Origin of the sequence: Psychrobacter sp. KCTC 72983 (genome assembly GCF_014280455.1) — a bacterium.
Lineage (GTDB): Bacteria > Pseudomonadota > Gammaproteobacteria > Pseudomonadales > Moraxellaceae > Psychrobacter > Psychrobacter pacificensis.
Genome location: NZ_CP060390.1, coordinates 1,614,802 through 1,672,472, shown reverse-complemented (window position 1 = coordinate 1,672,472; position 57,671 = coordinate 1,614,802). Strand labels below are relative to the sequence as shown.

The following is a 57,671-nucleotide window of genomic DNA, read 5'->3' as shown; positions in this document are numbered from 1 at the left end:
CATAAACGTGTTTAATGAGCGCTTGATCATTGAAAAGAACGGGTCACGTACTGGGAATTTCTTAGAGCCACACAATGCGACGTGCTCCAAAATATGCGCCTCGCCTTTTGAGTCCATCGGCTGAGTACGAAAACCCACTAAAAACGCATTTTCATCGCTTGGGTGCGCTAAATGATAGTGCATCGCGCCTGTCTTCACATGCTGACTGATCAGCACATCCATCGATAGCGCCTCAATATGGCGATGCTCAATCAGCTCAAATGCTGGATGCAACGTGAGATCAGCAGTAAATGGGGTATCAGTCATAGTTATCCTTATCGCTTACAATGCGTATCGTGTGCCCTGACTATCAGGGTAAATAGAGTGGTAAAAATTATTGAACTATCAGTCGTAAAAATGGCTATTAAAACATTTTGACTTACAATTTCTGAAAAAACTGAATGCTAAAACCCAATACTGGCTTCTGAACTCAATTATGCAGGTATTTATAGTGACTATATTGGCTTAGCGCTATTAGTGGGGTTTGATCGTTGATAAGTCAAGTCAGCACATGGGCAATAATATATCGTGAAGTGCTCGCCACTCTTTCAAACAGCCCAAAATAATTCCAACAAAAGCCACATTCAAATGATGGTCATATCGCTTAACAGAGACCGTTTGCACTGCTATAGTCAATCAATATTAAAAGTGGTACAAGGCAGACGAGTGCAAGTACTACAGTAGTAGGCTAAACGAATCTAACGCTGTAACACTTTAATAGTGGTTCGACTATACCATGAAGTTCGCTACCAATAGGAGCACCTCATGAGCTACTAACACGTTTTACTGGTTACTGACTTATTATCCGATGCAGACAAGGTTGCTCTAAAAACCAAACGTATACTCGCAGGCTCTCCTAAGGCCAGACTGTCAGTCCTGCATATTGTGGAAGACGATATGGTGCGCTTTGGGTATGAATTAGTACCTTCCTCTAGCCTATCAGGCGATGTCCATAATGAAAAATGGCAAAAAGCGCGTGCTAAGCTGGCGAAGTTTTTGGCACGTAACGAGCTAGAAGCAGTCAACTCTGAGGTGACAGCTGCCATTTCTAACAGTAAAGGTATTGTTGACTACTGTCATGAAAAAAAGGTCGACTTACTCATTATTGGGCGTCATGAACGACATGGTATTGCGGCTTGGTTAGTCGGTGCAACAGCCGATAGTATCTTGCCAAACATCCCTTGCAACAGCCTAGTCGTCAAGCTTGATGAGCCAGTATCAGAATAAGGGGGCCGGCTCATCATTCGAGTTAACCTGTTATTTGTTAGCATTGCACTCGGGTGTTGTTCCATATCAAAATCTATGTCACAAAGATAGACAAGCATTACTTAACAGCGCTCTATAGTAGTGCTATAGTAAATACTATCTGACATGAGGAAGACGTTATGAGTTACGAACATATTTTACTGGTCACCGACTTACTCTCTGATGCGGATATCGTCGCGCAAAAGGCCAAGCGCATCGTTGAAAACCGTCCCGGTTCTAAGTTGTCTGTGCTGCATATTGTCAAAGATACCATGGTGGGCTTCGGCTATGAGCTGGTACCTGCGTCAAGTCTTTATGATGAGATTGATGACGAACGCTGCCAAGAAGCACGGGCAAAACTGGCACAATTCCTTGAACGCAACCAGCTCAATGCGGCAACGTCAGAAGTCACTACCGCTATCTCTAGCAGTGAAGGTATTGTCAGCTACTGTCATAAACACGACGTCGATCTGTTGGTAATTGGTCGGCACAAACGCACAGGCATCGCCGCGTGGGTCAGCGGTGCTACGGCGGACAATATCCTGCCCAACGTCCCATGCGACAGCTTGGTCGTAAGACTCGACAAACCGGTTTCGACGTAGCAATTTGCTTTGGCTATATGGAATTATCAGTTAACAAAAAGCGCCCTATCATGATTAATACGGCGCTTTTTTACTCCTCACATTTTGACATTATCTCAGTTAATCTTGTTGGATAATATCTATAAACGTCTGCCAAATGGGGCTTTGATGACGGGCTTTGTGCCAGACCAGCCACCATGTCCGCGATAGATCGATTCCTGCAACGCTTACTTGCACCAGCTCACCTGTTGCCAATTCTGTCTCAATCACATGCTGCGATAGGCAGCCAAGACCAATATCTGCACTCACCATATGTTTGATGGCTTCTGATTGGTGTATGGCCTTTACCACTTCTGCATTGGGTAGATACTTTAGCAACTGCTCATCGATAATCTGCCGTGTGCCCGACCCTGCCTCACGTACGAGTAGCGGCAACTGTGCTAGCTGATTAATAGTCAGCTGATAGCAGCCCTTATCTTGGCTATAGATAGCGACGTTCTTTAACCATTTACTATCACGTTTGGCAAATATCATCAGCGTATCCGTTCGCCATTCGCGCTGCTCAATGGCTTTCATGTCTATCGGACGCGGCATCCCTTCTACTAAAGCAATATCGATATTGAGCTGCTCAACCTCACTCACCACCTCCTGAGTATTGGCAATATACATATCGACATTGGCATCTGGTAGCGCCTCATATAACTTACCAAGCAATGATGGCAGCACGTAATTGCCAATCGTGGTACTCGCCCCGATATGTATCTGCCCCGCTTGATATTGGTGATAATGTTCAAGCGTGAGCGATTGACCCAAGATAGCCTGTGCCTGTATATAAATAGGATGGGCATTGGGATGCTGATTAAGCCTGCGACCGACGCGCTCAAACAATGGCATCTGTAATCTAGACTCAAGCTCTGTCAGCGCACTGCTGACCGCCGACTGTGATAAATGCATCTCTTCACTGGCACGGCTGGTGCTACCTGTCTGGTAAATACTGACAAAAACAGCGAGCTGCTTAAGTGTAATCTTTGGCAATGTCTGTACAGATTTTTTCATGTTATTGATGATGCCTTATGTCATTTTTTAGCCTGTCTTATTCGCTATACATGTCTTTTTTTGCTACTCATGCGCGGTATATCTATTTCTACCGTAAACACTAACCTAAAATATCGATAGTTTATATCTTATTAATCTGTTTTTATTATAAATATAGTCAGCTTATACTGTCTACTCATAAGCTTATGCTTATTTTAATATCAGTAATAGGATATGCCTCTTATGCATACACTAGCCAAATCAGTCAGTCGTTCAGTGAGTAACTACATTCCAAGCCAACGCCACTTGGCTGGTTTGGCTGTGGTACTGATCGGTAGTGCATTCTGTCTATGGTTAGATACGCGTTTGGATGCGTGGTCGAACGGACGTATCGTTGGCTTATCCTCTTTAACGCTCGCGATTTTGCTGGGTATGGTCTTGGGCAACACCGTCTATCCAAATTTTGCTGAACGCTTAGGTAGTGGAGTCGCTTTTGCAAAAGGTCAAATTTTACGACTTGCGATCATGTTTTATGGGTTCAAGCTGACCATGACGCAAGTGGCGAGCGTTGGTATGCCAGCGATTATGACCGATGCTCTCGTCCTGACGTCAACCTTTATACTGACCTATTGGATCGGCACCAGATGGCTAAAAGTCGATAAAGAAACCGTTATACTCATCGGCTCAGGCGCGAGTATCTGCGGGGCGGCGGCTGTCATTGCTGCAGAGCCAGTGGTCAAAGCTCAAGCACATAAAGTGACTATTGCTGTGGCGACGGTCGTGGTCTTTGGCACCATGTCCATGCTGCTCTATCCTTTTCTCTATCAGCTTGGTTGGTTGCAGCCTTGGCTTAGTGCCCAGCAGTACGGCATGTACACGGGCTCAACCGTACATGAAGTGGCGCAAGTCGTGGTCGCAGGCAATGCCATCAATACTGAGATTGGCGACACTGCTGTCGTGACCAAAATGATACGGGTGATGATGCTCGCACCTTTCTTACTTGTGCTCTCATTTGCGCTAACCAAAGATCGCTCCGTAGATAATGCCGCTATAGAACATGAAGGTAGTAAAAGCGAGACAGCATCATTTATGAGCCGCGTCAAGCAAGTCAAAGTGCCATGGTTTGCGTTTATTTTTATCGGTATCGTCTTATTACATACTTGGGTGCCAATGTCTGCAAGCATTGAGCGTAGTATGGTGAGACTAGATGACGTACTGCTTACGATGGCGATGTTTGCGCTAGGTCTAACCACGCATCTAAGCGCGATCAAGCAAGCTGGCGTCAAACCTCTGGTATTGGGTGCGGTGATGTTTGGCTGGTTGATATTGGGCGGTGGTCTGATCAATATCGGTATTAGCTTTATATAATAAGTCAATTGCTCATGCTTATTGACTTACCTCAGTACCCAGTACAAAAATGCCTCTAACTATCCATATAGTCGGAGGCATTTTTATATCTGTCGTTTCATTTAATACCAAATCACAGACGAAAAAAAAAACGAACCCTAAGGTTCGCTTTTTTACATCTTTTTATCTATCTGTCTATAAAGACAAATTAGATAGCAACGATGTTATGTGCTTGTGGGCCTTTTTGGCCTTGAGTTACAGTGAACTCAACTTCTTGGCCTTCAGCCAAAGTTTTGAAACCTGAGCCTGAGATTTCGCTGTAATGAGCGAAAACGTCTGCGCCGTTTTCTGGAGCGATGAAACCAAAACCTTTAGCTTCGTTGAACCACTTAACTGTACCTTTTTGAACGTCTGACATAGTCATAACCCTGATATTTAATTTATTTGTGGTCTAATAGACCGATAACGCTTGCAAATAGCTACTGAACGATAAATATTAAAACGAAGGATTATAACTAATACTACGAGGTAATGATTTGGTGCAGAACTGCTCTTAAGCTTGGATGTATTATAGGGGGAACATCCTAGTATCGCAAGCCTTATCTCAGGTTTTATGTAACTGGACTTAACTATTGCCCTATATTGGCGACTTTATTTGGCATTTGGCAGACGAAACAAATAGACGGCAACCCCGCTACAGACCAGTGCTACCAGCCATGCCGCCCATGTCATATCAGCGGGCAGACGATAAAACAACATGGCAGTCGATATCGCCATCATGATGGTCGCAAGCCACTTAGCATAGAGCGGTACTGCATGATTTTCTTCCCAATCACGGACGTATTTGCCGAAGTATTTGTGATTGATCAGCCAAAAATGAAAGCGCTTAGAGCTACGCGCCCAGCAGCCTGCTGCAAGTAGTATAAAAGGCGCAGTCGGCATCACAGGCAATAAAATACCGATAATCCCTAAGACAAAAAACACCCAGCCAAGCGTCACAAAGGTCCAGCGTATCATTGGACTTCTAGATTGGTTGGTCTTAGGCCTATGATAAAACGCTTTTTTATTATGGGTCATATAAGTGATGTCGATGGACGGTGCGGTGAATGATTTTGGTAGCCATCAAAAGTATTTACATAGCTACTTGTATGAATAACCAAGCATGCAATATCACCAAAAATTGTACAAGCCCATTTATACAAGCTTTTTGCTATCGATCAGTATCGTTGGTTAGTGATTGGGTAAGTACCAATGACAAATACTGCGCTCTTCTATTAACACGTCGATTGCAAGCGCTTATAAGATTGAAAGCGCTTATAAAAAGCCAACACAAATGTGAACTGTTATAAAGGGCGGTTAACGAGCGTCAGTCATCACCTTTCATTGTCATTCCTTGTACGCTTGCATCGCCGCTTACAAGTCGTCTATAGTAGAACCTCAATAAAATTGATGCAGCATAGGAAACGCGCTCGATTAAATGCTACTTTTCTTGCTTGCTGTGACTGCGTCTCCAGAGGCTGCGAAAAATAGCGTTTAATCTTGCTATACCATTTTTATAATGGTTTCACTATATGATGATGCAGTAGCTATCGATAATAGCCATTAGCAGTACTGATCAAAAATAATGCAGCACCACTTAACCTTGTCGGGGTGCTTTGCTTTTAACCTTGTAACGATTGTTAAAACCATCGCTGAGACACACCCGTGAACCTGAAGCAGTTAGCACTGACGTAGGAAACAAGCATGACAGACCCTAAGCAGTCTATAAATAAGAGAAATCTCTACCTGACGCGCTGATCTGATAGCGCCTTACATGTTGAGATTTTGCCTTTCTTGTTTTGCCTTTTTTGTTTTATGTAAACAGCATCAGTCTGATTGTTTTCTATCATTAATAAGGAAACAACCATGCAGCCGACCACCAAATTGACCCTTACCCTCGAATGGTTCTTAAACCCTGATCACCTACCTTTTATCGCGGGTATGACCACAGGCGCATATGAGCAGGCAGGGCTAGATATCACTATTATCGAGCCTGATGACCACTATGATGGCTTTGCTGAATTGCAAAACCAAAGTATCGATCTGCATGTGAATGAGCCGATTCATCTGTTTGAGCATTACGCGCCGAATCTGCGTGCGCTTGGCTGTTTTTTTGAGACCGATGGCGGCATATTGATGCAGCAGTCCAGTATGGATAAGCTCAAAAACAATCAACCGATTCGCATTTGCACCCCTGCTGCTGAAGAAAAAACCAATCGTATTGGCTTTGAGATATTAGCGCGCTATGCCAAAAAAAATGGCTTCACTATCAGCCGTGACAATGTGACCTTTGTACAAAAAGACTTCTACCATATAAAAAACTTGCAAGAAGACCCAAGTCTCGATGGTGCATGGCTATGCTTTTATAACTTTGAAGGGGTTGAGGCGACGCATGAAGGGCTAGACTTTACGTTTATCGATCAGCATCTGTCACCTTATCCGAATTTTTCGGCGTTAGAGATTCTGACGACTGATGAGATCTATAGCGCGAAAAAAGACGCGATAGATACCTTTATCCAAGTGACCAACCAGATGACGGAGCTGTGTAAAAATGATCCAGAGACTGCCCACCATATGTATTACAACTATAGTAAGACCGAAGCCGATACGCTGATGGACAGCATCATTGATAATACGTTGGGCAGATTGATCACGCCAATCAAGCCTGATGCCAATAAGTGGCAAGAACTGCGTGAGATGCTGGCCGAGATCGATATCGTGACGTTGACGGATGAGCAGTATCAATCGCTGTGGGCACTATAAGCGTTAAAATAGTTTGAGTAATAAAAAACCGCCATCGTGTTTACTATGGCGGTTTTTTATTCTATTAATGATTAGAAATATTAATCCCAATCAGGACTCGAAATACTGACCGATCTTAGTAATCCAATCAGGTACTTCATAACTATCATCTATAATATTTATATACCTTTTTGAAAACTCATACTTCACTCCTTCTTGTTTGAAGAAGTTGAGTAGTTTAATATTCTCGCTAGCTTTAAGGTCTAACGCAGACCGTGAACATACTTCTTTCACATCATCCATACTATGGTTATCTAGAAATCCTAAATGTTCTGGATAATCATCTCTAAAAGTTACTAGTGTTTCAACAAACGCCTTTCCATTTAATACATCTTCTATAGTAGTTGATGGCGAAACATGACTAGAATTAATATTGACTAAGTCGGTAACATAGTTACTCCTACTAAGCATCCTATTACATAAGAGATTACTCTTATTCGTAACTTCGTACTGTACTAGCTGACTGTCAGTATCAGATAGTAGATATATTTTTCCTACCATTTCTCTCTTATAGTCGTCATATGAAGCAGATAAATACTTATAAAGCCTTTTAATCTCACCTGCGCCACCCACTGGTACGATACGTAGCTTATGATTAACAACCAAATCTTTAAAATACTCAGATAAATATACTTTCTCAGAACTACCCTCACATATTAACCAATTATATGGTTCATCGGATGTTGTACTAGAAATTACTGACTGGACAAAGTCATTTAAACTTTTGAGTCTTACATCAAATGGCATAACTGTTTTAGAACTACTGCTCATATGCTTAACTTGTTCTCGATAGTTTGCTAAATTAACTTGGTCAAAATGATGTGCATCTTCACTTCTATTTATGAAAGTTGCACTACCGCTTTCGACTGTAGGCAAAAAACCATACCAATGTGTTGAGAAAATTATTTGCATACATTCTCTACTCATTTCATACAATGTGCTAAACTGATCGTAGCAAGCAGATATGTGCAGTGAAGATTCTGGCTCATCAATACCTATAATTAAGTTATCTCCACTAGCTCTATGATTTATCAATAGCTTATAAGCTATGTTAATTATAGCTTTTTGCTTTTCTCCTGAGCTCAAAGAATTGATATCTAACCAGTTAGCATTTTTTTCTTTGTGTAATTTTCTTATGCTAAAAAATGCTTGAATAATTAAATTATTCACATCTGATCTTCTTAGGTTTTGCTGTCTATCAGTAATTGTTCGATAAGAGTAACCATCTAACTCTTGTGATATCTCATCTAAAAAATCATTTAGGCTTTTATTTATATCTGTTATCTGCTTTTTAGTAACTCTTTGAGATAATATATTTTCTAATGACTCTCCCATTAAAACCTGAATTTCTTTAGTCTCAATTTTTGTAAATGACTCTGGATCAATTTCACGAGGAATATAAATATAATCAAACTTATCTTTAATAAAACTCCATAAATTTGTAAAATTCTCTAGTTCTTCTTCAAGTTTCTTCTTAGGCGGTATATTAGGAGGGAGTACAACATCCTCTTTGTGAAGCTTTTCATTATAAAAATATTCAACTAACTTCCTATTATTAAAGAAACTTAAGCTCACACCTCCTTTGTAGTGAAGTCCAATAGGTAGAAAGTAATAGCTATCCAAATCATTATTAGTATTGTTAAATATAGATTGTAAGTGATTATAGAAGTCTATTTGAGGTTTTGGAGTTAGATTATCAGTTGATAGGTTACGGACAGTATTATCAAGTGATCTAGCTAAATCTTGATACTCATCAGGTATATCAACTTTCTTCAAAAGAAATATAGGCACGACTTCTGGGTTGGTAGACCTTAATCCACTTTTCTTAGTCACCGTATTGAAGTTCCATGGCTTATCATTAAAACAAGCATCAAGTGCTTCAAGTATAGAGCTTTTACCAATACCATTATTACCTACCAAACCGCAGAACTGATCATTATCAGTCAATGGTATATAGTTTCTTCCTTGATATGTCTTATAGTAACGTAAGATAACCCCGATGATCATAAACTGCCCTTATACATAGATATCTAAAGCCAAGACGTCTTTCTAAAAAACTTATTCCTATAATTTCAAAAATATATTTAGTACCAAATAAATATTGTATAATAGCACACAAATATTCAGTATTTATTAAAACTAAGAGTTGTTTAGCGAACTAATCAGTAAACAATAAAAAACGCCATCACAATCGTGACGGCGTTTTCTACTTATGCAGATATTTCTATGCTAATTACAACGCCTTTAACTGCTCAATCTGTGCATTCATCGTATCGAGCTGCCCTTCTAGCTCAGCCAGTTTGGCGCGTTCTGCTTCGACCACCTCCGCTGGCGCTTTACTGACAAAGCCTTCATTACCCAGCTTGCGCGCGATACCGTCGGCTTGCTTTTGTAGCTTCTCATGCGCTTTGTCCAGACGTGATAGCTCAGCCGTTGGATCAATCAGCCCTTTCATCGGTACGAGTACACGTAGCTGACCGACCATGCTTGATGACGATAGTGGCACTTCATTGCCTTCTTTGACGATATCCAAACTCTCGACTTTGGCAAGCGCTTTGAACTGGTTTTTGATACGTGATAGACGCGCTTCTTCATCGGCAGAGACGTTTTGTAAGAGTACTGGCAGACGTACGGCGTTACCCAGTTTCATCTCACCACGGATGTTACGGACGCTCGCGATGAGTTCTTGTAACCATGCCATATCCGCTTCGGTCTGCTCACTGATTTGACTGGCATCAGTTTGTGGATAGTCAGCGACCACGATGCTGTCGGTGTTTTTGCGACCCAGTAGCGGCGCGATGGTCTGCCAGATTTGCTCAGTCAGATACGGCATGATTGGATGAGTGAAGCGTAGCGCCGTCTCTAATACGTGCAGTAGTACATAGCGGATTTGCGCTTTACGCGCATCCGTCACCGAGTCATCATTTAGACTGGCTTTGGCAAGCTCAACGTACCAATCACAGTACTCGTTCCAGATAAATTCATAGATATCTTGGCTGACCATATCGAGACGATACTGGGCGAAATGCTGATGAATATCTTTGATGCTAGAATTCAGACGACTCATGATCCATTTTTCTGGTAGTTCCCATACGTCAGGGTTCGCCGTTTGGTCGATAGGCTTGGCATTGCTGTCACCATCGACACAGTTCATGAGGACAAAACGGCTGGCGTTCCAGATTTTATTACAGAAGTTACGATAGCCCTCAACGCGTTTCAGATCAAAGTTGATATCGCGACCCGTACTGGCTAATGAGGTAAAGGTAAAGCGCAGTGCGTCCGTACCGTAAGCTGGGATGCCTTCTGGGAACTCTTTGCGCGTTTGCTTCTCAATCTTCGCCGCGTCTTTTGGGTTCATCATATTGCTGGTGCGTTTTTCGACCAGCGCTTCTAGCTCAATACCGTCGATTAGATCGATCGGATCTAAGACGTTACCTTTTGATTTTGACATTTTTTGACCATTACCATCACGTACCAGACCATGCACATAGACGGTCTTAAACGGTACTTGCGGCGTGCCATCTTCGTTTTTCACGAAGTGCATGGTCATCATAATCATGCGCGCTACCCAAAAGAAGATAATGTCAAAACCGGTCACGAGCACGCTGGTTGGGTGAAAGGTGTCCATCACGCGTGGATCGGCGTTGACGTCTGCCCAATCAAGCGTACTGAACGTCCATAGACCCGAGCTGAACCATGTATCGAGCACATCATCATCTTGGCGCAGTTTGACATCGTCGCTTAGGTTATATTTAGTGCGTACTTCCGCCTCATCACGTGCGACATAAATCTCACCTGTCGCATCGTCATACCATGCAGGGATACGATGACCCCACCACAGCTGACGGCTGATGCACCAGTCTTGCAGATCGGTCATCCATGCCATATACATGTTTTTGTACTGTGCAGGGACGAACTCGATGCTGCCGTCTTCTACCGCGTCAATCGCAGGCTTGGCAAGCTCCTTGACCGCGACATACCACTGATCGGTCAACCATGGCTCAACGATCGTACCGCCACGCTCAGCACGTGGGGCTTTAAGTGCGTAGTCCTCGATGTCTTCTAGCCAGCCCTGATCGCCTGCTTGCTCAACAAGGAACTTACGCGCGGCAAAACGCTCAAGTCCGGCATACTCGCTAGGCGTGGTTTCTAACTCTGGCTCACGTGTCTGCAAGTCAGGATAGACTTCCATCGCAGGCAAGATATTGGCGCGCTCATCAAGGATGTTAATCAATGGCAAGCTATGACGACGACCTAGTTCATAGTCGTTAAAATCATGCGCTGGGGTAATTTTGACACACCCCGTCCCAAAGTCGCTCTCGACATAGTCATCAGCGACGATAGGCACGACGCGACCCGTAATCGGTAAAGTAATGGTTTTGCCGACCAAATGTGCATAACGCTCATCGCTAGGATTGACGGCGACCGCCGTATCGCCAAGGAGTGTCTCAGGACGGGTGGTGGCGACGACCAGATAGTTTTTGCCATCTTGAGTGGTTAGGTCTTTATCGGTGAAATGGTAGCGGAAATGCCACAAGCTGCCTTTTTCATCGTGGTTTTCGACTTCAAGATCTGACAGCGCAGTTTGGAATTTTGGATCCCAGTTGACCAAACGCTTACCACGATAGATAAGACCATCGTCAAACAGGCGTACGAATACTTCTTTTACCGCGTTAGACAGACCATCATCCATGGTAAAGCGCTCACGCGACCAATCAACCGAGCTACCCAAACGACGAATTTGGCTAGTGATACTGCCGCCTGACTCCTCTTTCCATTCCCACACTTTATCGATGAAATCTTCACGTGTCATATCACGGCGGCGGATGCCTTGCGCCTCCAAGCGACGCTCAACGACCATTTGGGTTGCAATACCGGCATGATCCGTACCTGGTTGCCACAGCGTGTTGTCGCCATCCATGCGGTGGAAACGCGTGAGCGCATCCATGATCGCGTTGTTAAATCCATGTCCCATATGCAGCGAGCCCGTGACATTTGGCGGTGGCAGCGCGATAGAAAACGACTCATCTTTGTCAAATGTTGGGGCAAAATAACCGCTTTCTTCCCAGCCTTGATACATGCCTGCCTCGACTTGTGCAGGGTTATAGGCGTTTTCTAATTGATTGAGTGCCGCTTGAATAGAGGCAGTTAGGTTGTGGTTACTCATAATGGCATTATCTTTTATTGATTGAATGTGATCAAAGTTAATTGAATTAAAGAGAATATAAAAATTAGGAAAATAATGAATAGAGTGATTTTAACGCAGATAGGCAGATTTTGTTAGATGGTAAGGCAATTTATAAAGCCTGAAGGTCATTTTTCATGCCGTTATCGAACAATTAATAACCCCAATTGGTTAAACACTCAACAGAACCTACCACAGTCATACGCTAAAATAGCATCGATAGCGTTGTATCAGCTCTATCCATATACCAGCCGACCAACAGTGAGTCACCCTTGTCCCAAAATAACACACCTAACCAAAGCCGTCGTCAGGATGCTCAGGATATCCTACCAGATAGCGCGCGCGTGAGTACCACCAGTCATTCATCTCAGGATGATGATGCAAGCGATCATCATAAAAAAGACAATATGACGCACAGTCATACGCTACAGCACAGCCACACTCCTGAAAACAACGATACAGATATTCATACGCATAGCCACGCAGATGATCATATAAAAGCCACCGAAGATTTAGACAATGATGATTTGCCAGAAGAGATCAGCGAAGAAGATAAGGAAACCATCAAAAAGGTCGCCGGTGATGATAATCTAAGTCAAGCAAAAAGCTACGCCAGTATCTTGGTCGAGCAAGTCATCCATGCCAAAGAAACTTTTGAACGCTCGCTTGGCTCACTGTTTACCAGCGCCTTTACGGCTGGGCTTGAGATTGGTATCAGCTTTTTTGTGATTTTATCGGCGTTTGCCTTACTTAATGATGTGCTGCCGAGTCGCTATGCGATGGTACTGTCCTCCCTGCTCTATCCGATCGGCTTTATTATCGTGGTGATTGGTCAGTCGTTATTATTCACTGAGCAGACCTCCCTCCTCAGTCTACCTGTGCTAAACAAGATTGAACCACTGCATAAGCTGCTGCGTCTATGGGGCATCGTTATCGCTGGTAATATCGTCGGTGGCTGTTTGTTTGCTGCCTTGATGATTGGTTTGGGGCTGCATATGCATCTGTTTACCGACCATGCTATCGATGCTTACGCTGAGCATATCTTGGGGTTTGAATGGTGGGTCATATTTGGTAGTGCGGTACTGGCAGGTTGGATGATGGGCGTGGCGGCATGGCTAGTCACATCTGCACGCGATACCCTTAGCCGTATTGTTTTGGTTTCCATTATCACTGGTAGTATCGGGTTTTTGGGTCTGCATCACAGTATCGTTGGCAATATCGAAGTGTTTTCAGCATTGTTGTATGGCAATACGGTCAGCCTATGGCACTATCTTATCTTTTTAATCATCGTACTGGTGGGTAATACGGTCGGCGGCGTAGTATTTGTCGCGGTACTCAAAAACCGCACGTTCTTGTTTGAAATTGAAAGAGTCAAAGAGCAGGCCGCTGAGGCAAGAGCAGAAGTAGACAGGCGCAGATTTTAGCGTTGAGCGCTGCTATCCGTATTGAATCAACCCACACACTTTAAGAAACCATGATAAATATAAAAGCCCACAATAACTCTCATCATAGAAAGTATATTGTGGGCTTATTTTATTGGGTCGTGCACTGCGTACTTAGCAATGCACTGCGGCTTACATTCTGATTAAACTACATTCTTCTTGCAGCCAATACGCTATTTTCTCTTTCGACTCTATTCGCTTTATTGTGTTGCGCGGTAAATACTCTGACCATGATACCTGCGGTTAAGAACATGATTAGCGTATAAATAGCTGGAGTCAACGACATCTTATAGTTAGCGAGCAGCGTCAATGCCATAAACATCGACAGCGTACTGTTTTGTAGCCCCACCTCCATCGTGATGGATCTTCTCTGCGCAGGATTTAGACCGAACCATTTGCTGGTGTAATAACCAAGCGCCATCGTCGATACGTTCAATATGAGCGACACAGGGCCAGTGGCAACTAAGGCCTCGACCAAAATATCTCGTTGCACATATCCTAAGAAAATTACCAAGAAGCTCAAAAATATCACCCCAAAACGAGACACCATCACCTGTGCCTTATCGGCGAAGCTTGCCGCATAGCGTTTGATGAGCATACCAATACTAACTGGCAGTATCGTCAGAGTAATCAAGCTGATCATGGTCTTGGCAACTGGCAACTGAAACTCACTACCAGCACCCATGAAGTACACGAGCGAAAAACTCAGCACGATAGGAATGGTAAAGACGGTGATAACACTGGCGATCGCCGTCATCGTGACCGAAAGCGCGACATCCCCTTTTGCCAAATAAGTAAATAAGTTAGATGTCGTGCCACCAGGACACAGTACTAGCAGCATAACGCCAACGGCATACTCAGGCTCGAGTGACATGAAAGTTGCCAAGGCAAAACCGACCAATGGCAAAAATAGTAGCTGATTGGTCAGTCCGATTGCGACTGCTTTGGGATATTTGACGACTCTTTTAAAGTCATTGGTAACTAAGGACAACCCCATTCCCATCATAATCAAAAAAATACTAATGGGAATGACTTTTGAATTGACAAACGTGACTAACTCCACACCTTCCATAACTACATCCTTGTAGATAGAACCCTTACACGGGCAGGTTTATGACAACGTTATGATGCTCAATCAGCCAATCCTGCTGATATCTTGGGTAAAAGCCACCGACATTGTCAGCGTTTTTATACGACACTTTGTACACAACACTTTTTGGAATCATCACTACTGACATACACCCGAAAAATGTCGAAACATTGAAAGTCAGTATATCGTTGTAAAAGTGTATGTATTTGATTTTTCTGACTACTGGTCAGTCAGCGTTGGGTTTTGTGCTGCGACAACCACAGAGGAGAATCTAAATAGCAGTGCTACAAGGTATTAAGAGATGCTAGGACGTGCAGAAGGTACACGTGCAGGCGATGTGTGTGTAGCAGAAACGATAGGTGTGTGATCAGTACTGATGACCGCCGTGCCATAAGCAATGGCTTCTACCATACTGCCCAATTGGTTGATGTTAGTGACTTCTAGACGTACACCATAAATATGAGTGTAGCCTTTGGCTTTTGCTTGTGCACGCATACGGACGATTGCCTCACGGCGCGCGCGATCAAGTAGGGTCTCATAGGTGGTTAGGTTTTTGCCAAAGAGACTAAGCACGCGAGCAATAATCATCTTAAAGTAATCTTGAGCAATAACGACGCTGCCAAGAACTAGCGCGCCCTCACTACCGACAGCCAGCTCAGGACGGTAGAAACGCTCGCTTGAAACCGTAATATCCCCTAGCGCCTGCTCTGCTACTGTTAGCTGTGCCAAATGCTGACGCTCGTGACGCGACCCAAAAAACCAACCAGCGGCGAATAAAAAGATAAACGGCCCATAATTGATAAGCACTTGCGTGAGTGAGTCATTCATGGGACGTTTCTCATTATAAAAATCATTACGGTTTTTAACATTGTTTTTTTAGTGCTACAGCTTTTAAAGCGCTAAGATCAACCAAAAGGATTAAAACGCGGTAAATCCTCTGGCGCAGTCTGGACTTGAGGGTTGGGTGTTTGACCGGACGGATAGTGATTATCGCTTGGTGGGTTCTGGAACTGCTGCGATACTGGTACCGCTTTGACCGCTGTCCCATAAACAAACAGCTCAGAAGCCCCTTGGGCGATACTAGAGGTAGAGAAACGCAAGCCGACGACAGCATCAGCACCAAGCGCTTCTGCCTTGACAATCATGCGATCGATCGCTTCTTGGCGTGACTCTTCTAACAGCTCGGTATAAGCGGTCAGCTCGCCGCCAACGATGTTTTTTAGCCCAGCAAACAAGTCTTTGCCCACATGCTTTGAGCGCACCGTACTGCCATACACAACATCTAAGCGCTCGGTAATTTGATAATTAGGTAAGTGTTCAAGATTGGAGAGTTGCACAGCCATAGTAAGACCTTATCGGTGACTTATAATGTATCTAAAAGAATGACCAGAGCTGCATGATGCAGTATAAATAAAAGACAGTACTATCAGCAGTACTGTCTTTTAGAATGACTAGTCATTGGTATGAAACAACAAAAACAGCTCGGTCAAATTGCCTTCGATGCTGTTGGCCATTTGAACCATCTTATCTTCATCGCGACGCATTGCTTCTAGCTCTGGATCTTCATCATCAATGCCGCTTAATACAATCATTGGTAAGGTCAACACAGCCACGTCTTCTGCTGTCTCTTCGTCTTCAAACCAATCACTTGCTTCATCGCCATACATGGCATCAACAAAACCAATCGACCAAGCCACGATATCTGACTCATCTGAAAAATCAACCGCCACTTCTTCGTCACCAGCATCTTCACCAAATGGCAGCTCAATCGGAGTCTCGTTTTTTAGCTCAGCCATGATCGAGTCACGCCAGCGCTTGATACCATCGATGACGTTTTCTGGAATCTCACTCACATGACCCTCAAAAAGCGCGTCCATCCAGTTAGGGAGTGGGCGACCAATGACCGTCGCTGTCAAAAACCCATGCGCGGCGACACTATCGAGCACGAACTGGCTCTCTTGGTTGTCCAAATAATCGAGCAGTTCATCAAAACTTAATTGGTTATTCATGGCTTAACAGTCCTTGAGAGATAGCCAACGTCAATCACAGTGATCGATCGGTTAAAGGCAAAAGGGTTTTAAAACAAAGGCTGCTTGAATAGTGAAAAACAAGCAGCCTTTACAACGTAAATATCATTCAATAGAGCGGGTTACACACGTTTATAAAAAGTAATAAGCATCTGGCAACCTATATGACTGATTAGATGATGGTCAATCATTAGAGGACTTTAGTCAGCTTAGACAATGATGCCAATGAATTAAAAATCGTCGTCATCCCAATCATCACCATCTTCATCAAAATTGTCTATATCATCTAGATCATCTTTTAATTCTTTAGCCAAACGCTTCTCTTCTAACAAATTATCGATCAGTCGACGCTTCTCAAGACTACTTAAACGCGTACGTACACTTGTCTCAGCTTCTTCAACCATCTTTGCGTCATCATCGTCGACAAAATCATCATCAAAATCGTCGTCAATATCAGCGTCACTCATGACAAACTCCTATCATTTTTAGGCAAGGGTATTAAAAACACATCAATATATATGCCTTATAAAGTCTCTATTGAATGTTGTCAATCCTTTTTCTTAATATGTCACATTTCAGCCTGAGTACCAAGACTATGATACCAGTTATATAATGGACAATTGTAGTATAAATGGCCCATGTTAATACTGCTATGTCGCTGACTCATCTTCGTCTTCAATCATGAGCACGGCATTACGGACATCTGCCAAACGCTGAATCATCGAGTCGTTCCCGCCATCGAATATCGCACACTCGCGCTCGTAGACAGTGGTTGGACGCATGATGCTATGGACCTGTACATGGTTACTGATTTGTTTGAGACCAGCAGCTGGCAGCAATATCAACAGTTGCTCTTTTTTGCCGATGCTTTCTAGTAGATGCGTCATGGGCTCTGACTGTGCGTCATCGCTCACGCCTGCTTTTGCTGGTAGTGCAAAACGCGACAGCTCGATATGCTTGTCATGAATGATTTTGTTGAGCATCAAGTACAGCTTGGCAAGCATGACCCCAGCCAGTGCTACTTTGGCATGGCTGTTGTCCGCTTTTAGCACCACGCTTGCACCATCGTCCTCAAAGTGTGCCTCATTGGTCGCACTGACACCCAGTAGTAATGGCTGTTTGAGTAGTTCGGTCACCGCTTGATTGAGCAGCTGCGTGCATAGCGCTAGATAAGGCAGGCGCTGCGCCGGTGCAAGGCGCTCAAGCATATTGAATTCATCATGAAAGACGATTTGCACTCTCACGCTATCGACTGCACGCGTGGCAGACAATTTAGACGTCTGACCACCAGATTGCGAACTATGACGCTTTGCGGTGCTAACAACCTTGTCTTCAATATCGCCTTCAGACGTAGCCATTAGACTGCCAGTTTCGTCACCAGTTTCTTGGTTCTGCTGATTTCTAAGATATTCGTTGACTTCGTTGTGTACGTTGAATGTGCGCGCGTTCGTTACTTTATTCTCTGTAACGCTTTCAGAAGCACCACCAGATAGTTGGCCATCAGCTGGGTTACTCACTGTGCCGCCTGTGCCGCGCTCAAGGTCACGGCTGTAGCCGCGCTGATCGCCCTGACTGTACTGCTCGCGATACAAGTCCTGAATATTACGGCTCAGCGCACTGATTTGCTCTTTGGTCGGACGAGCAAGATAACCGTAGATTAACCACAGTAATAAATGCAGCAACATAGTGCCAATCACAAACGGCCACTGCATCGCGATGATTTCACCTTTACTAACGTCTTTTAACGTCAGTGCAACGCTACCAATCACCGCATCGCCGTTAGTTGCGATTTGGCGAATCGTATCGCCTTGCTGCATCGGTGCGTTGCCCACAGGCACCAAAATATCGTCTTTATTGTCTTTAATCAGTATTCTTGTTACGTCCTGCTCGCTGGTATAGCGGTTAGCAATCACACTGAGACTGACACGGTCTTTGTTTTCTAAAGACAACCTTGCTTCATCAATCAGCTGGGCGACCATTTGCTCGCCTTTTAACGCACGACTTTTACTCAGCTGCTGGTCGGTACTGATGACCAACAACAGCGTCTGCAAACAAAAACTAACCAGAAGAATAATGGCAAACAACCCTTGCCGCGGCGCTAAATACGTCATGATATGTTAAACTTTTTTGGAGAAAAGAAATTAAAAAACGAGTCTATTGCTCATTTTTTGGCTAATTTTTGAACAATTGTAATGCGCGAATATTGATCGATATTCACGGAAAATCGATAGTATTTCATAGAAATCAGTCATCATATAAAATGCTACTATGTAAAATGGCACTTATTTATTGAGCTAAGTTTGAACGATGATACTATCGCGCGCTGCCTCATGATTATCGCTGCTATTTTTGCCACAGCATCGTTACCAAGGGGCCAGTTTAAGTCATCTACTATATCACCATAATAAGTCTTATAGCGTTAGTCGATTTATAAATTTATCATAATAACTTTGTTGCATTTCAGCAGATTTTAGGCGCTGATAAGCATTTTTGAACACCCATGATACTTTGCATGTCATCTATAGGCGCTGCTCAGTAAAACTGTTATTATTCCCAATCTTATATGAGCATACAAGGGACAATTGAGCCATGCCAAAAAATACATCTTATTCGTTACCAAAAGACAGCAAAGCATGGCAACAAGCCGTCGACTCTATTGCAGAATTATTACCTGATGATACCAATCTGCGAGATTTTGATGCGCTACAGTCGCTGCCTGTTTTTGCGCTCATTGTCGTGCTGCCTACTCAAGTATCAGCGATGGACATTCATCAATATGTTCAGTCTTGGGTCGATGAGCAGCCAAGTTGGCATTTGGTGACGGTCGCTGAGGATACTGAGGCGAGCTTTGTTAATATTACGGTCTCTGATACAGAGCCAACGGCAGCCGATGCACAGCGTCTGCCCTTTACCAATGCTCAAGTATACCGCTATTTGTTGGTACCTGTGACCGATACGCTGATGCACCCTGGCAAAAAGACCGCCGCCGCTCACATCATTGACGATCAGCTGACCACTCGTCTGCGCCATGACTTGTCTGAAGAATACAACCGCACACGCAGTGCGGATAGTACAGGCAATCTAGACATCGTCGATTGTCACATCCTATCGGTCGGTCATATGCTACGTACTCACAAGCTTGCCTGTTTTGACATGGATTCGACGTTGATTGAACAAGAGGTCATTGTAGAGCTGGCAAAAACGGCTGGTATTGGTGAGCAAGTTGAAGCCATTACTGAGGCGGCGATGCGTGGTGAAATTGACTTTGATGAATCATTTGCTCAGCGCGTGGCCTTATTAAAAGGTATCTCTACCGATGTGCTTGATGATATTTGCAACCGCTTGACGTTATCGGTCGGTGCCCGTACCACCATTAGTGCGTTAAAAGCCTTGGGCTACCATACGGTACTGGTGTCAGGTGGCTTTACTTACTTTGCCCGCTATATCGCTGAGCAGTTAGGGATTGACGAAGTCCATGCCAATGCCTTAGACATCGAAGAAGGAAAAGTGACCGGTCACATACAGCTTCCTATTATCAATGGTGCCAAAAAAGCCGCGATTGTCGAGCATACGGCTGAGCGCTTGGGGATCGAGATGTCGCAAGTGGTCTGTGTCGGCGATGGGGCTAATGACTTGCCGATGATGGCGCTTGCCGATTTAGGAGTGGCTTATCATGCCAAGCCCATCGTGCAAGCACGTGCTGATGCCGCGATCAATGTGACAGGACTTGAAGGGACGCTTTATGCACTTGGCTATCCAGCGCTCGCTCCTACTCAGTAATCGCTAAGTATTCTATATCATCCGTTAAGCTGGGTTAATGTCTGTCTCATTAAGCCAGCTTTTATGCGTTAACACATGTTTCATAAAATGATGTTGCTTTAATTTTTAAGTACGTTTCGTTGTAATAACGCCAGATATTTATTTTTAGATAACATTTATTCTCAGATAATAAAGGACTGTTCATGACGGCACCACAATCCCCACGGCCAAACCAGCCGTCAGTAGCAGAGCCATTAGACGCAAGCACGGTCCCCGTCTCTGTCCCTGTGTATACGAATAACCCAAAAGAGCTGCTAGGGGTTTATATCAAAGGCATGGCGATGGGTGCTGCTGATATCGTTCCTGGTGTCTCTGGTGGCACTATTGCATTGATTGCAGGGATTTATGAGCGCCTGATTAATGCGCTCAGTAGTATCGGCCCCAACCTTTGGCAGATATTTCGACAAGACGGCGGAATCAAAGGACTCGCTGCGGTATGGCGACAAGTTGATGCGACATTTTTATTGTGTTTGATACTTGGTATTGCGACGAGTTTTGCTACCTTGGCTGGTATTATCAAATATTTGCTAGACAATCAACCACTGCTTATTTGGTCGTTCTTTTTTGGATTGGTGGTCGCAACGGTATTTATCTTATTAAGTGAGATTAAGCGCTGGAATATAGGACGTGTGGCGCTGTTTGCTGCCGGACTCATTGCTGCTGTGGTCATTAGTAGTCTGCCATTACTCGCGGCGACACCTAGCTTACCGTACTTATTTTTTGCAGGCGCGATTGCGATTTGCGCCATGATATTGCCTGGGGTCTCAGGGTCTTTTATATTGTTGTTGCTAGGTGCCTACGATACCGTATTGGAAGCCGTGCATACTCTTAACTTTACGGTACTATTAACTGTGATGGCGGGCATGGCAACTGGATTGTTATTATTTACCCGTGCTCTAAAATGGTTATTAGCCCGCTACTATCAAGCCACCTTGGCATTGCTGACCGGTTTTATTGCCGGCTCTTTGGTCAAGGTATGGCCATGGAAAGTAGATGTATTAGGCGCTCTTAACAGCGAGGCGATCAATAACGTTATGCCATGGCAGTATCCTACTGGTCCCCACTGGCTGACCACAGTTGGTCTTATGCTACTTGGTGCTATTTTGGTGTCGTTACTATCTTGGTGGGGCAGACGAACCAATAAGGCTTAACTGTTGATCCTCTGTGTGTAAATATTTGATTAAAAAGCCTCTGTTTGAACCATTACAACGGCTCCTACCCTCCCCAATATAAGCGCCCTTTTTTGCGGCGCTTAGCCTACCAGCTAACGATTAAAAATCGTACAAGCTATCCAAAAAAAAGCAACCTTAATCTAAAAAATCAAACGTCAACGGTTGTCGCAAAGTCGCCTAGCGCCTCTTTAGCTTTGCTCAGCAACCTTCCATAATAGTCTCATTGGAGTTCACCTTATGAATAGCGAGATGAATGATGGCAATGACTATTTTTTCTTTTATTGGCGTAGAGATGTGGAGCAGCTCAGCATGGCTAGGCTATAGCTTACTGGCAGGTATGATCGTGGCGCTCGCTCTATCATCGCAGCGTTGGCTGTTGCTATATCTATTTGGTGGTATGGTCTACTGGTTGGCTGTTGAGATGATACAGAATATCTTGGTAGGTCGTCCGATGCTGTCTGCGCTTTCGGAATGGCACCGTTACGTCATCGCGATGGGAATCAGCTGGTTACCTTTGGCCGGCTGGGTACTATACCGAGCACTACGCTACGAGGATGTGAGTCATGCAGTCAGTCGGCAGCGCAAGTTAGAAGCGGCTCGCTATGTCGAACATACGCCTGTTTACGATGATGATTATAAGCCACGCTTTCATTGATACTGCCATACTGATATGAATACCCTACCCATAACAGTGATATTTAATGTTACAAGATACTTAACGCTTTCTACTTAACTCCTAAAGAGTTGAAATCACTCAGTAGGTTATAATCTAATGATGTATTTATCATAGAAACTGGTATAAAGTACGATTTATTTTTATGCCCCATTCTTTAGGAGTTCCACTATGTTTACTATTCCTGTATTAGATATCAAATCTGACCCATTAGATGCGCTGCTAGCCGTGGTTGGCTATCGTCTGTCCATGCTCGCTGATAGCGACAACGAAGACGTCAAAGCACTCTTTGCCGATCGCAATGTCACGATTGAGTTTGCCAGCACCGAATCTGATATCGCGCGTTCTTTTCGCTTTGATAATGGACAATTTAGTCAACAAAGTGGTCATGCAAAAGCAGCAGATTTGACCATTACTTTCAAAGATTCTATGACGGGCGTCAAGCTATTGACCAAAGGTAGCTTGCCTGCATTTATGACTGCCGTGCAAGAAGGCAATCTAAGCATCGAGGGTGACTATAGCCTAATGATGTGGTTCAACAAACTTGCTAAGCATATCGTGCCAGCTGTTCCAGAAGAGTGTAAACCCTACCTCCAAAAAGCCAAGCCTTATGCGTATAAAGCACAGAAGTTTGCTGAGCACTGGGTGGGTTTTGCTAAGCATAAATTGGGCAAGTAAATAGCTGATCCTTTCCTATAAATGAGTAATGCATTGCATGATATTCACTGGTAAAATGGCTGAAATAGGATCAACTAGATAGTTGCTATTTATGTGCGCTATTGTGACAATTATACATGCTCTCTAGCAGTGTTCTGATTTTCTAAAAAGGTTGCGGTATACTATACGGCAACCTTTTTTATTACCTTATAAATGACAATAGACACATACATTGATACTACCTGAAGACACATACATTGATACTACCTGAAGACACATACATTGATACTACCTGATACCATTTAATTTTATAAAAGGATTTACCTTATGGCAGGACTGCTTAGCATCTCTGAACCAAACGCCGATAGCACAACTGACCTACTCAGCCAACCTGATACTCACAAAGCCGCTCGCACATACAGTCGTGACGACATCGCTCAGTTGTTTGATTTGCCTTTGATGGACTTGTTGTTAAAAGCCCAGACCATTCATAGAGAGCACTTTGTCGCTAACGAAATACAAATCAGTACGCTACTGTCTATTAAGACGGGTAACTGTCCTGAGGATTGTGGCTATTGCTCACAATCAGGTCATCATCGCGATACGACGAAACTGCAGGCAGAAAAACGCATAGAAGTGGATAAAGTCATCGCCGCGGCCAAACGCGCCAAGGCAACCGGTTCATCTCGCTTCTGTATGGGTGCTGCATGGAAACACCCAAGCGCCAAAGACATGCCTTATGTGGTCGAGCTCATCAAAGAAGTGAAAGCGTTAGGACTTGAGACTTGCATGACGTTAGGTATGCTCGATACCAATCAAGCGGCGCAACTCGCGGATGCAGGACTGGATTATTACAATCATAACCTAGATACCTCGCGCAGCTATTACGAGCAAGTCGTCAGCACGCGTAGCTATGATGAGCGCTTAGATACCATCGAAAACGTACGCAACTCTGGTATCAATGTTTGTAGTGGTAACATCGTTGGTATGGGTGAGAGCCGGGATGACCGTATTGATTGGGTGCATGAGCTCCTAAAAATGCCGAAAGCCCCTGAGTCGATTCCTGTTAACCTGCTAGTCCCGATTAAAGGCACACCGATTGGCGATAAAGTATTGGCAGAAGGCCAGTTATCAGTGCTAGAGTGGATTCGTACCATTGCCGTGGCACGTATTTGCTGCCCGACTAGTTATGTGCGTTTGTCTGCTGGCCGTGAAAGCTTATCAGATTCAGAGCAAGCCTTGGCATTTATGGCGGGTGCTAACTCCTTCTTTTATGGCGACAAGTTATTGACGACGGGTAATGCCAGTCAATCAGGCGACGACAGACTCATGCGTGAGCTTGGTCTCACCAAGCAGTTTGCCGCACCAAGAGCGCCCAAAGTATTGCCTGTGATGGATGCGATGAGCGGTCATCAATCGCAGATGGTATTGGCCGATTAGTTTGGCTGTGTGCGGCTAACAACAATGTATGAAAACAAGCCTGATATTACACGGCTGATAATAAGAGATTAAGTAATGGCAGATTATTTTAACTGGATTAAAGCTGCACACATCATCTCGGTGGTCTGCTGGTTTGCGGCGATATTTTATTTGCCGCGTCTGTTTGTCTATCATGCGATGAGTGACGATAGCATCAGCCAAGAGCGCTTTGCCATTATGGAGCGCAAGCTGTATCGCGGTATTATGACGCCATCGATGATAGCGACATGGATCTTCGGTCTATGGATGCTAGGACTGGGCTGGGATGTTTATAAAACCCAAGGCTGGCTACACGTCAAGCTATTATTGGTCGTACTGCTATCAGGCTATCATGGCGCTTGCGGCTTTTATCGCAAAAAACTGATTGATAACCCTCATTATAAATCCCATAAGTTTTGGCGCTGGTTTAATGAGGTACCTGTTTTTGCCTTGGTGATTATTGTCATTTTAGTGGTCGTTAAACCATTCTAAAATCCAGTCGAAATGCTTATAACTGATGACCTACCAATAAAAAGCGTCCGCCACTTCCATAAGTGACGGACGCTTTTTTATTCGTTTTTTGGACTGTCTACCAAATATTATAGATCAAATACTAGGGCGCATGATTTGATAGACATTGCTCAAATCATAAACACGATAACGCGCCGGCTCACGGCGGTTTTCACCAGCATAGCTTAATATCAATGCTTGCTTAGCACGCTCATCGACCCAACCGACGAACAGTCCACTGTGCTCAATGCCATTGTAGCCATGATTAATATAGTAAAGCCAGTCACCTGCCTCAATCTCACTGCTACTAGCATAAGGCCCTTGCGCATACGTGCCTTTATGTATGGTATTACGCGAAACTCCCGCTCGATTAAACACCGCATTCAAATAATCCCAGCAGCCGCCTTTGATAATCGTCCGCTCATTCAGTGCCATTTTACGTGCCGTGCTGACCACTTCGCGGGCAGCCATACTGCTTTGCGTCTCCGCACTACTCAATAGCGGTAAATACTCGCTATCGACATTGTCATAACTCCCTGATAAAAATGCTGGCAACACGGTGGGTGACTGACGCTGCATTTCAGGATAACGGTAAGTGGTACTTAATGCTGGCTGATTGCCATAACTGCTCATGCTATCATTGCTATATGATGGTGAGCGCGCGCGTTGAATAGTAGATTGTGTACTGACTTTGACGGAGGGAACTGCTGGATAAGAAGACATATAGCGCGCACTAGAGTCAGACTGGACGGACTTTTGAGCGATAAGGGCACTCATACTATCTGCATGGGCTTGTATGCTACAAGTGAATAATAATAAACTGCACGACGCTGCGACTGATGACATAGGCAAACGCGACATGACTAACTCCTGATCAAAAAAGTATCAATGACAGTATGCATAATAGTGAAGATTGAATTTTGTAATCTTACTTATAAACCATTTAGACAGGCATCTGCAAGAACTATTCACCTTAGATTGGCGATAGACGGTATAAAAATCATGACGAATGGTCATAATAAAGAAGAGCGTTCAGAAGGGTCAAAGAAGACAAAGCGCGGTGGTGTTAGATAGGATAGAGACTGGAGTGACTTTTGATGAATCAAGCGACTGAGGCGTAAAAATACTAATCACTACTCATTTTAATATTTACGTGGCGTTTTGTCAGTGCTTGCCCTTCTAATATGGCTTTAGTCACTTTCGCCTCTTGGGCACTCTCAAAACCAGTAATATGATACTTGCGTGCCTCACTGCTATCGACAATCTGCAGCCCATCACCGATAAGCACAACTTTATCGTCGTCAGTCAAATGAATGTGTTCACGTTTGCCTAGATTGTCATGTACCAACTCATCCGCTCGCACCCATAATGTACCGCTACTAATCATGCCACTCATGGCTTTTTTATGCTGCTGACGTTTTTTGTTAAAAATAAAACTACCAACGATAAGCAGTGCCAGCGCACCGATAGCCAATCGCTCAGACAATAAGCTCATTGCCATAGCAACTGCCACCGCCCCTATCAGTAATGCAGATCCAAACCAAAACATACCGTTGTCAGCATTATTCGGCTGACGCTGTAAGGTGATTTTAGCGCCATCATCAGTCAGCTTGAGCATGCATTGTTACCTATTGCGAAATGTAAAAAGTGTTTTTTATGAAAAAAATGCCTATCAGAAACCAACAGGCAGTTATCAAAACTAAAAATAAAGACAGCAAATTTTATCTAAATACCAGACTACCAGCCAAGTGCAGTCTGCTGCATTTTAATCAATTCAGCAATGCCTGTTTCAGCCAATGATAGCATGGCGTCTGCTTGAGCGCGAGTGAATGGCTTTTCTTCAGCAGTACCTTGAAGCTCAATAAACTCGCCTTTTTGAGTCATAACGACGTTCAGGTCGGTATCACAGCTAGAGTCTTCTTCGTAGTTCAGATCAAGATAAGCTTCACCATCTTTCATACCAACAGAAACCGCAGCAACCAATCCAATCAGCGGATCAGCTTTGAGTTTTTTGCTCTTTTGGATAGTTTCTAACGCATCGATCAGTGCAACTGCCGCACCAGTGATACTGGCCGTACGAGTACCGCCATCCGCTTGCAACACATCACAATCAAGATAGATGGTGTTTTCACCAAGCTTACTTAAATCAATCATGGCGCGCAAGCTACGACCGATCAGACGCTGGATTTCCTGCGTACGGCCTGACTGCTTGCCGCGAGCCGCTTCGCGTTGATTGCGAGTATTGGTTGCGCGTGGCAGCATACCGTATTCGGCGGTTATCCAACCTTTACCTTTACCTTTGAGCCAGCGCGGTACACCAGATTCGACACTGGCCGTACATAGCACTTTGGTATCGCCAAAACTGACCAATACTGACCCTTCAGCATGCTTAGTATAGTGGCGCTCAAAGCTGATAGAACGAAGTTGGTCAAGTTCACGATTGTCAATACGCATAAAAATTCCTAGTACAATATTATAAAAGCAGTGTCATAAAAGTACGCTATCAGTGGCTAATAAGCAGACCGACAGGTATCTGGTAGACTAAAATCTTAAGATATCCTAACGTGACAGCGGCGCAATGGCAAGATTCACGCCCGCCATTGCGCCGTCAGTTAGGCAATAATGGACGATAGAGGCTATTCTAAGCCTTCCATCTTACGCAATTCTTTACGTAGGATTTTGCCAACGTTCGACTTTGGTAATTCGTCGACGAACTGTATGTGACGCGGACGCTTGTAGCCAGTCAGTTGTTTTTTGCCGTACTCAAGCAGCTCTTTTTCGGTGACATCGCCTTTTTTGACCACAAATAGTTTTGGCTCTTCACCGCGCTCATCATTAGGAACGCCAATGGCACCGCACTCTACCACAGCTGGATGCTCACTCATGGCTTCTTCGATTTCATTTGGATATACATTAAAACCAGATACCAAGATCATGTCTTTTTTGCGATCAACAATTTTGATAAAGCCTTTTTCGTCCATGATGCCAATGTCACCGGTTTTTAGGTAACCACTAGCGGTAAAGGACTCGGTTGTTTCTTTTGGACGGTTTTGATAACCAATCATTACCTGTGGACCTTTGACGCATATCTCACCGCGATCACCCAGCGCGACGACGTTTTCTTCTTCATCGATGAGCACGACATCGGTGCTAGGTGCAGGAATACCAATCTTGCCAGTAAACTCTGCGATGGTCATTGGGTTAAAAGCAACGACCGGTGACGTCTCAGATAATCCATAGCCTTCAACGATAGGTAGACCTGTGATTTTATGCCACTCTTTGGCAACGCTCGGCAATACGGACATACCACCGCCGATAGAGGCTTTTAGATTAGAGAAATCTAGGTCTGCAAAGCTGTCTTTGTGTACCAAGCCATTAAACAGCGTATTCACAGCTGGGATAAAAGAAGGTTTGTATTTACCCATCTCTTTGATAAGCCCATCGAGATCGCGCGGGTTAGGAATAAGCAAGCCTGTATAACCCTGGTACATGCTACATATACCGCATACCATAAATGAGAACACATGATACAACGGCAGTGCTGTCAAGATGACATCTCTGCTGTCTATATCATCTTCGAATGCACTATTCATCAGTGCACTAACCTGTAGCATATTGGCGACTAAGTTGCCATGAGATAGCATTGCCCCTTTCGCCACGCCTGTCGTCCCGCCTGTATATTGTAGTAATGCCACATCACTCAAGTTCAACTCAGGACGCTCATAATTACTGGCAGAGACTGCGCCCAATGCCTCCTTAAAGCTCACGCTATTTGGGATTCGATAAGGAGGAATCATTTTTTTGATATGACGAGCGACGAGGTTGACCACGACCCCTTTGACCGTACCCAGCATATCCCCAATCTTACAGACGACAACATGCTCAATCTGCCCTTTATCTTCGGCATCTTGATAGGTTTTCGCAAAATTCTCAACGATGAATAAGGCTTTGGCACCACTGTCATGGAGCTGATGGGACAATTCGCGACTGGTATATAAAGGGTTTACATTGACGAGTATCATGCCGGCGCGAATGACACCTAACGCGATGATCGGATACTGCAAGAGGTTGGGCATCATAACTCCAACCTTATCGCCTTTAACCAACCCTAGCGATTGCAAATAACTGGCAATCTGGCGGCTATATAGGTCCAATTGCTTAAAACTAATCGAGGCGCCCATGCAGATATAGGCCGTTTTTTGGCCATAACGGTTAAAATTACGCTCAAACACATCAAGTAAAGAGGTACTGTCCTCTGGCATCTCAATCGTAGCATCAATGCTATAACGCTCATAAGCGCTCAACCATGGACTGTCACTGGCGATAGTCGGCATAGTAGGGAATGCATTGTCTTGATAAATATACTCAGATGCATTGCCTTTATCACTGGTGCCAGCGTTATTATCTGTTGTCTCTTTATTGATATTGTCCGTCATAATTTTCCTTAAATATTACTGTTAAAAACATAGAATACTTTATATAAAAACTCTGTTTTTTTTGATGGTGTAATGTTTGATGCAGCATGGTGAAATCGTATTAAATGAGCTCACAGGTCAGCGTAGCTATATCATTTTTATAATAATCGCTTTGCAAGTCATATTGAGTAAAATCATCACTCTATTATAAATAAATGCAAAAACCTCTTGGCTGGCACTATAGCAGTTTTACTAAAAATTCTCTATCTATACTCCTTATGCCCCACTATTCACAACAGGCACAACAGGCACAACAGGCACAAAGACAAAAAATGACAAGGCAGCACGAGACAACCTTATCATTTTGGTTATAACAATAACTAAATCTGGTTACTCAGCATATTACAAGTACCAATCAATCATAGAGGTACTTATAAATAGCCAGTGATAAAACCCTATCTAAAGATAAGCCTTCGTAGATTAACCGTGGTTTTTCTCTTCGAGTGCTCGTAAGTCTTTACGTAAGATTTTACCGACGTTCGATTTTGGCAGCTCGTCAATAAACTCAACATGGCGAGGACGTTTGTAGCCAGTTAAGTTTTCTTTACCGTAAGCGATGACTTCATCAGCAGTGAGACTGGCGTCACTACGTACCACGTAAATCTTCGGTACTTCACCGCTCTTCTCATCATCGATACCGATCACACCACATTCCAAAATCTTTGGATGTGTCGACATGGCGTCTTCTACTTCGTTTGGATAAACGTTAAAGCCAGATACCAAGATCATGTCTTTTTTGCGATCGACAATCTTAAAGTAACCGTCTTCATCCATCACGCCAATATCGCCAGTACGAAAGTAACCATCCGAAGTCATGACTTCAGCGGTCGCATCTTCACGCTTCCAGTAGCCTTTCATCACCTGCGGGCCACGGATACTAATCTCACCACGCTCACCCAAGGCCACTTCATTGCCTTCTTCATCCAAGATAGCCATATCAGTGGCAGGCATTGGCAAGCCGATGTTTCCTGAGAACTCACCCGTACCATGTGGGTTCGCTGAGGCAACTGGCGAGGTCTCTGACAGACCATAACCCTGAACGATGATATTGCCCGTTACCTGCTCCCATTTGGTCGCCGTGTCTTTGAGTACTGCCATACCGCCGCCCATAGACATCTCAAGCTTGCTATGATCTAGCGATTGGAATTCTTCGTTATTGGCAAGCGCAGTAAACAAAGTATTTACTGCTGGGAAAAACGCTGGTGGATAGTCTTTATATGCTTTGATAAGGCTTGGTAGATCACGTGGGTTTGGTACTAGCAGACCGATACAACCACGATATAGACCAAACATACCGCAGACCGTAAACGAGAAAATATGATATAGCGGCAGAGCCGTCATAATCACTGGCTGCTCATTACTCTTCTCAAACTTGTCAAAAGTATCGCCTAAATAAGTATCGCTTTGGATCAAGTTAGCCACCAAGTTACCATGCGTTAGCATAGCGCCTTTGGCCACCCCTGTCGTACCGCCCGTGTACTGAAGTACAGCGACATCATCGAGGCTGATATTGTTAGGACGTTTATAGCTTTTAGCAGAAAAAAGGTTCATTGCTTTTTTGAACTTGACGCTGCCTTTGATATGATAAGCAGGCACCATTTTTTTGACGTGACGTACCACGGCATTGACAATAAAGCCCTTGAGCGGACTCATCATATCACCCATTGAGGCAACTACGACATGATCGACTAAGTCTTGGCCGATATCTTCATAAGTTTTGGCAAAGTTCTCAAGCAAAATCAAAACTTTGGTATCTGAATCTGTTAACTGATGTGACAGCTCTTTGCTGGTATAAAGTGGGTTGACGTTGACCAATGTCATACCAGCACGTAGCACCCCTAGCACCGCAACTGGTAGCTGCAAAATATTAGGCATCATTACTGCCACTTTATCGCCTTTTTGTAGTCCTAATGACTGAAGGTAAGCGGCAACTTGTTTACTATAGAGATCCAACTCTTCGTAAGACAGCTTAACATCCATACAGACAAACGCCGTTTTGCCTGCATGATTGATAAAGTTTTGCTCAATGATATCAATCAATGAGGTGTTGGCTGGCGGCATATCAATATCATACTGAATGCCAAGTTTTTCGTATGTTTTGAGCCATACTTTGTCGTTGCGACGAATCAGGTTACCTTGATCTTCCATAATCTTTTCTCTCCTAGTAATAATACATTACCGTCAGCTCATGCAAATCACAGTGTGATAAACAGACGAAAAATCAGAGCGCAGTCTCACCATCATGATGACAAGCGAGGCTGCGATATAGTCGTAAGGTGATGAGCAAACAATGTAGTGGTAAATAGCCCTTTGTTCATTAACATACACACTTTATATAGACTACTCAATACAAAAGATTGTTATACGAGTTCTCAAACTGGCTTGACGGCTGATATTTTCATTAATATCAATTATTTGTACCAACAAAAACTGGTCATGTCACTGAATTTTACCCACAGTATCTCTTTTATTTTAGACACAATATTTACATAATAAAACTGCCTTCGCCTGTGCTCTCGAGGGCATCAGCTGGCCCAGTGAGCGCCGTAAAGTTACATCAAGCTCCCTCTTTGTCGCTGCTCGGTTTAGCTGCGCTGGTTCTGTCACTAATTCGGCACTGTCACTCTAAGACATTTATTAAAAACAAATGTTAGTTTTACTATACTTAACTTTATCTATAAAAGCCACGTACGGGGACATGGTAAGTAAAGTCTATAAAAGCCAGTATAAGCACGTCATGAGCTGTCGTATATTCTGATACATGTCTTTTTAATTGGATCAATATCCTTTACGATAGCACTATCTTATTTTTGCATAAGTATCGAGCCGAACCTAAATGAGCATACGGTGCGGTTCACATTCATACTATGCCTGGCTATATAAACCATACTAATTAAAAACTCATAAGCGAAGTCTATTTTATGTCTGATGTTGTTGATCCTACTATTGCCCCAATCATTCCTAATGAGCCGATGGATACTCGCTCAGTGGCAGAGTTCACTGAGCAGGCCTACCTCAATTATGCCATGTACGTCATCATGGATCGGGCGCTACCAAATATCGCTGACGGCCTAAAACCTGTTCAGCGCCGTATTGTCTACGCCATGAGCGAGCTTGGGCTAAAATCCTCTGCTAAGGCAAAAAAATCTGCACGTACGGTCGGTGATGTGCTCGGTAAATACCATCCACATGGTGACAGCGCGTGTTATGAAGCCATGGTATTAATGGCACAGCCGTTCAGCTATCGCTATCCGCTTATCACGGGTCAAGGTAACTGGGGTAGTCCTGATGATCCTAAGTCCTTTGCGGCCATGCGTTATACCGAAGCCAAAATGTCTGCTTATGCCAACACCCTACTTGCAGAGTTGGGACAAGGCACGGTCGATTGGCAAGATAACTTTGACGGCACGATCCAAGAGCCAACCACACTACCCGCCCGCCTGCCCAATATTTTATTAAACGGCACCACAGGAATCGCGGTTGGCATGGCAACTGACATTCCGCCGCATAACCTTAACGAAGTGGTACGTGCTGCTATTCGTTTATTAAAAAATCCTGAGCTGTCTGTTAAGCAGCTTACCCAGTCAATACCAGCACCAGATTTGCCAACGCCAGCTGAAATCATCACTAGCAAAAAAGACTTGCAGACGATGTATGAAACAGGGCGTGGAAGTTACAAAATGCGCGCGACTTTTCATATCGACCCCAAAGAGAAGAATTTAGTCATTATTGACGCGCTGCCTTACCAAGTCTCAGGCAACAAAATCCAAGAGCAAATCGCCAAACTTATGACCGATAAAAAGCTACCTTGGGTGACGGATATTCATGATGAATCAGATCATGAGAACGCTTGTCGTATCGTATTAGAGTTGCGCTCAACGCGCGTCGATGTCGATCGCGTTATGAGCCATCTGTTTGCTAGCACCGATCTTGAGAGCAACTACCGCGTCAATATGAACATGATTGGCCTCAATGGTAAGCCGCAGGTCAAAAATCTAAAAGAAACCTTAGAAGAATGGCTCATTTGTCGCCGCTCAGTGGTCACACGCCGTCTGCAATATCGTCTTGATAAAATCGATAAGCGCTTGCACGTCCTTGCAGGTTTGCTAATTGCGTATCTCAATATCGATGAAGTGATACGTATCATTCGTGAAGAAGACGATCCAAAAGCAACATTGATGCAGGACTATGACCTGACTGACATTCAGGCCAATGCTATCTTGGATATTCGTTTGCGTCAGTTGGCAAAGTTAGAGGAAATTGAGCTACGCCGCGAGCAAGATGAACTCGCTACCGAACGCGCCAACATTCAGGATTACTTGGACAATCCAGATAGTCTGACCAATCTGATGATTGAAGAGCTCACCGCCGATATGAAAGAACACGGCAATGAGCGTGTGTCGCCATTAGCAGAACGCGAAGAAGCACAAGCATTAAAAGAGTCAGACCTCGTACCGAGCGAGCCGGTCACCGCTATCCTATCGAAAGCGGGCTGGATTCGCGCGGCCAAAGGCCATGATGTCGATGCCGCTGGTATGAGTTATCGCTCAGGGGACAGTTATCAAGCGCACGTGCGCGGCAAGTCCAATGAGAAAATTTACGTCCTCGATAGTACAGGACGCAGCTATAGTATTGATACGCACAACCTTGCCTCCGCGCGTGGTCAAGGCGATCCGCTGACCAGTGTGTTAAAACCACCAGCAGGTGCCAGCTTTGAGCAGCTATTGACTGGTGCTGACGATCAACGCATCATTCTTGCCAGCTCGCAAGGTTATGGCTTTATCAACACCCTTGGTAATTTAGACAGCAATCAAAAGGCAGGCAAGAATGTCATTAACCTCGCTGCCGATAGTCGCCTGCTGTCTGTCGCTCGTATCGATGCGCCAGTAAAAATGGCGGATAACACTGACGACGAGACCACCAAGTTAGAGATAACGCCTGACCATGTCGCAGTGGTAACCAATGCCGGATATCTACTAATATTTGCCCTCGATGATTTGCCCGAACAGGCTCGCGGTAAAGGTAATAAACTGATTAAGCTGAAAGATGATGAAGAAGTGCTGGCTATTACGCCACTCAGTTTACAAAACAGCCTCGTCATTACTGCTGGCAAACGCCACGTGACACTCAAGCCAAATGACTTGGCTAACTATGCGGGCACTCGCGGTAATCGCGGCGGACGGTTACCACGAGGCTTTCAGAATGTAACGAGTGTTGAAATAGCAGGATAATTCCTAAGCCCAGTTCAGTAGAATGAATTAAGGAGTAACAAAACATGACTTTAAACACTTATTCAGTCGACCTGCTTTATAGGTAAATCAAAAACAGCTCATTCTCAGCAAAAAGCCGCCCATACACAATGTATGGGCGGCTTTTTTGTACTAATAAAGGTTTGTATTACCAAGAACAAAAATTTGTACTACAGCAGAAAAATGTCTGACCATATTTGAATATTAAAACTAAGAGCCGCCGAAACTAGAAACGATTAAAAGTAGAGTGAAAAAACACAGTTGTAGCGAACAGATACGCTCCATTTACATATCGTTAAGCAGTTCATCTGTGAACAGCGCATCCATAAAACTTGTGATTCGATCTTTCGGCATTAGGTAGGGATTAAAGTCAGTACCTGCCGAAAAATGTCTGAGGGTATGTACTTCATATTCAGGAGTTGGTGTTAAGTATCTGATCAAAAATCCATCCCATTTACGTGTCTCTACCTCTTTAATATCTACAACATGGATAAAAAGATGTGGACGTTCCGTGATAATCCTCGTTATCAGCTCGTTGACATCAAGTCTTGAACCTTCAATATTTTGAATAATATAGTTGTCGTTGATGGCCAGTGCTGAGGTTATACCGCTTTTCTCGTTGTTTCGTCTTGCTATCTCAAAAGTACGGGCCATTTTCACGCCATTATCTTTTTCGCGGTTTTTGCCAATATACGTTAGACTGATGAGAATGTGAGCACCGTTTTTATTTCTCTCGTCTAAAATCATTCCCTTCTCTCTTCTAAATTAGAATTCAATAAATCTACGCATAAGGTATCTAATTAAAAATCCATTTAACTTAAGATACTATTTAAGAATTACCCTAATCAATAGCCCCTTATTTTTTTGTTATATAGTTGCTAATTAATAACCTTAAGTTATTAATTCTCGAAGACCCATCTTGTATTTTTATTCCAATTCCACTCAAAAAAAATCTAAAAACAGCATCTATAATATCTTTCTCTGAGAGTTCTGTAGCGAGAACAACTCATCAACTCTTTCTTCACAAACCTTTTCAGTCATTATGTCGTTATAATTTTTTTTGATCTGCAAAAATCTCATGTAAAAAGTTCTCAATCTGACTACTTCTCATAAGGTAAGGGTTATAGTCAGCACCTGTCGAGAAGTTTCTCAAAGCATACAATTCATCTTCATTACTTGACGTTAAATGTTTGATTAAAAAACCATCCCATTGGCGTGATTCTATTTCTTCTATGTTGATAATGTTAGGAAAAATAGTTGGATGCTCGTCTAATATCTTGTGCAAGGCAGTACTGATAGCAGGTCTTGTTCCCTGAAAGCTTTGGACAAAATAGCCTTCACTGATAACTAAAGCTGAAACGATGCCGTTTTCTTCGAAATACCTTCTCCAATACTCAAGTGCACGAGTCAACTCGATGCCTGAGTCTAGATCGACATTTCTGGCGATATATGTCATGTTGATAAGAATGTGCTCGCCATTTCTTTTTCTGTTCTCTGAAGCATGGCTTGTCGTTGTATGCATAAGAAACCCTATTTGCAAAATACTTATCTAAATTAAGATACTCTTTATTATAAAATATAATCAATGAAATTATTACGTTTTGACCGAATTTTTACCATCTATTATTATTTTTTAAATTGTGAAATGACCTTTTTAATGAGATAGGACACCAGTATTTACTGCCGCGAATTTTACTACAAATGTTGGTGAAAACTGTGTGATTGTATTATTCTAATAGCTCAAAAGCCTAATCTATATCTGACTATAATTACTATTTTTTAATCCAAAAATAGCAATTACTAAGCTCTCCTTGATCGAAAATCTCGAGTTTTCAATGTTTTGAATAAAATAATGATCCTTAATGACAAGCGCTGAAGTGATATTGCTTTTTTCGTTATTTTTTCGTGCCGTCTCAAAGGTACGAGTCAGCTTTATGCCATTATCTTTCTCACGATTTTTACCGATATATGTGAGGCTAACCAGAATATCTGCACCGTCTTTATCTCCCTCCTCCAAAACTTCAGTAGCAGATTCTGAGATGTAATCAATAACTTTATGCATAAAAGATTCCAATGGTCAAAAGCCGCTTTAAATTAAGATATCCTTTACTCTAAAGTACAATCAACAACATTTTGTATTTTTTAGTAGGTTTTTACCCGTTATTACTATTTTTTTCTAGAGAGGCAACGTTGCAGTTTCAATAAGATAGCGTACTCCCACTCCTATCGCTACATCGTAGTACTACAGATTTTGATACATTCAGTGCGGTAGTCTTGTCTGATAAAAAATAAAGCTGAACTATTTTTCGCTATAACACTAATTCAGCCCCAAAATAGGAATCACCAAATCTTCTTCATCAGTGAGGTGTTGCGACAGTAACTCACTTGCATCCATTAAGCGCTGATGCAATTGCTCAACCAGCGCTTTATCTTCAGTATTGCTTGATGCTAGCCTGCTATTTAGCACTTGCAGCTCATTAAGCAGTGTATCCAAATGCACATGATCACGATCTAATATCTCAAACCCTGCTTTTAGTTGAGGGTACATGCGCATGAACTGTGGAAAGTAGCCTGTATCTTCAATATTATGGTGCTGATGTAATTTAAAAATATATTGATTAATCCGTGGTGAGATTTGTGAGCGGTATTCTAACCATTCAATATCACCAGCATGATAGGCATCACTGATTTGGATAAGAACGTGTTGGCGTTTACGTATGTCAGCGTGAATACTTAGCCAAAACGATGTCTTATAAACATAGTCGTTACTGAACCATTGATCTGGTGGCAGTTTGTCATACAAAAACAGCCATTCTGATTGTAATCGGCTCTCAGGGTGACGTGGCATAGACGCATCGAGCGTGTTATCTGCTATGGCATCATGATTTGATTTTGGGGTAGAAGCAGTCATAATCTTGTCCCTATAAATTATTTTGCTTATTCAATTTTCTCTATAAGTGCTTGAGTCGTTATCAATAAACCCTCTTTAAAGAACTTAGCTCAGAAAACGACATAGTAATTTATTAGATAAAATTCATTAGATGAACTAAAAAATATTTAATTTAAGTGTAGTCTATATATAGTCTAAACATAGAATGTCAACGGTATCTTCGGTAATACGTTAGCAATTTTATGAATCATCAAAGTGAATAGCGTAAGACCCATGCGTTACACAACCTAGTCAAAACCATCCTCATTTTTGGCTAATGAGCCTGTAGGATAAGACGAATAATAAAGTCGCTCAGGCATTAGTAATCAGCTACTATTACCTTTAGTAGCAGCGCTTAAAATGTAGAGGATCATCATGTTTATCGAAGATAAAATTGCTCAAGAAAGTATGAATACCAAAGTTTCTACACCTAAAATCATCTTTTTCGATATCGATGATACCTTGAGTCGCAGCGGCGTCATTGCCGAACATAATAAAGCAACCCTTGAGCAACTGGCAGACACTGATATCAAGCTGGTGATTTCAACTGGGCGCTCCAAGGCCATATTGCCTGAGGATATCTTAGCATTGCTTGATGCAGATATATTGGATGCCATTATTTGTATGAATGGACAGTATAGCTTTGATAAAAAGGGCCGAATCAGCCACTATCCATTGTCAGATGAGCAAACAGATAAAATCGTGCGTCTTTGCCAGCAGAGCGACTTGATTCATAAGTTTGACTCTGCTACTCATATCGCATGGTCAGATGAAAACGACCGTTTGCGTGCATTCAATGCTATCACACCCAACTCTATTCTTGACCCTGAGTATTACAAGTCAAATATCGTCTATCAATGCTCAGTATTTTTTAATAATCAATTCGATAAAATGCAGGACATCGATTTTGCGCAGTATGATTTAAAGCTGGTACATTGGCATCAAATCGGTGCAGATATTTTGCCAGTAGATGCTTCAAAAGCGCGCGGCATCAAAGATGTCTGCGAATACTATGCGGTCGATGTCAGCGAGTGTATGGCGTTTGGCGATGGTATGAATGATTTAGAAATGTTTGATTTGGTGGGGTTTGCGGTTGCGATGGGGGATGCGCAGCCTGATCTGATAGCGCGTGCTGATTTTGTCACTGGTACGATTGAAGAGTATGGTATCCAAGCCGTGCTTGAGCAGTTCTACACTGCCGCGTCCACCAAATAAAAACCTTGCTTGAGCCTATATCAAGTACCCGTTAGCTTTTTGCTAAGGCATCGTCAAACCACCATCAACCGCGATGGACTGACCGGTGATAGCCACGCTCAAATCAGACGCCATGAGTAGTACAGAGTTAGCAAAGTCGGCAACTGAGGTGGCTTGACGCAGCGGCGTGGTGGTAGCGATATAGTCAAAGACTTCCTCAGTCGTGAGGCTGCTAGCATCGGTAGTCTTTAACAGGCCGCCTGCTAATAGGTTTACGCGAATGCCGTGCGGACCAAGCTCGCTAGCTAGATTGCGCGTGAGCCCCAGCAGCGCCGATTTGGCGGTCGTATAGTCATAATAAGTCACGACAGGATTGTAGACAAGGTTGGTTGAGATATTAATGATTTTACCCATCTGCTGCGCTTTCATCTGTGGCAATACCGCTTGTACAGTGTTGACCGCGCCTTTGACGATACCGTCGATTTGCTGAGAAAAATGCGCCCACTGCACGGTCTCGATGCTAGTATTGTCAGCACTAGGGTCAAATTGATAGTGTGGCAATGCATTATTGACCACAATATCGATACGACCATGACGGCTAATAACTTCAGCCGCCATGGCCTTTACCTGCTCAAGCTTGGTGACATCCGCCTGATATACGAACGCCTGCCCGCCTGCTGCCATGATATCAGCCACTACCGTCTCAGCCGCCTCTTTACTGTTGAGGTAATTGACACAAACGATTGCGCCAGCTGTTGCCATTTGCTGAGCAATTTGTGCACCAAGTCCACGACTGGCGCCAGTGACGATGGCGACTTTGTCCGTAAGTAATGCTGGTATAGCGACAGGTCTGTTAGTAGAGGTACTTTGAGTCATCACGCGGTATCCTTTATTATTGTGGTATGGTTCATTGAGAGCCAAGTGCTTTTTGCGATTTTGCGCTTGAGCCTACGTTTATAGTAGCATGGTTATATCACCTCATTGCCCAGCACCTTGTGAGCAGTTTTTTAGAAATTCGACTGATTATCATCTGTGTTCAAATCAGCTGTTATGACAAATTTGATTTGTCTCATGAGCGCTATGTATGCGCATTACGACATATTGTCTTAGTAATAGCCCTTTAAATTGTGCAAAGTGATAACCATAATAGTGTTATTAGCGACATTAGGCATTAATTGCCTTATCATTTTTATCCGCATCTTTGATTTGAATTGTCTTTATTTAGGAGAGGTATTTTGACCCATTTATCATCGTTCCATTCAAGCAGCCCGGCACGCTTTGGACGTATGCTGCCAAAAGCATTACTAGCAGCCACTGTTGGCTTGGCATTATCCAGCTGTAGCAATTCTGACAATGCGGCAGATGCTAGCGCTGCGGCGAGCACTGAGGCGCTCAATTTGTATAACTGGTCAGAGTACATGCCACAAGAGATTTTGGATGGTTTTGAGGAAGAAACTGGTATCACGGTCAATTACACAACGTTTGATTCCAACGAAGCCATGTACGCCAAACTCAAATTGCTTGATGATTCTAGCCAGTATGATTTGGCCATTCCATCGACTTATTATGTCGAAAAAATGGCCAAAGAAGGGTTACTGCAAGAGTTAGATAAGTCTAAATTAAGTAACTTTAAAAACCTCGATACGTCATTTACCAATACCAAAGTCGATCCTGACAATAAATACTCTATACCGTACATGTGGGGTAGCACCGGTCTTGCGATCAATGGCGATAGTGTCGATCCTGCAACTGTGAATAGCTGGAACGACCTATGGGATCCTAAGTACAAAGGTCAGGTGATGCTTACCAACGATGTGCGTGAAGTGTTCGGTATGGCGTTACTGACGCTAGGCTACTCGGGCAACAGTAGCAATCCTGATGAAATCAAAGCGGCTTACGACAAGCTTACAACGTTAATGCCAAACGTCAAAACGTTTAACTCTGATGCGACACGTATGCCGTACATCGAAGGTGAGACGTCTCTTGGCATGACGTGGAATGGCGAAGCAGTCATGGCGAATGACGAAGGTCTAACGAGCCTGGCTTATAAATACCCAACTGAAGGCGCTATCTTGTGGATGGACAACTTTGTCATTCCAAAAAATGCCAAACAGGTTGATGCAGCACATAAATTTATTGATTACTTATTGCGTCCTGAAAACGCCAAAATCGTGAGTGAAGAAATTGGTTATGCCTCACCAAACCAGGCAGCACGAGAGCTGATGGATGAAAGCGTTCGCAACAATCCAACGATTTACCCATCTAAAGACGTGTTAGCCAAAGCGGAATTCCAAGAAGATGTGGGCGATGAAGCACTACAAGTGTATCAACAATACTGGGATAAGCTAAAAACGGGGCGCTAATAGCCATGGTTTAATACCTTTAAAATAAAGTAAATCTTTAAGAAAAAACGCTGATCCTAAATGGTCAGCGTTTTTTGTGCGTTATAAATGCAAATCTGTCTCGCCGCCCTGCTCTTTCATCCGGCGCTGCTCACGGCGCTGATAACCCAGCCCAGATGCAGCAAACCAGTGTGGCTTAGAGGTTTGTAACAGATCACTCAATTGCTGCAACTGGGTTTGCAACGTCTGTGTTAACCAAAAATACCCCTGCCACTCAAATGCTAAGTGCTGCACACTTGGATATTCTGACACAGCAATACGAGTAATCGGGCGAAACACTTCATCGCTTGGACTTCGGAGTACCGCCGCCATATGCTGCATGGCTTGCGTTAATTCGTGCTGATAATGTATCAGTAACACGTGGTTTTCTTCATCAATTTCGATATTCGCCAAACGCGGAGCAGCGCTTAATAATAAATCAATCGTTCCGATAATATTACGATGGGTACGCTGAATGGTCTCTAGCGTCTCTTTTTCGATTCCTGACTCACTTGCTGTCGCGGCGATATGTGGACGCACAGCCAGCAGGCGTTTGTTGATTTGCTGTAGCGCTGTTACCAACTTCCTATCAACGGGTACTTCTTTAATAGGAAAGGCGATTGGGTTTGATTTTTGAGTAGCATTGTCCATTAACCCATCCGCTGCATCAATATGATGACCCACGCCAGCATAGAGACTGCTACAAGCGTCAAGATTACTACTCAATAAAAACCGCCACATCAACGTTGATTTGAGCGGTAAAATCAGCGTCACTGCTACCGAAACACCTGTACCCAGTAAGATATTTAGCGCGCGGTAGATGCCATCTTGACCGATGCTGTTGTGACCCAAGTCAGAGACAATCATCAACATAGTGATACCCGTTAGCAGCCCTGTGTAGCCAAGCTTACGAACGGCCAGATAACCAATGATGCCGCTTAATATACCGATAAGTGCATAATCGATCCATAGCCATGCACCTGCATTTTGAATGAACCACAGCACCCCAAGGGCCGTACCTATGCCTAATAGAGTACCCAAGACACGCTCTTTGGCTTTGGTATAAATAGCGCCTTGATACTGCAATAATCCCAAGATAATAAAAACCGTAATGGTGGTCCACTCACCATGCGGCAGGTTGGTGAGTTTATTGGCCAGTAGCGCCAGTATGACAGCCGTTCCTAAGCGAATGGCGTGCAAGACGTCGGCATGTTGATAGCGAACATAAGGCTCAGTAAATGGAGCAGTAATAAGCTGGTAAAGGGTTGATTTCACGCAAGGCTACTCTTTTTAGTGAATAAACGAGTTTTAGTGGATAAATGGGTAAACGATAAAGCATATAGGGTACGCAAAAACATGCTAGCAGTCGAGCCTCGATTTACCAAGCATCACTCAAAAAAAACGCCTTTTGTCTGATAAAAGACAAAAGACGTTTACATCACAAACCACTAATAAATCGTGGAATCTAAATCGAGGTAATTATACTTCTAAAAAGTCTAGTATACCTTCTGCTGCTTCGCGGCCTTCCCAAATAGCCGTCACGACCAAATCAGAGCCACGTACCATATCACCACCTGCAAAAATTTTGGGATTCTGCGTTTGGAATTTAAAGGTTTGTTTTTCTGCAGCCAACACTCGACCAGAGCTGTCCATTGCCACTTGCTGCGACTCGAACCAATCAGCAGGACTTGGTCTAAAGCCAAATGCCATAATCACGGCATCACATGGGATAATCTCTTCAGAATTAGGAATCGGCTCAGGGCGCTGACGTCCGCGGTTATCTGGCGCACCCAGGTGCGTCGTGACTACTTTTACCCCATTGACCTTACCGTTTAAGCCAATGATTTCAGTAGGCTGGCGGTTGAATAAAAACTCAACCCCTTCCTCACGAGCATTGACTACTTCGCGGCGTGAGCCAGGCATATTTTCTTCATCACGGCGATAAGCACAGACGACTTTTTCAGCACCTTGACGAATACTGGTACGGTTACAGTCCATCGCTGTGTCACCACCTCCTAGTACGACAACTCTTTTGCCTTTAAGGTCGATGTACTCTTCGGCATCTTTTTCCCAGTCATTACAACGGTTGACGTTGGCAATCAGGTAATCTAATGCATCATAAACGCCATCTAGCTCTTCACCAGCAAACCCGCCACGCATATAGGTGTATGTACCCATGCCCATAAAGACCGCGTCATACTCAGCCAATAGCTCATCAATGGTGACGTCTGTACCGATCTCTGTCTCTAAGCGAAATTCCATACCCATGTCTTCAAAGATGACACGGCGGTTACGCATGACGTCTTTTTCCATTTTGAACTCAGGAATACCAAAAGTTAATAAGCCACCAATTTCAGGACGTTTGTCAAAGACGACAGGTTTGACACCATTTCTGACCAAGATATCTGCGCAACCAAGACCTGCTGGTCCTGCGCCAATGATAGCAACTTTTTTGTCTGTCCAAACAACTTCAGACATATCTGGGCGCCAGCCAAGTGCAAACGCGGTATCGTTGATATATTTCTCGACATTACCAATGGTCACTGCCCCAAAGCCATCGTTCAATGTACAAGCGCCTTCACACAAACGGTCTTGCGGGCAAACTCGTCCGCATACTTCAGGCAAGGTATTGGTGCGATGGCATAATTCAGCCGCTTGGAATATCTGTCCTTCTGTCGCCAACTTTAGCCAGTTAGGAATATAGTTGTGTACTGGGCATTTCCACTCGCAGTACGGGTTACCACACTCAAGACAACGATGCGCTTGCTGAGCAACAGCTTCGTTTTCAAAAGGTTTATAAATCTCAACAAACTCTGTTGAGCGCGTTGCAATGTCTTTTTTGGTTGGATCAAATCTCGGTACATCTAAAAACTGGAAGTTATTTTCTAAGCGTTTTGCCATGGTGCTATCTCTTTTATATAAGGCTCTTTTGCAGTGGGTGGCGACAGTCATGCGATGTGTTGTTTGTCTAAAATCAAAGACATATATCACTGCTGTCACGTACCTGCTGAAAACCTGTGAGTTAAAACGTCTCTAAAAACGGAACGCTGGCTACCCTAATTAAAGTCATTGTCGATTCCTCAATACGATCTCTTAAGACAATCGATTGACACGACCGACAATGACAAATCGGCTATTGTGGGTCGGCCATGGTAGTTTTAAGAAGACTTGCAATGTTCGCCGCTTTTGGCTTCACCAAATAGAATTTACGAACATAGTGCTCAAAGTCATCCAATATCGTCTGACCCCACGCACTGCCTGTTTTATCTACATGAGCTTCAATCACTTGTTGTAAGTGAATGCGATGCTCTTCTGTTTGCTCGCTTGAGATACGGTTGAGATCGATCAGTTCATGATTGCAACGATCAAAGAAGTCACCTTCCATGTCGAGTACATAAGCAAAACCACCCGTCATACCAGCGCCGAAGTTGAGCCCAGTACGACCAAGAATCGTGACGATACCGCCCGTCATATATTCACAGCAATGGTCACCTGTACCCTCAATGACTGCATGCGCACCAGAGTTACGGACGCCAAAACGCTCACCTGCGGTCCCAGCAGCATATAACTTACCGCCCGTTGCACCATATAGACAAGTATTACCGATGATGGCGGTTTCTTGTGCCGTAAAGTTTGAGTCTTTAGGTGGATAAATGACAATCTCACCGCCAGCCATGCCTTTACCCACATAGTCATTGGCATCGCCTTCAAGCTCGATATTTAAGCCGCCAGCATTCCACACGCCTAAACTTTGCCCTGCAGTACCTGTCAGGCGAAGCTTGATCGGCATATCGCTCATGCCAAGGTTGCCCCATACTTGTGCAATCTCACCAGAGATACGAGCACCAATAGAGCGGTCACAGTTGCCAACGAAATAGCTATAATCGCCGCCTGAGCCTTGGCGAATATTGACGAGCATATCGCGAATCATCTGCTCAGCGAGCAAGCCTTTATCAAACGGCTCGTTACGCTCCACCTGACACGTTTGGGCTTTGCCCACACTGGCTGGGTGACTAAATAGCAATGGCGTTAAATCAAGATGACGCTGCTTGTCCGTATTACCTTCTAAGATATCTAGCAAGTCAGTACGACCGACCAGCTCTTCCATGCTACGAACACCTAGCGCTGCTAACCATTCACGTGTTTCAGTCGCCACAAATTTAAAGAAATTAATCAGCATTTCTGCTTCACCAATGAAATGCTCATCACGCAGCTTGGCTTTTTGGGTAGCAACCCCTGTTGGACAGTTATTTAAATGACAGATACGAAGGTACTTACAACCAACCGCAATCATCGGCGTGGTACCAAAGCCAAAGCTTTCTGCACCAAGAATGGCAGCCTTGACGACATCCAATCCTGTTTTTAAACCACCATCGGTCTGAACACGTACCTTATCACGTAATCCATTCACTCGTAGAGACTGATGGGTTTCAGCCAAACCTAGCTCCCATGGCGAGCCTGCATGATGGATAGACGATAGCGGAGATGCTGCTGTACCACCATCATAACCTGAGATCGTAATCAAATCGGCATAGGCTTTTGCAACGCCTGTCGCGATCGTACCAACACCGGGACGCGACACCAATTTAACGGATACCAATGCGTCTGGATTGACTTGCTTCAAATCAAAAATCAGCTGCGCCAAATCTTCGATAGAGTAAATATCATGATGCGGCGGCGGTGAAATCAAGGTCACGCCTGGCACCGAATAACGCAAGCGCGCAATCAGCGCATTCACTTTACCACCAGGTAGCTGACCACCCTCGCCCGGTTTTGCGCCTTGAGCGACCTTGATCTGCATCACTTCTGCTGAGCGCAGATATGCAGGTGTCACGCCGAAACGACCAGAGGCCACTTGCTTGATCTTTGAGTTACGCAACGTGCCATAACGCGCAGGATCTTCACCGCCCTCACCAGAGTTTGAACGTCCACCGATAGTATTCATCGCCATTGCAATCGATTCATGTGCCTCAGGAGACAGCGCACCTAGTGACATGCCTGCTGAGTCAAAACGCGTCAAAATCTCAGAGATATCTTCAACATCATCGACATCGATACTGTTGTCAGTCTTTAGTTGCAATAAGTCACGTAAGGTCGCCACTGGGCGGCTATTGACTAGATTGGCATAATTCTGATAATTCTCATAATCGCCCGTACGTACTGCCGTATGCAGGCTGTTGATCACGTCAGGGTTAAAGGCATGGTACTCTTTATTGAAGACAAATTTGAGCAAACCGCCCTGATCTAGTGGCGCACGACGCTTAAATGCGTTGGCAGCCAGTTGCGCTTGGTCAGCGGCAAGATCTGCAAAGGTAGCGCCTTTGATACGGCTTTGTACGCCTTTAAAACATAGGCTCACGACCTCTTCAGACAGACCAACTGCTTCAAACAGCTGCGCACCGCGATACGACACAATGGTAGAGATACCCATTTTTGATAAGATTTTTAGCAAACCTTTATCCAAGCCTTTGCGGAAATTAACGCGGGCTTGAATTGGATCACCAAGCAACTCACCAGTCGCCACCAAGTCATCGATGACATCATAAGCCAAATATGGATACACACAAGTTGCACCAAACCCGATCAATACCGCCACCTGATGCGAGTCACGCGCCAGCCCCGTCTCGATGATGAGATTGGCATCGGTACGGATACCTTCTGCAATCAGGTAATGGTGCACGGCTCCTGTAACCATGATGGCATTGGCAGGTACTTTTTCTGCATCGATCTCTTTATCAGACAGTACGATCAAGGTATTGCCCGAACGGATGTTATCTGCCACTTCTTCGCAAATAGCAACGATAGCATCAGATAACTCTAAAGTACGGTCATAGTTCAGATCGACACGAGCCATCTTGAATGCTGGATCACCCAAGGTTTCAAGCTGCTGCATCTTGCTGGCTGACAAGACTGGTGATGATAAAATAATACGGTGAGCATCTCTTGCTGATGGCGCAAACACATTGGTTTCAGCGCCTAGGCAAGTTTGTAGTGACATCACGATTGATTCACGTAATGGATCAATTGGCGGGTTGGTCACCTGTGCGAACTGCTGCCGGAAAAAATCACCCACATGACGTATCTGCTGCGATAGTACAGCCATCGGCGTATCATCACCCATAGAGCCGACGGGCTCTTGGCCGTTTTCAGCATTAGGACGAATAATCTCTGTACGCTCTTCATTGGTGATGTGATACATCTTTTGTAAAGCTTTTAGCTTATCGCCACGGCACGCTTGCGCTGCTAAGGTTTCTTCTAAGCGCTCATCATCACGGACACGTGTCGCTTCTTCACGCAGCCACTTTCGATACGGATGCGCATTTTTCAGCAACGTTGCAACAGCAGTCGTATCCATCACTTGACCTGTCAACGTATCAATAACCAGCATTTGACCTGGGCCGACACGACCTTTTGCCAACACATCTTGTGGTGAGTAGTCCCAAACACCAACCTCTGATGCAACCGTGATATAACCGTTCTTGGTGGTCACCCAACGTGACGGACGCAGACCGTTTCTATCGAGCATACAGACAGCATAGCGTCCATCTTGGATCACAAGCCCTGCAGGACCATCCCACGCTTCCATATGCTGCGAGTAAAACTCATAAAACGCTCGCAAATCCATATCCATGCTATCGACGTTCTGCCACGCTGGTGGCACCAAAATCGACATCGCATGGAACAAATTCATACCACCAGACATTAGCACTTCAAGCATGTTATCTAGGCTTGATGAGTCAGAACCTGTACTGTTTACAAGCGGCGTCAATTCATTCAAGTTCGGCAGTTTGTCTGATTTGAGCTTTGGCGTGCGTGCTTTAGACCAGTTGCGGTTACCTGTAATGGTATTCAATTCACCATTATGAGCCAGATAACGGAACGGCTGTGCCAATGGCCAACGCGGCAAAGTATTGGTGGAGAAACGCTGATGGAAAACCACGATATGTGACGCCAAGCGCTCGTCTTGAAGATCCAAGAAAAATGCTGGCAGGTCTGATGGCATGACCAGACCTTTATAAATAATGGTCTGGCAGCTTAATGAACATACATAAAACAGCTCGTCATCTGTCAGGCGCTGCTCTGCTTTTTTGCGTGCAACAAACAGCTTACGGTTGAAATCTTCAGCAGCCAAGTCATCTGGCGCATTGACAAATACCTGCTTAAAATCTGGTAATGTCTCACGGCCGATCTCACCCACAATACTCAAATCAAGTGGCACATCACGCCAGCCAGCGACTTCTAATCCTTGAGCGGTAATCTCATCGCTCAATACTTGCTGGCTATGCTTGGCTTTACCATCATCCAAATTGACGAACACCATACCAACAGCAAAGTTGTCTGTGATTGCGAATTGCTGCTCATCAGCGATCTGTTTAAAGAAGTCGGTAGGCGTCGCTAATAGTAGACCGCAACCATCACCAGTTCTACCATCTGCCGCCACACCACCACGATGTGTCATGCAACTTAAACTATGAATGGCGGTTTTTACCAAATTATGGCTGGCTTCACCCTTAATATGAGCAATTAGACCAAAACCGCAATTATCAGAAAAATCATCTGGCGTGGCCAGGTGTGTTTGCGAGGAAATCATTGACATAGCTTGTCCTTTTAAGTAGACGGGCAACTTACATCTCCAATGCGGAGCATAAGCTGGTACCCGTAAGCAGAACGGGCTGATAGTGGATATTCGGATAGTTGAATTAGTAAATGGTGCGAGGCTCAATCAACATCATGCTATAAAAGCAAGTAACCCTTTGACCCTCTTGGTCATTAAGTAATGTCGTGACATATGCGTCATATATTAAAGACAGTGAATGGCAGCCCTTTGAAACAGAGTAATTTATACCCCCAAATGCCAATTGCCCAATCAGTAATACGTTATGTCGTTCGTTTAAGCATCGTGTGTTATGTCGTTATATCTAGCAATGAGAGCTGGACATCCAACCATTTAATAATCGTGCATGTGGTTCGTCTTGAATATCTGACGCTCTGTATTCAAGCGCCTTATTCACTCTAAAAAGAGTGACAATAAGAGAGGTTGCGTCACTTACAATGATCTTGATGTCGGTTATAAGTAGCCGCGCTTGAGACAACAAATTTCAGTAATAAACTCTATAAATGATAGATCTATCACTAAATGCTTGTTTAACAATAGTTTTTTACGATAACTATACAGAACGTCGCCCACAGTTATATTAGTTAATGATTCACAAAAAATCTAGTCTTTTCTATCGATTCATCAGCCATAATTTGTATATGGTCTCATTACTATTGGTTATAGGACGATTAAAAACCTATTAGAAATATAATATAAAGCGCCTATGTTAGGGTTACCTGAGGCAATGGATGATATCTGTCTACCTTGAATACTTTGCCCCAAAATAGCGACAGTAGCCACTAATATATTAAAAAAACGAAGTATAAAAAAACCCCACTAACCAATTAGCTAGTGGGGTTTTCAATAACAGAAAATGCGTATCAGTTGCTTTTGTCCTCTATTAACGACTTGATACTGTCACTATTATTTTTAGGCGCATTATTATTTTTAGGCGCATTATTATTTTTAGGTGCATTATTATTTTTAGGTGCATTATTATTTTTAGGTGCATTTGCATTACTATTTGCCCCATTGTTGCTCGTATTGGGCGGTTTTGGCGCAGGTACAGCGGGTGGTTTTTTAGCGGTGCTATTATCTGCACCTGCTGTTGACGGCTTTTTATTTTCCTGCTTGGAGTTATTGGTATTACTTTGCGTTTGACTTGATGCCTCATCAGTTGATTGTGGCTCATTACCAACTGTGCGCTCTTCTGTGACAGATAATGTTTCAGAGGTATCTGCAGATTGACGGATGCTTTCTACTGGGGCGCTATCGTTAGAGGAACGTTGACTATCGCGACTCGTATTAGTGTTAGCGGCTTCTTGCTCATTAGCCGTATTGTTGACTGCTTGCGCTTGCTGACGTACTGGTATTTCACGCTTAGTCGGTTTTAGATTGACAGCGCGCGTGCGCTTCGTACTTAAGTCTTTTACTGGATCAGGACGCTCGTAGTTATCGATAATACTTACGTATCGATTGATTTCCTCCGGTAGCACACGTACATTGGCAGGCAGTTTAAAATCTGTGAGCTTTGTTGCCCCAACGGCCTCCTGTGGACTACTCATGATTCCGTAAGTCAGCATATAACGGACTTGATTTTCACTATCAAGATAGCGGAAATAAGCGAACTTATCACGATCTTCACGGCCTTCTAAATAGCTGACAATCACGTCATTTTCAGCGACATTCATCACCTGCACGGTCCACTTACCCTTGTTGGCAAGTAGATAGCGCTTGTCTTTAAACTCGTCAGGATAATTACGCAAGTCACGGACAGTCGTATCAAAACTAATCGGCTGTACATCGGTATCCAGCTCGTGAAGCGACTCGATTTTTAATGGTTGCTCAAACTCATCAGCCAACATTTGCGGTGCTGATACTGGTTCGTTTTCAATTTTGGCACCCATCGCTGGCGTTTGGCTTAGCATCCAGACTAACGCTGTCACAACACCTAATAGTAACGTCGCGACTAGCCAGATCAGGGCTTGACGACTGTATGATTGGCCAGCGGTACGCGTCTTCGATTTTGATGCTGCCATAGGAATATCCTTGGTAAAAACATATTTAAGAGCATTACACCAATGCTCATTCAAATAGAAGTGCAGTGAGTGCAGCCTATGAATCTGCTGTACATATCAAGTTTTAGTACGAATACTCACTAAAATTTTGATACATTATGCGCTGTGTTGTGACAATACTTCGAGCAACAGATCGTTATCGAAGTCATTGGTCACTACTGCACTCCCTATTGATTTTAACAAAATCAGCCGGATTTGTCCTTGTTTCACTTTTTTATCGTGTCCCATCAAGTCCAGAGCAGTTTGTACATCAATGGCAGGCGGTTTGGTTGGCAGGTTACCTAGCATCAAAACACGCTCAATGCGCTCAACCTCATCAAGGGTCAACCAACCAATTTTTTGGGACAGTTCAGCTGCTTGCATCATGCCCGCCGCTACCGCCTCACCATGCAACCAATTGCCGTAACCTTGATGGGTCTCGATCACATGACCAAACGTATGCCCAAAGTTCAACAGGGCACGCACACCTGACTCTCTTTCATCTTGAGCGACCACATCTGCTTTGTATTGACAGCAGCGCTTCACGGCTTCGCCAAGTACTGCCAGATCCAACGCCATCATTGCAGTTAAATTCTCTTCAAGCCATGTCAGGAATGCTTCATCCATGATAAGCGCATACTTGATAATTTCAGCGACTCCTGCTGACAGCTCACGTGCAGGCAATGTTTTGAGCGTACTCATATCAGCGAGCACCATTTGTGGCTGCCAAAATGCCCCAATCATATTTTTGCCTTGCGCATGATTGATGCCCGTTTTGCCGCCAACGCTAGAATCGACTTGCGATAATAAGGTCGTTGGAATTTGGATAAAGTTGACCCCGCGCATAAAACTTGCTGCAGCAAAACCTGTCATATCACCCACCACGCCGCCACCAAGTGCGATAAGCGTGACATCACGATTGAAATGCTCTGCCATTAGTGCATCATATATTTGGTCAATGCTTGTCTGGTTCTTATATTGCTCACCATCTGGTAACACGCAAACTTTTACCGTAAACTGCTCTGCTAGCTCGTCTTCTAAAGCTTGCAAATATAGAGGTGCCACGGTATCGTTAGTCACAATCAATACTTGGCAACCCTTAATATAAGGTGCGACTTGCTTTGCCATACTGCTGTCTTTTGACGTCGCATCTTCAGTAATAATGATTGGATAATCATGACTTTGCGTACGAACTGTTAAGCTATCATGAAACAGTGACGTTGCCATGAGACACTCCTTAAGCATTTATAATTGGGTAAAAGTAGCTGAGTATACCTACCTATCATATCAATAGCTAATATCGGTCTACTCTTTATTGTCTTTTGGTGTTGTGTCAGTACAATCAAAAAATGCGTTCAGCTGCTGCATTAATTGGCTGACCATATGACGCGGATAAGTGTGACCAGTGGGCATAATAATATGCGCGACCTGACGATATAATGGATCGCGAATACTATATAGATCTTGCAGTATTTTTCTAGGATTAGGCTGTTGTAAAAGAGGCCGTGACTTGTCTTTAGAAGTGCGGGCCATTTGCACATCGACTGGGGCATTGAGATAAACCACGATGCCACGCTGTCTTAAGAACTCTCGGTTTTCAGCAGCCAATACTGCGCCACCGCCAGTTGCCAATACAATTTGGGGGGCTTGAGTCAGCTCATCAATGGCACGTGTTTCACGCTCACGAAAACCCGCTTCACCTTCTTTGGCGAATATCCAAGCAATGTCAGCACCGGTTTGCGATTCGATATACCAATCACTATCTACAAAAGTGCGACCTAACTGCTTGGCCAGTAACTTACCGATCGTCGTCTTCCCCGCTCCCATCGGACCCACTAAAAACACCGACGGCAATTCCTGCACCATAATACTCACTCAGCTAAATTAGCTATCATACAACGTCATTGATATTCTGGCTAGTAATGCGCTGTGATTATTGTTAGTAATATTTAGCGCTTAACGTCCATTAATCCATGCATATAGCTCGCAATATTAAAGATGCTAAGTTTATGCACAAAAAAAAGTAAGCACTAAGGCTTACTTTTTTAGTGAATAATAAACAAATTTATGATTAATTTAAGCGAGTTGTACCATCATTGATCAATTTTGGTGTGACAAATATCAACAGCTCTTCCTTATTGTTATTGCGCACATCTCTGCGGAATGCACGGCCAATGTATGGTAAATCGCCTAAAAACGGCACTTTGTCCACGTTATTATTAGTGCGGTTTCTAAAGACCCCACCCAATACCACCGTTTGACCATCTTCAACGATCACATTGGTTGAGATAGAATCCTCAGAAATAGCCACCTGATTGTTGATAATAGTCGGCGTACCATTAGTAATAAGTAACTGCAGACCAATTTTGCCATCAGGGGTAATATTTGGCGTCGCCTCTAAACTCAGTGCCGCTTCTCTAAAACTGGTTGTAGTTGCGCCGCTCGCTGAGGCTTCTTGATAAGGAATCTGGGTGCCAGAAGAAACTTTTGCGGTTTGCTTGTCGGCCGTCAACACTTTCGGGGTTGAGATGACTTCACCGCGATTGTCCGCTTGCAATGCTGATAGTTCAAGATCAAGCATCACATCAGATAAACTTAATAAGCCAAAAGCGATACTACCGGCTGGATTATCCACCCCTAAATCAACGTTTAAGTTATCAGGACGGCTGATGTCATATGAAGGATAAGAAACCGTTTGTCCATTGACAGTCGTGGTTTCTACGTCAAACTCTTTTAAGTCCCACAAAGTTTGATCACTACCACCAACCAACAAGCTACGATTATTGGCTGCACCATTTGATAAGATTCCCCAGCGAACCCCAATCTCTTTACTAAAGCTGTCAGTGGCACTAACAATACGTGCCTCAATCATAACCTGACGCACAGGGATGTCAATCTTACTAATGAGTTTGTGAATATTTTCGATACTGTCAGCCACATCTTTGACAATCAAGGTATTGGTACGCTCATCAACTGTTACCGTACCACGATCCGACAACAACGTATTATTGTCATTTCCACGATTTGTAAGTCCGCTCGTGCCCCCTATACCGCTACTACCAGATGAGCCACTTCCTTGAGAAATCAAAGTCAGGACATCTTGTGCTTTTGCATAGCTCAAACGAATATATTCAGTACGTAATGGCGCATAAGATTGAACAGCTTGCTGCGCTTCAAGCTCACGTGCTTCTTGTTCAGCGAGTTCAGTAGAAGGCGCAACCAAAATCACATTACCATTTTCGCGCTTGCCTAGATTTTTACTTTTTAGAATAATATCGAGTGCTTGATCCCAAGGCACGTTGATCAAACGCAAGGTGATGTTACCAGCGACTGAATCACTCGCAACGATATTCATCTCAGTAAACTGCGCTAAAATATCTAACACGCTGCGAATTTCAACGTCTTGGAATTCCATGGACAGTGGCTCGCCGCTGTATACTCTCTCCTCAAGTGTCGGCTCACGTAGCAGCTCAGGCTTGCTAATACTAATATTTAACTGATTGCCTGACTGATAAGCTTGATACTCGTAATCATCAAACATATTAATAGTGATGACACCATTTTGTCCTTGGTTTTTAGTATCGATGCTACTCACCAGACCACTATTAATATTTAATCGACGTAGCAAGTTTCTTGGGACCGTACTGCCTGTTAAACGTACGACAAGCTTATTACCTTGGCGTTGTACATCTACCGGAATGGCTTCGTTGGCAAGTACCATGCTGACGTTACCGCCACCATCATTACCTGCCGAAAAATTGACCGCACTGAGACCATCATAGCTGTATTGCTTACTTACTTGTGCAGAAGCAAGTTGCGGGTTCAACAGTGGATTAACTCTGACTACCATCGTATCGGCTGGTACTTCGTTTTCTACCACGACGGTATTATTTGTACTGACAGCTGCAACGGGAACCGTGCTGGTCTCAACGATTGGCGTGACGACTGCAGTGGTGGTGATGCCGCTAGAGTTATTAAGGACATCTTGTACAGGGTCACTAGTAATCACTGGACGATCAGGATCTGTAATGGTCAGTAGTAGCTCGTTACCCTCAATCGCTGTTGTATAATTGCCTGATTGCTTGAGGCCAACGATAAGACGCGTCGTACTGTCGCTACTCAACGTGGTGACATCATTGACCATACCGATATTGTATTCGTTGAAACGACTGGCAAGACCGTTTTGTACTTGTTCAAAATCTAATACCAAGCGGCTAGGATCATCAAGCTCGTAGGCTGCAGGCAATACTGGTAAACCTGTGAACCCCAAACGCATTTGTGTCACTGCTGGTGCAGTTTGCACTACAGACACATTATTGATGCGCTGTGCAGCGTGGGCGCTACTACTTACTGCCACCATGCTGACTGCCAGTGCTGAAATGGCAAAAGCAGAAGAAACGCGGTTGCTCATCATCATTACCTTGTTATTGCGTACTGTCATTATTTATTCCTCAAAAAATCTGCCGACTTAGCTTATAGGGGATACCAGCGACTGGGGTTTTTCAATAAACCCAGCGCGGCTGTCTGGCACAATTTCAATCAAATTGATCTGGGTCGGCGTGATTTCAACAATACGGCCGTCATTCAATCCAAGATAATCACCTACCTTCACACTAGCAACTGAACCATCAGGACGTTGTACCAATGCGTATCGCTGACCTTCAGGCGACACTACTACGCCTCGAAAAACCAGTTGCGATAACTCGTATTGTTCAAGTGGTTCTTTTACACGTGTAATATCTGGGCGCACGCCATCAATAGAAGTGGTAGGACCCTCTACATTCACCAGGCTTGGTGGTAAAAACGGGCTGCGCTGTGAGCTTGCACTATAGACGAAGTCTTCTACTAGTTCAGCTTTGGGTGGTGGTTCGATAGGCTGCGCTGGCTGGTTACGGATGTCAGTCATCGCTTGCTCTGCCATACCGATACGATCCGTACAGCCAGTCATCGCTAGCACTGAGATACTTAAAGTCAACAGCATGGGTAGTTTTTGCATACTCATTAGTTACCTCCTGCATTTGCATCAGTAGCGGCGGCATCACCTGCAGGAGCCGTTTCATCTTCAGGAGTCGCTTCTTTTGAACGATAGGTTTTGGTTTGCAAGACTAGATTAAGCTCAGGTAAAACATCTAAGCTCGGTTGTGGGTTACTCACCTCAAAATCGTGCATGGTGATGATACGAGGCAGTGCTGCAAGGCCACTAATAAAACTACCAAACTGATGATATTCACCTAAAGCAGCAATGCGAATCGGTTGCTCAATGAAAAATTCATTTTCAATCTCAGGTTCGACAGAGATGTCTTGAAAACGAATATTACTACCGACACCTGTCATATTGATACCTTCTACCAGCTCTGACACACGCGTGTCTTTTGGCAACTGGTCTAATAAGGTATTAAACTCCGTTTCCATCTGAACGACCTGTGCTTGATAGGCTTGTAGGTGACGCGCGCGCGATTCTTTTTCACGATAGCTTTCAAGCAAGGTCTGTTGCTGACTTTCAGCAGCATTGATCTCATCGATTTTGCTACTAATTGGTAGCGCCCATGATAGGGCCGCTATAAAGGTAATAATAAGACCGATCACCGTCACCTTCACTGGTAGCGGCCAGCTGCCATAGTTTTCAGAGTCTAGTGACTCAAAACTACGACGAAACTCATTGAGATCAAACTGCTTCTTTGGTTTTGAAGCACTTTTTTTGGTCTTAATTAGGCTTTTTTTACGGACAAGTTTCATAACTCCCCTCCCACACCATCTTCCGCAGGGACAGGCGTCTCTGATTGTACTTTAGTCGTCACTACGAACTGTACATAACTGTCTTCAGGATAGACTGGACGCGGTGTCTCACCAGCCGTAGTGACTGTATTATTTAGTACAGGGGCCGCTTCATAAGCGCTAATGTTCTGTTGAATATTGCTAACTGCTGAGTTACCCATCCATTTACTGCTGTCAAGGTTGCGAATCAAACTTGACACAATATTTGGGTTATCAGCCAGACCAGTCAACGTTAATACATCGCCTTCGCGTTTGAGATTGGTTAGATAAAGCGCTGGTGGAATCGCTCTTGCCAGATCATCCCACAAACGTACTGGTACAGGACGCCGACCTTGCAAGTCTTGAATGACCTGCATACGTGAGATAATATCTTCACGGCGCTGCTCTAAACTGTCAATCTCAGTCAATGCGGTGTCTAAGCGTGCATTTTCTTGTTCAATCAAAGCATTAGCATCAAGCTGTTCATCAAGCTCATTGTTAAAATAGCTCCATGAAGCAAAGGCCGCCAATAAGGTGAGCAAAGTCACCGCAACGATCAGAGTCATAAACTCTTTGTTACGACGCTCGCGCTCCTCTTGTCGCCAAGGTAAAAGGTTAATACGAGCCATTAGTCAAAGCTCCTTAACGCAAGACCGCATGCAGCCATTAATCCTGGCGCGTCAATGGTCAATTGCTCATTATCGATATTAGGCGCAATGGTCATATTGGTGAACGGATTGGCAACACTAACGCTTACACCGAGTTTTTGTTGTGCCATCCCAGCAAGACCTGCAATGGAGCTACTACCACCCGCAAGTACCACGTGGTCAATACTACTATACTGACTTGAGGAGAAGTAAAATTGTAAGGAACGAGTGATTTGCTGAATGGTATTTTCTATAAAAGGGGTCAAA

47 protein-coding genes and 1 riboswitch (2 of these 48 only partly in view) are annotated in these 57,671 nt (G+C 43.9%); of the genes, 14 read left to right on the top strand and 33 right to left on the bottom strand.

The window, feature by feature from the left end:
• Positions 1–306: the start of an insulinase family protein gene (locus PSBA01_RS07140; RefSeq protein WP_186473626.1), read on the bottom strand. Its footprint begins 2,775 nt before the window's first position; the window shows 306 of its 3,081 coding nt (coding positions 1–306); its start codon is at positions 304–306; its stop codon lies beyond the left edge, outside the window.
• A 519-nt stretch (positions 307–825) separates the two neighbouring features.
• On the opposite strand from PSBA01_RS07140, the gene PSBA01_RS07135 reads away from it, so the two are divergent.
• Together PSBA01_RS07135 and PSBA01_RS07130 are read left to right on the top strand one after the other, a co-directional pair.
• A complete protein-coding gene (locus tag PSBA01_RS07135; protein WP_228724676.1) occupies positions 826–1,266 on the top strand; it encodes a universal stress protein in 441 nt (146 codons plus the stop codon).
• A 158-nt stretch (positions 1,267–1,424) separates the two neighbouring features.
• Positions 1,425–1,886, top strand: a complete 462-nt coding sequence (locus PSBA01_RS07130; RefSeq protein WP_186473624.1) for a universal stress protein — start codon at positions 1,425–1,427, stop codon at positions 1,884–1,886.
• Between the two features lie 99 nt (positions 1,887–1,985).
• Here PSBA01_RS07130 and PSBA01_RS07125 read toward each other — a convergent pair whose 3' ends face one another.
• Entirely contained in the window at positions 1,986–2,921 is a 936-nt protein-coding gene (locus tag PSBA01_RS07125; protein WP_186473622.1) for a LysR substrate-binding domain-containing protein, read from the bottom strand.
• A gap of 222 nt (positions 2,922–3,143) precedes the next feature.
• Here PSBA01_RS07125 and PSBA01_RS07120 point away from each other — a divergent pair, with 222 nt between their 5' ends.
• The gene (locus PSBA01_RS07120) at positions 3,144–4,268 is read left to right on the top strand and encodes a YeiH family protein (protein ID WP_071002961.1); all 1,125 of its coding nucleotides are present in this window, start codon (positions 3,144–3,146) and stop codon (positions 4,266–4,268) included.
• A gap of 187 nt (positions 4,269–4,455) precedes the next feature.
• On the opposite strand, the gene PSBA01_RS07115 is transcribed toward PSBA01_RS07120, so the two are convergent.
• A complete protein-coding gene (locus PSBA01_RS07115; RefSeq protein ID WP_025644841.1) occupies positions 4,456–4,665 on the bottom strand; it encodes a cold-shock protein in 210 nt (69 codons plus the stop codon).
• A gap of 233 nt (positions 4,666–4,898) precedes the next feature.
• Complete coding sequence (locus PSBA01_RS07110; protein WP_071002960.1) at positions 4,899–5,324, bottom strand: YbaN family protein; 426 nt, start codon at positions 5,322–5,324, stop codon at positions 4,899–4,901.
• A 559-nt stretch (positions 5,325–5,883) separates the two neighbouring features.
• Positions 5,884–6,001, top strand: a riboswitch (TPP riboswitch).
• A gap of 151 nt (positions 6,002–6,152) precedes the next feature.
• On the opposite strand from PSBA01_RS07110, the gene PSBA01_RS07105 reads away from it, so the two are divergent.
• A complete protein-coding gene (locus PSBA01_RS07105) occupies positions 6,153–7,049 on the top strand; it encodes an ABC transporter substrate-binding protein (RefSeq protein WP_186473620.1) in 897 nt (298 codons plus the stop codon).
• A gap of 90 nt (positions 7,050–7,139) precedes the next feature.
• On the opposite strand, the gene PSBA01_RS07100 is transcribed toward PSBA01_RS07105, so the two are convergent.
• Complete coding sequence (locus PSBA01_RS07100; protein WP_186473618.1) at positions 7,140–9,095, bottom strand: AAA family ATPase; 1,956 nt, start codon at positions 9,093–9,095, stop codon at positions 7,140–7,142.
• Between the two features lie 226 nt (positions 9,096–9,321).
• On the bottom strand, positions 9,322–12,255 hold the full coding sequence (locus tag PSBA01_RS07095; RefSeq protein ID WP_186473616.1) for a valine--tRNA ligase: 2,934 nt from the start codon (positions 12,253–12,255) through the stop codon (positions 9,322–9,324).
• A 290-nt stretch (positions 12,256–12,545) separates the two neighbouring features.
• On the opposite strand from PSBA01_RS07095, the gene PSBA01_RS07090 reads away from it, so the two are divergent.
• Complete coding sequence (locus PSBA01_RS07090) at positions 12,546–13,697, top strand: formate/nitrite transporter family protein (RefSeq protein WP_228724531.1); 1,152 nt, start codon at positions 12,546–12,548, stop codon at positions 13,695–13,697.
• Between the two features lie 166 nt (positions 13,698–13,863).
• Here the strand turns inward: PSBA01_RS07090 and PSBA01_RS07085 are convergent, their stop codons facing one another.
• The 6 genes from PSBA01_RS07085 to PSBA01_RS07060 form a co-directional block, all read right to left on the bottom strand.
• A complete protein-coding gene (locus PSBA01_RS07085) occupies positions 13,864–14,787 on the bottom strand; it encodes a bile acid:sodium symporter family protein (RefSeq protein ID WP_186473614.1) in 924 nt (307 codons plus the stop codon).
• A gap of 312 nt (positions 14,788–15,099) precedes the next feature.
• Positions 15,100–15,633, bottom strand: a complete 534-nt coding sequence (locus PSBA01_RS07080; protein ID WP_186473612.1) for a YbjQ family protein — start codon at positions 15,631–15,633, stop codon at positions 15,100–15,102.
• A gap of 77 nt (positions 15,634–15,710) precedes the next feature.
• Positions 15,711–16,148: a YbjQ family protein gene (locus tag PSBA01_RS07075; protein WP_186473610.1), complete on the bottom strand. Its 438-nt coding sequence runs from the start codon at positions 16,146–16,148 to the stop codon at positions 15,711–15,713.
• Positions 16,149–16,256: 108 nt separating this feature from the next.
• On the bottom strand, positions 16,257–16,814 hold the full coding sequence (locus PSBA01_RS07070; protein ID WP_093069248.1) for a UPF0149 family protein: 558 nt from the start codon (positions 16,812–16,814) through the stop codon (positions 16,257–16,259).
• Between the two features lie 248 nt (positions 16,815–17,062).
• A complete protein-coding gene (locus PSBA01_RS07065) occupies positions 17,063–17,299 on the bottom strand; it encodes a PA3496 family putative envelope integrity protein (RefSeq protein WP_057761656.1) in 237 nt (78 codons plus the stop codon).
• A gap of 183 nt (positions 17,300–17,482) precedes the next feature.
• Complete coding sequence (locus tag PSBA01_RS07060) at positions 17,483–18,943, bottom strand: hypothetical protein (RefSeq protein WP_186473608.1); 1,461 nt, start codon at positions 18,941–18,943, stop codon at positions 17,483–17,485.
• Between the two features lie 478 nt (positions 18,944–19,421).
• On the opposite strand from PSBA01_RS07060, the gene serB reads away from it, so the two are divergent.
• From serB to hemJ, 6 genes are all read left to right on the top strand, one after another.
• On the top strand, positions 19,422–20,612 hold the full coding sequence (serB, locus tag PSBA01_RS07055; protein WP_186473606.1) for a phosphoserine phosphatase SerB: 1,191 nt from the start codon (positions 19,422–19,424) through the stop codon (positions 20,610–20,612).
• Between the two features lie 182 nt (positions 20,613–20,794).
• Positions 20,795–21,802: a DUF368 domain-containing protein gene (locus PSBA01_RS07050; protein ID WP_186473604.1), complete on the top strand. Its 1,008-nt coding sequence runs from the start codon at positions 20,795–20,797 to the stop codon at positions 21,800–21,802.
• 283 nt (positions 21,803–22,085) lie between these two features.
• Positions 22,086–22,478: an AciT family ciprofloxacin tolerance protein gene (gene aciT, locus PSBA01_RS07045; RefSeq protein WP_227517140.1), complete on the top strand. Its 393-nt coding sequence runs from the start codon at positions 22,086–22,088 to the stop codon at positions 22,476–22,478.
• Positions 22,479–22,667: 189 nt separating this feature from the next.
• The gene (locus PSBA01_RS07040; RefSeq protein ID WP_071002949.1) at positions 22,668–23,174 is read left to right on the top strand and encodes an SCP2 sterol-binding domain-containing protein; all 507 of its coding nucleotides are present in this window, start codon (positions 22,668–22,670) and stop codon (positions 23,172–23,174) included.
• Between the two features lie 306 nt (positions 23,175–23,480).
• Positions 23,481–24,593, top strand: a complete 1,113-nt coding sequence (bioB, locus tag PSBA01_RS07035) for a biotin synthase BioB (protein WP_071002948.1) — start codon at positions 23,481–23,483, stop codon at positions 24,591–24,593.
• A gap of 75 nt (positions 24,594–24,668) precedes the next feature.
• Positions 24,669–25,103: a protoporphyrinogen oxidase HemJ gene (hemJ, locus tag PSBA01_RS07030; protein WP_186473602.1), complete on the top strand. Its 435-nt coding sequence runs from the start codon at positions 24,669–24,671 to the stop codon at positions 25,101–25,103.
• Positions 25,104–25,217: 114 nt separating this feature from the next.
• Here hemJ and PSBA01_RS07025 read toward each other — a convergent pair whose 3' ends face one another.
• The 5 genes from PSBA01_RS07025 to PSBA01_RS07005 form a co-directional block, all read right to left on the bottom strand.
• Positions 25,218–25,982 carry a hypothetical protein gene (locus PSBA01_RS07025; protein ID WP_186473601.1) on the bottom strand — a complete coding sequence of 255 codons (765 nt, stop codon included), beginning with the start codon at positions 25,980–25,982 and terminating at the stop codon, positions 25,218–25,220.
• Between the two features lie 265 nt (positions 25,983–26,247).
• The gene (locus PSBA01_RS07020) at positions 26,248–26,739 is read right to left on the bottom strand and encodes a hypothetical protein (RefSeq protein WP_186473599.1); all 492 of its coding nucleotides are present in this window, start codon (positions 26,737–26,739) and stop codon (positions 26,248–26,250) included.
• Between the two features lie 119 nt (positions 26,740–26,858).
• The gene (gene rph, locus PSBA01_RS07015) at positions 26,859–27,575 is read right to left on the bottom strand and encodes a ribonuclease PH (protein ID WP_058024458.1); all 717 of its coding nucleotides are present in this window, start codon (positions 27,573–27,575) and stop codon (positions 26,859–26,861) included.
• Positions 27,576–27,757: 182 nt separating this feature from the next.
• Positions 27,758–29,557, bottom strand: a complete 1,800-nt coding sequence (locus PSBA01_RS07010) for an AMP-binding protein (protein WP_083603589.1) — start codon at positions 29,555–29,557, stop codon at positions 27,758–27,760.
• A 459-nt stretch (positions 29,558–30,016) separates the two neighbouring features.
• Positions 30,017–31,744, bottom strand: a complete 1,728-nt coding sequence (locus PSBA01_RS07005; protein ID WP_186473597.1) for an AMP-binding protein — start codon at positions 31,742–31,744, stop codon at positions 30,017–30,019.
• Positions 31,745–32,517: 773 nt separating this feature from the next.
• On the opposite strand from PSBA01_RS07005, the gene parC reads away from it, so the two are divergent.
• Positions 32,518–34,827 carry a DNA topoisomerase IV subunit A gene (gene parC / locus PSBA01_RS07000; protein ID WP_186473595.1) on the top strand — a complete coding sequence of 770 codons (2,310 nt, stop codon included), beginning with the start codon at positions 32,518–32,520 and terminating at the stop codon, positions 34,825–34,827.
• Between the two features lie 303 nt (positions 34,828–35,130).
• On the opposite strand, the gene PSBA01_RS06995 is transcribed toward parC, so the two are convergent.
• From PSBA01_RS06995 to PSBA01_RS06980, 4 genes are all read right to left on the bottom strand, one after another.
• Positions 35,131–35,592: a BLUF domain-containing protein gene (locus PSBA01_RS06995; protein ID WP_186473593.1), complete on the bottom strand. Its 462-nt coding sequence runs from the start codon at positions 35,590–35,592 to the stop codon at positions 35,131–35,133.
• A 301-nt stretch (positions 35,593–35,893) separates the two neighbouring features.
• Positions 35,894–36,367 (bottom strand): BLUF domain-containing protein, encoded by a 474-nt coding sequence (locus tag PSBA01_RS06990; RefSeq protein WP_186473591.1) that lies wholly within the window; start codon positions 36,365–36,367, stop codon positions 35,894–35,896.
• A gap of 231 nt (positions 36,368–36,598) precedes the next feature.
• The gene (locus PSBA01_RS06985; protein WP_186473589.1) at positions 36,599–36,907 is read right to left on the bottom strand and encodes a BLUF domain-containing protein; all 309 of its coding nucleotides are present in this window, start codon (positions 36,905–36,907) and stop codon (positions 36,599–36,601) included.
• A 255-nt stretch (positions 36,908–37,162) separates the two neighbouring features.
• Complete coding sequence (locus PSBA01_RS06980) at positions 37,163–37,756, bottom strand: hemerythrin domain-containing protein (RefSeq protein WP_083328929.1); 594 nt, start codon at positions 37,754–37,756, stop codon at positions 37,163–37,165.
• Positions 37,757–38,149: 393 nt separating this feature from the next.
• Between PSBA01_RS06980 and PSBA01_RS06975 the strand changes: the two genes are divergently transcribed.
• Positions 38,150–38,989 carry a Cof-type HAD-IIB family hydrolase gene (locus PSBA01_RS06975; RefSeq protein ID WP_228724530.1) on the top strand — a complete coding sequence of 280 codons (840 nt, stop codon included), beginning with the start codon at positions 38,150–38,152 and terminating at the stop codon, positions 38,987–38,989.
• A gap of 42 nt (positions 38,990–39,031) precedes the next feature.
• On the opposite strand, the gene PSBA01_RS06970 is transcribed toward PSBA01_RS06975, so the two are convergent.
• Complete coding sequence (locus tag PSBA01_RS06970; RefSeq protein WP_071002938.1) at positions 39,032–39,844, bottom strand: 3-oxoacyl-ACP reductase; 813 nt, start codon at positions 39,842–39,844, stop codon at positions 39,032–39,034.
• 359 nt (positions 39,845–40,203) lie between these two features.
• Here PSBA01_RS06970 and PSBA01_RS06965 point away from each other — a divergent pair, with 359 nt between their 5' ends.
• Positions 40,204–41,331, top strand: a complete 1,128-nt coding sequence (locus PSBA01_RS06965; RefSeq protein WP_186473587.1) for an ABC transporter substrate-binding protein — start codon at positions 40,204–40,206, stop codon at positions 41,329–41,331.
• Between the two features lie 81 nt (positions 41,332–41,412).
• Here PSBA01_RS06965 and PSBA01_RS06960 read toward each other — a convergent pair whose 3' ends face one another.
• From PSBA01_RS06960 to pilM, 11 genes are all read right to left on the bottom strand, one after another.
• Positions 41,413–42,624, bottom strand: coding sequence for an FUSC family protein (locus tag PSBA01_RS06960; RefSeq protein WP_186473585.1), 1,212 nt, complete (start codon positions 42,622–42,624; stop codon positions 41,413–41,415).
• Positions 42,625–42,828: 204 nt separating this feature from the next.
• Positions 42,829–44,250, bottom strand: a complete 1,422-nt coding sequence (locus PSBA01_RS06955) for a glutamate synthase subunit beta (RefSeq protein WP_186473583.1) — start codon at positions 44,248–44,250, stop codon at positions 42,829–42,831.
• Between the two features lie 232 nt (positions 44,251–44,482).
• Positions 44,483–48,946 (bottom strand): glutamate synthase large subunit, encoded by a 4,464-nt coding sequence (gene gltB / locus PSBA01_RS06950; RefSeq protein WP_186473581.1) that lies wholly within the window; start codon positions 48,944–48,946, stop codon positions 44,483–44,485.
• Positions 48,947–49,827: 881 nt separating this feature from the next.
• Entirely contained in the window at positions 49,828–50,985 is a 1,158-nt protein-coding gene (locus PSBA01_RS06945; RefSeq protein WP_186473579.1) for a hypothetical protein, read from the bottom strand.
• A gap of 135 nt (positions 50,986–51,120) precedes the next feature.
• A complete protein-coding gene (gene aroB / locus PSBA01_RS06940) occupies positions 51,121–52,230 on the bottom strand; it encodes a 3-dehydroquinate synthase (protein WP_186473577.1) in 1,110 nt (369 codons plus the stop codon).
• Positions 52,231–52,308: 78 nt separating this feature from the next.
• A complete protein-coding gene (aroK, locus tag PSBA01_RS06935) occupies positions 52,309–52,869 on the bottom strand; it encodes a shikimate kinase AroK (RefSeq protein WP_093071072.1) in 561 nt (186 codons plus the stop codon).
• A 205-nt stretch (positions 52,870–53,074) separates the two neighbouring features.
• Complete coding sequence (pilQ, locus tag PSBA01_RS06930) at positions 53,075–55,444, bottom strand: type IV pilus secretin PilQ (protein ID WP_186473575.1); 2,370 nt, start codon at positions 55,442–55,444, stop codon at positions 53,075–53,077.
• A 27-nt stretch (positions 55,445–55,471) separates the two neighbouring features.
• Positions 55,472–56,005 (bottom strand): pilus assembly protein PilP, encoded by a 534-nt coding sequence (locus PSBA01_RS06925; RefSeq protein ID WP_058025948.1) that lies wholly within the window; start codon positions 56,003–56,005, stop codon positions 55,472–55,474.
• On the bottom strand, positions 56,005–56,739 hold the full coding sequence (locus tag PSBA01_RS06920) for a type 4a pilus biogenesis protein PilO (protein WP_186473573.1): 735 nt from the start codon (positions 56,737–56,739) through the stop codon (positions 56,005–56,007). The genes PSBA01_RS06925 and PSBA01_RS06920 overlap by 1 nt, the downstream gene beginning before the upstream one ends.
• Entirely contained in the window at positions 56,736–57,386 is a 651-nt protein-coding gene (locus tag PSBA01_RS06915) for a PilN domain-containing protein (protein ID WP_071002929.1), read from the bottom strand. The genes PSBA01_RS06920 and PSBA01_RS06915 overlap by 4 nt, the downstream gene beginning before the upstream one ends.
• Positions 57,386–57,671: the 3' portion of a type IV pilus assembly protein PilM gene (pilM, locus tag PSBA01_RS06910; RefSeq protein ID WP_058025415.1), read on the bottom strand. The gene runs 770 nt beyond the window's last position; 286 of the gene's 1,056 nt are visible here — the last part of the coding sequence; its start codon lies beyond the right edge, outside the window — the gene reads right to left on this strand; it ends in the stop codon at positions 57,386–57,388. Before pilM ends, PSBA01_RS06915 begins: the two co-directional genes overlap by 1 nt.

What these genes read in the sequence shown, in the direction of transcription:
- PSBA01_RS07130 (WP_186473624.1), top strand. Translation starts at nt 1,425, where the DNA reads ATGAGTTACGAACATATTTTACTGGTCACCGACTTACTCTCTGATGCG.
- PSBA01_RS07125 (WP_186473622.1), bottom strand. Translation starts at nt 2,921, where the DNA reads ATGAAAAAATCTGTACAGACATTGCCAAAGATTACACTTAAGCAGCTC.
- PSBA01_RS07120 (WP_071002961.1), top strand. Translation starts at nt 3,144, where the DNA reads ATGCATACACTAGCCAAATCAGTCAGTCGTTCAGTGAGTAACTACATT.
- PSBA01_RS07115 (WP_025644841.1), bottom strand. Translation starts at nt 4,665, where the DNA reads ATGTCAGACGTTCAAAAAGGTACAGTTAAGTGGTTCAACGAAGCTAAA.
- PSBA01_RS07110 (WP_071002960.1), bottom strand. Translation starts at nt 5,324, where the DNA reads ATGACCCATAATAAAAAAGCGTTTTATCATAGGCCTAAGACCAACCAA.
- PSBA01_RS07105 (WP_186473620.1), top strand. Translation starts at nt 6,153, where the DNA reads ATGCAGCCGACCACCAAATTGACCCTTACCCTCGAATGGTTCTTAAAC.
- PSBA01_RS07100 (WP_186473618.1), bottom strand. Translation starts at nt 9,095, where the DNA reads ATGATCATCGGGGTTATCTTACGTTACTATAAGACATATCAAGGAAGA.
- PSBA01_RS07095 (WP_186473616.1), bottom strand. Translation starts at nt 12,255, where the DNA reads ATGAGTAACCACAACCTAACTGCCTCTATTCAAGCGGCACTCAATCAA.
- PSBA01_RS07085 (WP_186473614.1), bottom strand. Translation starts at nt 14,787, where the DNA reads ATGGAAGGTGTGGAGTTAGTCACGTTTGTCAATTCAAAAGTCATTCCC.
- PSBA01_RS07080 (WP_186473612.1), bottom strand. Translation starts at nt 15,633, where the DNA reads ATGAATGACTCACTCACGCAAGTGCTTATCAATTATGGGCCGTTTATC.
- PSBA01_RS07075 (WP_186473610.1), bottom strand. Translation starts at nt 16,148, where the DNA reads ATGGCTGTGCAACTCTCCAATCTTGAACACTTACCTAATTATCAAATT.
- PSBA01_RS07070 (WP_093069248.1), bottom strand. Translation starts at nt 16,814, where the DNA reads ATGAATAACCAATTAAGTTTTGATGAACTGCTCGATTATTTGGACAAC.
- PSBA01_RS07065 (WP_057761656.1), bottom strand. Translation starts at nt 17,299, where the DNA reads ATGAGTGACGCTGATATTGACGACGATTTTGATGATGATTTTGTCGAC.
- PSBA01_RS07060 (WP_186473608.1), bottom strand. Translation starts at nt 18,943, where the DNA reads ATGACGTATTTAGCGCCGCGGCAAGGGTTGTTTGCCATTATTCTTCTG.
- serB (WP_186473606.1), top strand. Translation starts at nt 19,422, where the DNA reads ATGCCAAAAAATACATCTTATTCGTTACCAAAAGACAGCAAAGCATGG.
- PSBA01_RS07050 (WP_186473604.1), top strand. Translation starts at nt 20,795, where the DNA reads ATGACGGCACCACAATCCCCACGGCCAAACCAGCCGTCAGTAGCAGAG.
- aciT (WP_227517140.1), top strand. Translation starts at nt 22,086, where the DNA reads ATGACTATTTTTTCTTTTATTGGCGTAGAGATGTGGAGCAGCTCAGCA.
- PSBA01_RS07040 (WP_071002949.1), top strand. Translation starts at nt 22,668, where the DNA reads ATGTTTACTATTCCTGTATTAGATATCAAATCTGACCCATTAGATGCG.
- bioB (WP_071002948.1), top strand. Translation starts at nt 23,481, where the DNA reads ATGGCAGGACTGCTTAGCATCTCTGAACCAAACGCCGATAGCACAACT.
- hemJ (WP_186473602.1), top strand. Translation starts at nt 24,669, where the DNA reads ATGGCAGATTATTTTAACTGGATTAAAGCTGCACACATCATCTCGGTG.
- PSBA01_RS07025 (WP_186473601.1), bottom strand. Translation starts at nt 25,982, where the DNA reads ATGTCGCGTTTGCCTATGTCATCAGTCGCAGCGTCGTGCAGTTTATTA.
- PSBA01_RS07020 (WP_186473599.1), bottom strand. Translation starts at nt 26,739, where the DNA reads ATGCTCAAGCTGACTGATGATGGCGCTAAAATCACCTTACAGCGTCAG.
- rph (WP_058024458.1), bottom strand. Translation starts at nt 27,575, where the DNA reads ATGCGTATTGACAATCGTGAACTTGACCAACTTCGTTCTATCAGCTTT.
- PSBA01_RS07010 (WP_083603589.1), bottom strand. Translation starts at nt 29,557, where the DNA reads ATGACGGACAATATCAATAAAGAGACAACAGATAATAACGCTGGCACC.
- PSBA01_RS07005 (WP_186473597.1), bottom strand. Translation starts at nt 31,744, where the DNA reads ATGGAAGATCAAGGTAACCTGATTCGTCGCAACGACAAAGTATGGCTC.
- parC (WP_186473595.1), top strand. Translation starts at nt 32,518, where the DNA reads ATGTCTGATGTTGTTGATCCTACTATTGCCCCAATCATTCCTAATGAG.
- PSBA01_RS06995 (WP_186473593.1), bottom strand. Translation starts at nt 35,592, where the DNA reads ATGATTTTAGACGAGAGAAATAAAAACGGTGCTCACATTCTCATCAGT.
- PSBA01_RS06990 (WP_186473591.1), bottom strand. Translation starts at nt 36,367, where the DNA reads ATGCATACAACGACAAGCCATGCTTCAGAGAACAGAAAAAGAAATGGC.
- PSBA01_RS06985 (WP_186473589.1), bottom strand. Translation starts at nt 36,907, where the DNA reads ATGCATAAAGTTATTGATTACATCTCAGAATCTGCTACTGAAGTTTTG.
- PSBA01_RS06980 (WP_083328929.1), bottom strand. Translation starts at nt 37,756, where the DNA reads ATGACTGCTTCTACCCCAAAATCAAATCATGATGCCATAGCAGATAAC.
- PSBA01_RS06975 (WP_228724530.1), top strand. Translation starts at nt 38,150, where the DNA reads ATGTTTATCGAAGATAAAATTGCTCAAGAAAGTATGAATACCAAAGTT.
- PSBA01_RS06970 (WP_071002938.1), bottom strand. Translation starts at nt 39,844, where the DNA reads ATGACTCAAAGTACCTCTACTAACAGACCTGTCGCTATACCAGCATTA.
- PSBA01_RS06955 (WP_186473583.1), bottom strand. Translation starts at nt 44,250, where the DNA reads ATGGCAAAACGCTTAGAAAATAACTTCCAGTTTTTAGATGTACCGAGA.
- gltB (WP_186473581.1), bottom strand. Translation starts at nt 48,946, where the DNA reads ATGTCAATGATTTCCTCGCAAACACACCTGGCCACGCCAGATGATTTT.
- PSBA01_RS06945 (WP_186473579.1), bottom strand. Translation starts at nt 50,985, where the DNA reads ATGGCAGCATCAAAATCGAAGACGCGTACCGCTGGCCAATCATACAGT.
- aroB (WP_186473577.1), bottom strand. Translation starts at nt 52,230, where the DNA reads ATGGCAACGTCACTGTTTCATGATAGCTTAACAGTTCGTACGCAAAGT.
- aroK (WP_093071072.1), bottom strand. Translation starts at nt 52,869, where the DNA reads ATGGTGCAGGAATTGCCGTCGGTGTTTTTAGTGGGTCCGATGGGAGCG.
- pilQ (WP_186473575.1), bottom strand. Translation starts at nt 55,444, where the DNA reads ATGACAGTACGCAATAACAAGGTAATGATGATGAGCAACCGCGTTTCT.
- PSBA01_RS06925 (WP_058025948.1), bottom strand. Translation starts at nt 56,005, where the DNA reads ATGAGTATGCAAAAACTACCCATGCTGTTGACTTTAAGTATCTCAGTG.
- PSBA01_RS06920 (WP_186473573.1), bottom strand. Translation starts at nt 56,739, where the DNA reads ATGAAACTTGTCCGTAAAAAAAGCCTAATTAAGACCAAAAAAAGTGCT.
- PSBA01_RS06915 (WP_071002929.1), bottom strand. Translation starts at nt 57,386, where the DNA reads ATGGCTCGTATTAACCTTTTACCTTGGCGACAAGAGGAGCGCGAGCGT.